This is a genomic window from Streptomyces sp. NPDC037242 (assembly GCF_055604165.1).
In genome coordinates this window covers 138306-193779 of record NZ_JBVJUY010000004.1, presented here as the reverse complement: position 1 = coordinate 193779, position 55474 = coordinate 138306, and the positions used below count along the sequence as shown (strand labels likewise).

At 73.3% G+C, this 55474-nt stretch carries 47 protein-coding genes (1 of these 47 running past the window's edge); 23 read left to right on the top strand and 24 right to left on the bottom strand.

From position 1 onward, the window contains the following. Window positions 1-1164, top strand: the 3' portion of a protein-coding gene (locus ACZ7GJ_RS07700) for a transporter (RefSeq protein ID WP_470750240.1). It extends 441 nt beyond the left edge of the window; the window shows 1164 of its 1605 coding nt (coding positions 442-1605); its start codon lies beyond the left edge, outside the window; it ends in the stop codon at window positions 1162-1164. Between the two features lie 121 nt (window positions 1165-1285). Here the strand turns inward: ACZ7GJ_RS07700 and ACZ7GJ_RS07695 are convergent, their stop codons facing one another. Beyond that, entirely contained in the window at window positions 1286-2332 is a 1047-nt protein-coding gene (locus ACZ7GJ_RS07695; protein WP_470750239.1) for an NADP-dependent oxidoreductase, read from the bottom strand. A gap of 146 nt (window positions 2333-2478) precedes the next feature. Here ACZ7GJ_RS07695 and ACZ7GJ_RS07690 point away from each other — a divergent pair, with 146 nt between their 5' ends. Beyond that, window positions 2479-5697 (top strand): AfsR/SARP family transcriptional regulator, encoded by a 3219-nt coding sequence (locus ACZ7GJ_RS07690; protein ID WP_470750238.1) that lies wholly within the window; start codon window positions 2479-2481, stop codon window positions 5695-5697. On the opposite strand, the gene ACZ7GJ_RS07685 is transcribed toward ACZ7GJ_RS07690, so the two are convergent. Together ACZ7GJ_RS07685 and ACZ7GJ_RS07680 are read right to left on the bottom strand one after the other, a co-directional pair. Next, window positions 5694-6566, bottom strand: coding sequence for an alpha/beta fold hydrolase (locus ACZ7GJ_RS07685; protein WP_470750237.1), 873 nt, complete (start codon window positions 6564-6566; stop codon window positions 5694-5696). The two genes, ACZ7GJ_RS07690 and ACZ7GJ_RS07685, sit on opposite strands and share 4 nt — an antisense overlap. A 361-nt stretch (window positions 6567-6927) precedes the next feature. Continuing rightward, window positions 6928-7620: a metal-dependent transcriptional regulator gene (locus tag ACZ7GJ_RS07680; protein ID WP_470750236.1), complete on the bottom strand. Its 693-nt coding sequence runs from the start codon at window positions 7618-7620 to the stop codon at window positions 6928-6930. Between the two features lie 225 nt (window positions 7621-7845). On the opposite strand from ACZ7GJ_RS07680, the gene ACZ7GJ_RS07675 reads away from it, so the two are divergent. Next, window positions 7846-8601, top strand: coding sequence for an SIS domain-containing protein (locus ACZ7GJ_RS07675; protein WP_470750235.1), 756 nt, complete (start codon window positions 7846-7848; stop codon window positions 8599-8601). Window positions 8602-8625: 24 nt separating this feature from the next. Here ACZ7GJ_RS07675 and ACZ7GJ_RS07670 read toward each other — a convergent pair whose 3' ends face one another. Together ACZ7GJ_RS07670 and pdxH are read right to left on the bottom strand one after the other, a co-directional pair. Then, complete coding sequence (locus tag ACZ7GJ_RS07670) at window positions 8626-9954, bottom strand: PAS domain-containing protein (protein ID WP_470750234.1); 1329 nt, start codon at window positions 9952-9954, stop codon at window positions 8626-8628. Window positions 9955-10364: 410 nt separating this feature from the next. Beyond that, complete coding sequence (pdxH, locus tag ACZ7GJ_RS07665) at window positions 10365-10988, bottom strand: pyridoxamine 5'-phosphate oxidase (protein WP_470750343.1); 624 nt, start codon at window positions 10986-10988, stop codon at window positions 10365-10367. 239 nt (window positions 10989-11227) lie between these two features. Here pdxH and ACZ7GJ_RS07660 point away from each other — a divergent pair, with 239 nt between their 5' ends. Next, window positions 11228-12334 (top strand): citrate synthase 2, encoded by a 1107-nt coding sequence (locus tag ACZ7GJ_RS07660; protein WP_365926103.1) that lies wholly within the window; start codon window positions 11228-11230, stop codon window positions 12332-12334. A gap of 50 nt (window positions 12335-12384) precedes the next feature. On the opposite strand, the gene ACZ7GJ_RS07655 is transcribed toward ACZ7GJ_RS07660, so the two are convergent. The 7 genes from ACZ7GJ_RS07655 to ACZ7GJ_RS07625 all read right to left on the bottom strand — a co-directional run bounded on the left by ACZ7GJ_RS07655 (window position 12385) and on the right by ACZ7GJ_RS07625 (window position 21071). Further along, window positions 12385-13014 (bottom strand): TetR/AcrR family transcriptional regulator, encoded by a 630-nt coding sequence (locus ACZ7GJ_RS07655; protein ID WP_470750233.1) that lies wholly within the window; start codon window positions 13012-13014, stop codon window positions 12385-12387. Then, window positions 13002-13739, bottom strand: a complete 738-nt coding sequence (locus tag ACZ7GJ_RS07650) for an enoyl-CoA hydratase family protein (RefSeq protein ID WP_470750232.1) — start codon at window positions 13737-13739, stop codon at window positions 13002-13004. The genes ACZ7GJ_RS07655 and ACZ7GJ_RS07650 overlap by 13 nt, the downstream gene beginning before the upstream one ends. Before the next feature lie 40 nt (window positions 13740-13779). Continuing rightward, window positions 13780-14940 (bottom strand): acyl-CoA dehydrogenase family protein, encoded by a 1161-nt coding sequence (locus ACZ7GJ_RS07645; RefSeq protein ID WP_470750231.1) that lies wholly within the window; start codon window positions 14938-14940, stop codon window positions 13780-13782. Beyond that, entirely contained in the window at window positions 14937-16877 is a 1941-nt protein-coding gene (locus ACZ7GJ_RS07640; protein ID WP_470750230.1) for an acetyl/propionyl/methylcrotonyl-CoA carboxylase subunit alpha, read from the bottom strand. Before ACZ7GJ_RS07640 ends, ACZ7GJ_RS07645 begins: the two co-directional genes overlap by 4 nt. Before the next feature lie 8 nt (window positions 16878-16885). Then, window positions 16886-18484 (bottom strand): acyl-CoA carboxylase subunit beta, encoded by a 1599-nt coding sequence (locus ACZ7GJ_RS07635; RefSeq protein ID WP_470750229.1) that lies wholly within the window; start codon window positions 18482-18484, stop codon window positions 16886-16888. Further along, window positions 18481-20169, bottom strand: a complete 1689-nt coding sequence (locus ACZ7GJ_RS07630) for an acyclic terpene utilization AtuA family protein (RefSeq protein ID WP_470750342.1) — start codon at window positions 20167-20169, stop codon at window positions 18481-18483. Before ACZ7GJ_RS07630 ends, ACZ7GJ_RS07635 begins: the two co-directional genes overlap by 4 nt. 101 nt (window positions 20170-20270) lie before the next feature. Next, window positions 20271-21071, bottom strand: coding sequence for a TIGR03084 family metal-binding protein (locus ACZ7GJ_RS07625; protein WP_470750228.1), 801 nt, complete (start codon window positions 21069-21071; stop codon window positions 20271-20273). A gap of 324 nt (window positions 21072-21395) precedes the next feature. Here ACZ7GJ_RS07625 and ACZ7GJ_RS07620 point away from each other — a divergent pair, with 324 nt between their 5' ends. Beyond that, entirely contained in the window at window positions 21396-23039 is a 1644-nt protein-coding gene (locus ACZ7GJ_RS07620; protein WP_470750227.1) for a CocE/NonD family hydrolase, read from the top strand. Window positions 23040-23100: 61 nt separating this feature from the next. Here ACZ7GJ_RS07620 and ACZ7GJ_RS07615 read toward each other — a convergent pair whose 3' ends face one another. Further along, complete coding sequence (locus ACZ7GJ_RS07615; RefSeq protein ID WP_470750226.1) at window positions 23101-23562, bottom strand: hypothetical protein; 462 nt, start codon at window positions 23560-23562, stop codon at window positions 23101-23103. Window positions 23563-23631: 69 nt separating this feature from the next. Between ACZ7GJ_RS07615 and ACZ7GJ_RS07610 the strand changes: the two genes are divergently transcribed. Together ACZ7GJ_RS07610 and ACZ7GJ_RS07605 are read left to right on the top strand one after the other, a co-directional pair. Continuing rightward, window positions 23632-24591 (top strand): helix-turn-helix transcriptional regulator, encoded by a 960-nt coding sequence (locus ACZ7GJ_RS07610; protein ID WP_470750225.1) that lies wholly within the window; start codon window positions 23632-23634, stop codon window positions 24589-24591. 40 nt (window positions 24592-24631) lie between these two features. Then, window positions 24632-24808: a hypothetical protein gene (locus tag ACZ7GJ_RS07605; RefSeq protein WP_470750224.1), complete on the top strand. Its 177-nt coding sequence runs from the start codon at window positions 24632-24634 to the stop codon at window positions 24806-24808. Window positions 24809-24855: 47 nt separating this feature from the next. Here the strand turns inward: ACZ7GJ_RS07605 and ACZ7GJ_RS07600 are convergent, their stop codons facing one another. After that, window positions 24856-25845 (bottom strand): EamA family transporter, encoded by a 990-nt coding sequence (locus ACZ7GJ_RS07600; RefSeq protein WP_470750223.1) that lies wholly within the window; start codon window positions 25843-25845, stop codon window positions 24856-24858. Window positions 25846-25999: 154 nt separating this feature from the next. Here ACZ7GJ_RS07600 and serC point away from each other — a divergent pair, with 154 nt between their 5' ends. The 4 genes from serC (at window position 26000) to ACZ7GJ_RS07580 (ending at window position 32129) form a co-directional block, all read left to right on the top strand. After that, a complete protein-coding gene (serC, locus tag ACZ7GJ_RS07595) occupies window positions 26000-27121 on the top strand; it encodes a phosphoserine transaminase (protein ID WP_470750222.1) in 1122 nt (373 codons plus the stop codon). A gap of 379 nt (window positions 27122-27500) precedes the next feature. After that, complete coding sequence (locus tag ACZ7GJ_RS07590) at window positions 27501-28283, top strand: hypothetical protein (protein ID WP_470750221.1); 783 nt, start codon at window positions 27501-27503, stop codon at window positions 28281-28283. Next, window positions 28276-28908 (top strand): class F sortase, encoded by a 633-nt coding sequence (locus ACZ7GJ_RS07585; protein WP_470750220.1) that lies wholly within the window; start codon window positions 28276-28278, stop codon window positions 28906-28908. The genes ACZ7GJ_RS07590 and ACZ7GJ_RS07585 overlap by 8 nt, the downstream gene beginning before the upstream one ends. Before the next feature lie 89 nt (window positions 28909-28997). Next, complete coding sequence (locus ACZ7GJ_RS07580) at window positions 28998-32129, top strand: sacsin N-terminal ATP-binding-like domain-containing protein (protein ID WP_470750341.1); 3132 nt, start codon at window positions 28998-29000, stop codon at window positions 32127-32129. On the opposite strand, the gene ACZ7GJ_RS07575 is transcribed toward ACZ7GJ_RS07580, so the two are convergent. Beyond that, on the bottom strand, window positions 32126-33805 hold the full coding sequence (locus tag ACZ7GJ_RS07575; protein WP_470750219.1) for an FG-GAP repeat domain-containing protein: 1680 nt from the start codon (window positions 33803-33805) through the stop codon (window positions 32126-32128). The genes ACZ7GJ_RS07580 and ACZ7GJ_RS07575 overlap by 4 nt on opposite strands. 90 nt (window positions 33806-33895) lie before the next feature. Continuing rightward, window positions 33896-34873, bottom strand: coding sequence for an ArsR/SmtB family transcription factor (locus ACZ7GJ_RS07570; protein ID WP_470750218.1), 978 nt, complete (start codon window positions 34871-34873; stop codon window positions 33896-33898). Window positions 34874-34970: 97 nt separating this feature from the next. On the opposite strand from ACZ7GJ_RS07570, the gene ACZ7GJ_RS07565 reads away from it, so the two are divergent. Further along, complete coding sequence (locus ACZ7GJ_RS07565; protein WP_470750217.1) at window positions 34971-36188, top strand: MFS transporter; 1218 nt, start codon at window positions 34971-34973, stop codon at window positions 36186-36188. Window positions 36189-36192: 4 nt separating this feature from the next. Here the strand turns inward: ACZ7GJ_RS07565 and ACZ7GJ_RS07560 are convergent, their stop codons facing one another. Together ACZ7GJ_RS07560 and ACZ7GJ_RS07555 are read right to left on the bottom strand one after the other, a co-directional pair. Further along, window positions 36193-38670 carry a cation-translocating P-type ATPase gene (locus ACZ7GJ_RS07560; RefSeq protein WP_470750216.1) on the bottom strand — a complete coding sequence of 826 codons (2478 nt, stop codon included), beginning with the start codon at window positions 38668-38670 and terminating at the stop codon, window positions 36193-36195. Between the two features lie 146 nt (window positions 38671-38816). Next, entirely contained in the window at window positions 38817-39119 is a 303-nt protein-coding gene (locus ACZ7GJ_RS07555; protein ID WP_470750215.1) for a DUF2530 domain-containing protein, read from the bottom strand. A 129-nt stretch (window positions 39120-39248) separates the two neighbouring features. On the opposite strand from ACZ7GJ_RS07555, the gene ACZ7GJ_RS07550 reads away from it, so the two are divergent. After that, the gene (locus ACZ7GJ_RS07550) at window positions 39249-40709 is read left to right on the top strand and encodes an NCS2 family permease (RefSeq protein WP_470750214.1); all 1461 of its coding nucleotides are present in this window, start codon (window positions 39249-39251) and stop codon (window positions 40707-40709) included. Window positions 40710-40721: 12 nt separating this feature from the next. Here the strand turns inward: ACZ7GJ_RS07550 and ACZ7GJ_RS07545 are convergent, their stop codons facing one another. Next, complete coding sequence (locus ACZ7GJ_RS07545; RefSeq protein ID WP_030156886.1) at window positions 40722-40904, bottom strand: hypothetical protein; 183 nt, start codon at window positions 40902-40904, stop codon at window positions 40722-40724. Between the two features lie 120 nt (window positions 40905-41024). Between ACZ7GJ_RS07545 and ACZ7GJ_RS07540 the strand changes: the two genes are divergently transcribed. The 4 genes from ACZ7GJ_RS07540 (at window position 41025) to ACZ7GJ_RS07525 (ending at window position 44617) form a co-directional block, all read left to right on the top strand. Continuing rightward, complete coding sequence (locus ACZ7GJ_RS07540) at window positions 41025-41462, top strand: MarR family winged helix-turn-helix transcriptional regulator (RefSeq protein WP_470750213.1); 438 nt, start codon at window positions 41025-41027, stop codon at window positions 41460-41462. A gap of 25 nt (window positions 41463-41487) precedes the next feature. After that, window positions 41488-42825 (top strand): MFS transporter, encoded by a 1338-nt coding sequence (locus ACZ7GJ_RS07535; RefSeq protein WP_470750212.1) that lies wholly within the window; start codon window positions 41488-41490, stop codon window positions 42823-42825. A 63-nt stretch (window positions 42826-42888) separates the two neighbouring features. After that, window positions 42889-43440 carry an RNA 2',3'-cyclic phosphodiesterase gene (gene thpR, locus ACZ7GJ_RS07530; protein WP_470750211.1) on the top strand — a complete coding sequence of 184 codons (552 nt, stop codon included), beginning with the start codon at window positions 42889-42891 and terminating at the stop codon, window positions 43438-43440. A gap of 187 nt (window positions 43441-43627) precedes the next feature. Then, a complete protein-coding gene (locus tag ACZ7GJ_RS07525) occupies window positions 43628-44617 on the top strand; it encodes an aldo/keto reductase (protein ID WP_470750210.1) in 990 nt (329 codons plus the stop codon). 7 nt (window positions 44618-44624) lie between these two features. On the opposite strand, the gene ACZ7GJ_RS07520 is transcribed toward ACZ7GJ_RS07525, so the two are convergent. Continuing rightward, entirely contained in the window at window positions 44625-45311 is a 687-nt protein-coding gene (locus ACZ7GJ_RS07520; RefSeq protein ID WP_470750209.1) for a GDSL-type esterase/lipase family protein, read from the bottom strand. A gap of 76 nt (window positions 45312-45387) precedes the next feature. Between ACZ7GJ_RS07520 and ACZ7GJ_RS07515 the strand changes: the two genes are divergently transcribed. After that, window positions 45388-46443 (top strand): YncE family protein, encoded by a 1056-nt coding sequence (locus ACZ7GJ_RS07515; RefSeq protein WP_470750208.1) that lies wholly within the window; start codon window positions 45388-45390, stop codon window positions 46441-46443. A 62-nt stretch (window positions 46444-46505) separates the two neighbouring features. Here ACZ7GJ_RS07515 and ACZ7GJ_RS07510 read toward each other — a convergent pair whose 3' ends face one another. The 3 genes from ACZ7GJ_RS07510 to ACZ7GJ_RS07500 form a co-directional block, all read right to left on the bottom strand. Further along, complete coding sequence (locus tag ACZ7GJ_RS07510; RefSeq protein ID WP_470750207.1) at window positions 46506-47816, bottom strand: ABC transporter ATP-binding protein; 1311 nt, start codon at window positions 47814-47816, stop codon at window positions 46506-46508. Between the two features lie 8 nt (window positions 47817-47824). Beyond that, complete coding sequence (locus ACZ7GJ_RS07505) at window positions 47825-49573, bottom strand: ABC transporter permease (protein WP_470750206.1); 1749 nt, start codon at window positions 49571-49573, stop codon at window positions 47825-47827. Between the two features lie 71 nt (window positions 49574-49644). Beyond that, on the bottom strand, window positions 49645-50553 hold the full coding sequence (locus ACZ7GJ_RS07500) for a DUF3027 domain-containing protein (protein ID WP_470750205.1): 909 nt from the start codon (window positions 50551-50553) through the stop codon (window positions 49645-49647). 562 nt (window positions 50554-51115) lie between these two features. Here ACZ7GJ_RS07500 and ACZ7GJ_RS07495 point away from each other — a divergent pair. The 4 genes from ACZ7GJ_RS07495 to ACZ7GJ_RS07480 all read left to right on the top strand — a co-directional run bounded on the left by ACZ7GJ_RS07495 (window position 51116) and on the right by ACZ7GJ_RS07480 (window position 54492). Then, the gene (locus ACZ7GJ_RS07495; RefSeq protein WP_470750340.1) at window positions 51116-52285 is read left to right on the top strand and encodes an MFS transporter; all 1170 of its coding nucleotides are present in this window, start codon (window positions 51116-51118) and stop codon (window positions 52283-52285) included. 111 nt (window positions 52286-52396) lie between these two features. After that, window positions 52397-52882 carry a DUF2771 domain-containing protein gene (locus tag ACZ7GJ_RS07490; RefSeq protein ID WP_470750204.1) on the top strand — a complete coding sequence of 162 codons (486 nt, stop codon included), beginning with the start codon at window positions 52397-52399 and terminating at the stop codon, window positions 52880-52882. Between the two features lie 13 nt (window positions 52883-52895). Beyond that, window positions 52896-53627, top strand: a complete 732-nt coding sequence (locus ACZ7GJ_RS07485) for a futalosine hydrolase (RefSeq protein WP_470750203.1) — start codon at window positions 52896-52898, stop codon at window positions 53625-53627. After that, entirely contained in the window at window positions 53608-54492 is an 885-nt protein-coding gene (locus tag ACZ7GJ_RS07480) for a 1,4-dihydroxy-6-naphthoate synthase (protein WP_470750202.1), read from the top strand. Before ACZ7GJ_RS07485 ends, ACZ7GJ_RS07480 begins: the two co-directional genes overlap by 20 nt. Before the next feature lie 69 nt (window positions 54493-54561). Here ACZ7GJ_RS07480 and ACZ7GJ_RS07475 read toward each other — a convergent pair whose 3' ends face one another. Beyond that, window positions 54562-54945 carry a cold-shock protein gene (locus tag ACZ7GJ_RS07475; protein ID WP_329824936.1) on the bottom strand — a complete coding sequence of 128 codons (384 nt, stop codon included), beginning with the start codon at window positions 54943-54945 and terminating at the stop codon, window positions 54562-54564. A gap of 174 nt (window positions 54946-55119) precedes the next feature. Between ACZ7GJ_RS07475 and ACZ7GJ_RS07470 the strand changes: the two genes are divergently transcribed. Further along, the gene (locus ACZ7GJ_RS07470) at window positions 55120-55380 is read left to right on the top strand and encodes a hypothetical protein (RefSeq protein ID WP_365925293.1); all 261 of its coding nucleotides are present in this window, start codon (window positions 55120-55122) and stop codon (window positions 55378-55380) included. Window positions 55381-55474: the final 94 nt, after the last annotated feature.

The window sequence follows — 55474 nt, the reverse complement described above, 5'->3', positions numbered from 1 at the left end:
GTACCGCTGCTGCTGCTGGGCTGCGTCGCGCTCGCCCGTGCCGTGGCCACGGCCAACGTACGGCTGCTGACCAGCCGTAAGGGGCGCGACCTCGCCCTGCTCAGCGGCCTGCTGATCGCAGTGGGCGGGCAGCTGGTCAACTTCGGGAGCCAGCGGCTGTTCGAGGCCGGCGGCATGGAGGCCCTGGAGCCGGCCGAGGCCGTGGTCCGCTGGCTGCCGCCCGCGACCGCCGTCGGCATGGTGGACTCGGTGAGCGACGGCTCGTACGGGGTGGCGGCGGCCCAACTCGCCCTCACCCTCGCCGCCCTGGCCCTGCTGCTGCGGTTCTGGGAGCGCAGCCTGACCAAGCTGATGGTCACCCCCGACGGTTCGACCATCGCGGCGGCCAAGCCGCGCAAGGAACGCGCCGGAGGCCGCGGACTGTGGTCCCTGCTCCCCGACGACCGCACCGGCGCGGCCATGCAGCGCTCCCTGCGCTACATCGGGCGCGACCCGAAGACCAAGGCCGCCTGGGTCAGCTCCCTCGCGATCGGCGCGATCATCCCGATCTTCAACGCCCTCCAGGGCACCGGCTCGGTGTACCTCGTCTGCTTCGGCTCGGGCATGCTCGGCGTCCAGATGTACAACCAGTTCGGCCAGGACACCTCGGCGTTCTGGATGGTCGCGCAGACCATCTCGAACCGGCACGACGCGTACGTCGAACTGCGCGCCCGCGCCTACGCCCTGGCGCTGGTGACCGTCCCGTACACGGTCCTGATCACGGTGGCCACGGCCGCGCTGGTCGGCAACTGGCCCGGCTTCCCGGCGGCGCTGGGCATGGCCCTGGCCCTGCTCGGCTCGATGCTCTGCACGGGCGCGCTGGCCTCGGCCCACTACCCGTACTCCATCCCGACGGACGGCGCCTTCAAGAACGTCGCCCCGGGGCAGGGCGCGCTCGCCTGGATGGGCATCTTCGCCGGGCTGGCCGTCTCGGCGGTGATCTGCGCACCGATGATCGTCCTGACCGTCTACCTCAACGCGGCGGACCACAAATCCCTCAGCTGGATCCTGCTGCCGCTGGGCGTCGCCTGGGGCACCCTGGCCACCTGGGCGGGCCTGCGCCTGGCCGCGCCGACGGTGGCGCGCAAGCTCCCGGAGATCCTGTCGGCGGTGAGCAAGGGCTGAACCGCCCGCGGCTCCCTGCGGGCGGCGGGTCCCTCCCGTCCGAGATCCCCGCGCCACCCGACCTCGGGTGGCGCGGGGATCTTTCGTCGGGGGCGCGTGATCGTCGCCCGGCGCCGGCGGCTCACGCGGCCGGCAGGCGGACCAGCATCTTGCCCGTGTTCGCACCGCGCATCATGCCGAGGAAGGCCTCGGGGGCGCGCTCGATGCCGTCCACGACCGTCTCCTCGGCGTACAGGCTCCCGTCGGCGAGCCAGCCCGCCGCGCGGCCGATCCACTCCGGGAACAGGTCGAAGTGGCTGGAGACGAGCATCCCGCGCAGCGTGACCTCGCGGGCCGCGGCCCGGAAGAGGTTGTCCGGTCCCGCCGCCGGCCCCGTGGCGTTGTAGCCGCTGATCGCGCCGACCATCGCGATCCGGCCGCCCTGGCGCATCGCGCCGATGGCCGCCTGGAGGTGGTCGCCGCCCACCGCGTCGAGGTAGACGTCGATGCCTTCGGGGGCCGCCTGCGCGAGCTGCTCCGCCAGCGCGCCCTGGCGGTAGTCCACCGCCGCGTCGAAGCCGAAGGAGTCCAGCAGCTTCTTGGTCTTCGCGCTCCCGCCCGCCGACCCGATCACCCGGGACGCCCCGAGCCGCCGGGCCAGTTGTCCGGCGACGCTGCCCACCGCACCCGCCGCGGCGGAGACGAACACCACGTCGCCCTCCTTGACCGGCGCGGTGCGGGTGAGCGCGGCGTACGCGGTCAGGCCCGTCGTGCCCAGCGGGCCGAGGTACGCCGCCGGGGAGGCGAGTTCGGTGTCCACGACCGTGGCGGCGGCCGCGTCCAGGACGGCGTACTCACGCCAGCCGAGGAAGTGCGAGACGGTCGCGCCGACCGGGACGGACGGGGCGCGGGAGGCGATCACCTCGCCGATGGCGCTGCCCTCCAGGGCGGCGGCGAGCTCGAAGGGCGGGATGTAGGAGGGCGCGTCGTCCATCCGGCCCCGCATGTACGGGTCCACCGACATCCAGGTGTTGCGGACGAGGATCTGGCCGTCGGCGGGCTCCGGGACCTCGGTGGTGACGAGCGCGAAGTCCTGCGGGGTCGGGGCGCCGACGGGGCGGGCGGCGAGGTGGATCTCGCGGGAGACGGTCGCGGCGGACGTGGTGGGCGTGGTGGGCGTGGTGGTCATGGCGGGTTCCTTCCGGTGTTCGTACCGCTCGGTCGCGGTCACAGGAACACCATGCGAGGGGGCGCGCACGGTTCGCCGACGGTTCGCTGACGGTCGTGCGGCGGTCGGCGTGCGGCCGTCCGGAGAGTGCGAAGTAACGTTGCGGCATGCGTTTCGAGGTGCTGGGACCGGTGACCGTGCGGACGGACGACGGGACTCCCGTCCCGGTGCCGGAGGCCAAGACCCGGGCGCTGCTGACCGCCCTGCTCGTCCACCACGGGCGGCCGGTGCCGGTGGACCGGCTGATCGACGGCCTGTGGGGCCCGGCCGCGCCCAAGAACCCCGCGAACACCCTCCAGACCAAGGTCTCGCAGCTGCGCCGCACCCTCGCCCGGGCCGAGGACGGTGCCCGCGCCCTGGTCGCGTACGGTCCGGCCGGATACACGCTGCGCGTCCCCGAACAGGCCGTCGACGCGGGCCGGTTCGCGCAGCTGTCGGCGGCCGCCCGCACGGAACCGGACGCCCGGGCCCGGGCGGTGCTGCTGACGCGGGCGCTCGGGCTGTGGCGCGGGGACGCGTACGGCGGCTTCCGGGACGCGGAGTTCGTACGGGCCGAGGCCGCGCGGCTGGAGGAGCAGCGGGTCACGGCCCAGGAGGACCTCGCCGAACTGCGCCTGGAGCTCGGCACGGCCGGGGCACACGGCGTACTGGCCGACGAGTTGGCCGAGCTGGCCGGACGCCACCCGCTGCGGCAGCGGCTCCGGGACAGCCAGATGCGGGCGCTGTACCGGGCCGGGCGGCAGAGCGAGGCGCTCGCGGTCTACGGGGAGCTGCGGCGGCTGTTCGCCGAGGAACTCGGCATCGACCCGGGCCCGGAACTCGCCGCGCTGTACGAGGCGATCCTCCGCCAGGAGCCGCATCTGACTCCCCCGGTGGCTGCGGCGGCTACGGCGGTGGCCGCGGAGCCGCCGGCGACCGGGGTCCGCGGGAACCTGCCCGCGCCGGTCAGCTCCCTCGTCGGGCGCGAGGAGGCCGTGCACCGGGTCTGCGCGGCCGTCGGGGCCGGGCGGCTCGTGACGCTCACCGGGCCCGGCGGCGTCGGCAAGACCCGACTGGCGCTCGCTGCCGCGGCGCGCCTGGGCGACGCGCACCCCGACGGGGTCTGGTTCGTCGAACTCGCCGGAGCCCGGGGGAAGGTGGCCGAGACCGTGGCCGCCGCCCTGGGCGTACGCGAGTCCGCCGAGGGCGGTGGCGATGGCGGCGGCGTCCGGGAGCGGCTGGCCGGGGTGCTCGCGGATCGCGCGCTGGTGCTCGTACTCGACAACTGCGAGCACGTCGTCGGGGCGGCCGCGGACCTGGTCGGGCATCTGCTGCGACGGGCCCCCGGGCTGCGGATCCTCACCACCAGCCAGGAGCCGCTGGCGATCTCCGGCGAGGTCCTCGAAGCCGTCGCACCGCTCGCCGAGTCGGAGGCCATGGAGCTCTTCGCCGCCCGTACCGCCGCGGCCGGAGCCCCCGGTTTCGCGCTCGGCCCCGACAACGCCGAGGCCGTCGCCCTGATCTGCCGCCGCCTCGACGGCATCCCGCTCGCCCTGGAACTCGCCGCCACCCGGGTGCGGGCCCTCGGCGTGCACGACCTGGCGGAGCGGCTGCACGACCGGTTCCGACTGCTCAACCAGGTGCGCCGGGACGCCCCCGCCCGGCAGCGCACCCTGCGCGCGGTGATCGACTGGAGCTGGGAGCTGCTGTCGCCGCCGGAACGGGCGGTGCTGCGCCGGCTCGCCGTGTTCGCGGGCGGGTTCACGCTGGACTCGGCCGAGGCGGTGTGCGCCGGGCAGGACGTACCGGCCGAGGACGTGCTCGACCTCGTGACCCGGCTCGTGGACTGCTCCCTCGTCGCCGCCGCGCACGGCCCCGGGGGCGCGGGTGCGCGGTACCGGCTGCTGGAGTCGGTGGCGGCGTACGGGCTGGAGCGGCTCGACGCGGCGGGCGAGGGCCCCGACACGCGCCTGCGGCACGCCCTGCACTGCGTCGGGCTGGCCGAGTGCGCGGCCGAGCGGCTGCACGGGCCCGGGCAGCGCGACTGGCTGCGCCGGCTCGACGGGGAGACCCTCAACCTGCGTGCCGCGCTCGACCACGCCGTGGCGGCCGGGGCGGGCGCGCTCGCCCTGCGGCTGGTCAACGCGTCGGCCTGGTACTGGTGTCTGCGCGGCCGGATCGGTGAGGCGCGGGACTCGTTCGAGGCGGCCCTGGCATGCGCGTCGGGCGGCGGGGCCGAACCAGGGGCGGATGGCGCCGCGGCCGCCGGGGCCCGGGCGCGGCTCGCCGCCTTCGCCCTGCTCGCGGGGGACGACAGCCGCCTGGGCGGGGACTTCGGCGGCGCCGACGCCCGCGGCAGGTGGCTGCTGGCCTTCGCGCGCTGCGGATTCGCGGTGGGTACGGACGGCGCGGGCGGGGCCGATGGCGCCGACGCCGACGCCGACGCCGACGGGCAGGAGGCTCTGCTCGGGGCGCTGGCCGAGGAGTTCCGCGGCCTCGGCGACCGGTGGGGCGAGGCGGCCGCGTTCTGCACGCTGGCCACCCGTGCGCTGTACCGCGGCGACCTCGTCGAGCTCCGCCGCAACGCCGCGGCCGGCGCGGCCGCCTTCTCGGAACTGGGCGACTGCTGGGGGCAGTTGCAGTCCTCCGAACAGCTCGGGATCCTCGCGGAGATCGGCGGCGACCATGCCGGGGCGGCCCGGCTGCACGAGGACGGCGTACGCAACGCGCGGGAGCTGGAGCTGTGGACCCAGGCCTCCTTCGGGCTGTCCCGCCAGGGCCGTATCGCGCTGCTGACCGGCGACGGGGCCCGTGCGGCCGAACTCCACGAGCAGGCGCGGCAGCTCGCGGTGGAGCAGTCGCACCGCCCGGCGGAGCAGTTCGCCGAGATCGGCCTGGCGCTCGGCGCCCGGCGCGCGGGCGACCTGGACGCCGCCGAGGCGCGGCTGCGGCCCTGGCTGGACTGGAACCGCCGGCTCGGCGTGGCTTCGGGCGCGGCGCTGATCCTCGCGCAGCTCGGGTACGTCGCCGAGCTGCGCGGCGACGCGGGGCTCGCGGAGTCCCTGCACCGGGAGGGGCTCGCGGAGGCCCGCCGGACCGGGGACCCCCGGGCCCTGGCCCTGGCCTTCGAGGGCCTGGCCGGAGCCCGGTCCGCAGCCGCCCGCCACGAGGCGGCCGCGGGCCTGCTCGGCGCGGCTGCGGCACTGCGCGACTCCGTGGGCGCACCCCTGCCCCCGGCGGAGCGCGCCGACGTCGACCGCGCGAGCGCCCGGGCCCGGGCAGCCCTGGGCGAAGCCGCCTTCACGGCCGCCCACGCCCGCGGCCGCGCGACCCCGCCCACCCCCTAGGTTGCTTCGGCCTTGACCCCCTCCAGGAACGGTTCCAGGGCCGCGCGCCAGGCGGCCGGCTGGTCGTAGTGGAGGTAGTGGCCGGCGTCGGGGATCTCCGCGTACTGGCCCGCGGGCAGGACGCGGACCATCTCCTGGGCCTCGGCCCGGCCCAACTCACCGTCCAGGCCCCGGACGACCAGGGTCGGGCAGCGGACCTGCGCCAGCTCCTCCCAGTGCGCGTCGTGGACCCAGGTCTCGCGGGCCGTCAGCATCTGGCGCCGGGAGAAGACGGGCCGCCAGCCGTCATCGGCCTGCTGCATCACCTCGGCGAAGAAGGCTCCGCGGCCGGGATCGGGCCGCTCCACCCGGGGGTCGTCCTCGCCGAACCAGCGGCGGGCCGCGTCCTGGGTGGGGAACGGCAGGGGCCAGCGGCGGAACCATTCCTCCCACTCCAGCTGGGAGGCCGCACCGAGGGCGGAGGCTCGCATGTCGCAGATGACCAGGGCCTGTACGAGGTCGGGGCGGCGGGCGGCGAGCTGCCAGGCGGTCAGCGCTCCCATGGAGTGGCCGATCAGGGTCACGGGGGCCAGGCCGAGCTGCTCGATCGCGGCCTCGGCATCGGCCACGAAGGCCTCGCGGCCCAGGGCGGTCGTGAGGGCCGGGGCGCCGGCGGGGCGCTCGCTCTGGCCGTGGCCGCGCTGGTCGAGGGCCACGACGCGGCGGTGCTCACCGAGCCAGCGGGCGGTACCGGCCCAGTGGAAGGCGCGGCCCATCAGGCCGTGGAGTAACAGCACGCCCGGGGCACCCTCCGGAGCGGCCGGTTCCCGGAACTCCCAGGCTGCCAGGCGCACGCCGTCGGCCCCTGTGACATCGAAGCGCTGTACCACCGCAGATGCACCCCCTTCGCTCCCGGCCACAGTATCGAACCCCCATTCGAAAGCGGGGTTCTCGCCGGCAACACCGCTCTTTCGAGTGACCTTGCTCAAGGATTGGCCGCCCCTGCCGATGGAGATCCTTTCAACAGGGAGGCGGACCGCTCGGGGAAGACGGTCCGAGGGGATGACCTTGAGAGCTCGGGGCTCCAGGTCAAACAGGGGAGGACCGGTCCCGGCGCCGCAAGGCGTCGGGACCATCCACACCACATCACACAGCATCCGGCGGCATCGATACCGACGGGCTCACTCGTACGGGCGATCCCGGCGGGGCGTCCGTACGTCAGTGCGTCAATCCGTCAGCCCGTCAGCCCGGTCAGCGCTTCGCGACGAACACGTGCGAAGCGATGTCCGCGTCCAGCTCGGCCGCCTCGCCACCGCTGCCGACCAGCACGCCGCCGGGCGACTCGGTCACGCTCACCACCGAACCGGGCTGCACGCCCGCCCGCCGCAGCGTGTACATCAGCTGCGCGTCCGTCTGGATCGGCTCCCCGATGCGGCGCACGACCACCGTCTTGCCCTCGGTGCCCGGGTCCAGCTCCGACAGGCTGACCATGCCGTCCTCCAGGAACGGGTCGGCCTCGGTCTTCTCCCCCAGCTCCTCCAGCCCCGGGATCGGGTTTCCGTACGGCGACTCGGTCGGGTGGCGCAGCAGCTCCAGCACCCGCCGCTCCACCGCCTCGCTCATCACGTGTTCCCAGCGGCAGGCCTCGGCGTGCACCTGCTCCCACTCCAGGCCGATGACGTCGACGAGCAGGCACTCGGCGAGCCGGTGCTTGCGCATCACGCGCGTCGCCAGCCGCCGCCCCTCCTCGGTCAGCTCCAGGTGCCGGTCGCTGGCCACGGCCACCAGGCCGTCCCGCTCCATCCGCGCCACCGTCTGGCTCACCGTCGGACCGCTCTGGTCGAGCCGCTCGGCGATACGGGCGCGCATGGGGACCACGCCTTCCTCTTCCAGCTCGAGGATGGTGCGGAGATACATCTCCGTGGTATCGATCAGTCCGGACATTCGTGCCCCTCGGATTGCGTGCGCTGGCCCTGTCCCCAATTCTGACGCATCGGGCCGACAACCGTCCCGTGCCGAGGGGTCAAGGCCGTTCCAGGACGTCCTGCGGGGCCTTTCGCCCCGGGATTGACGCCCGTATTGACATGCCCTTGGTCCAGACCGCACGGTGAGCGGCGGACACGGACGAGACGCATCCATCTGCACCCCACCCCGGAAGGCCTTCGGCGTATGAGCGAGAGCAAGCTGGCCGGTCAGTTCTTCGACGCCGCCATCGGCCTGCTGGAACGGGTGCGGGACGAGGAGTCCGCGCACATCACCGCCGCGGGTCTCGCCATCGCGGACGCCGTGGCCGCCGGCAACAAGCTCTTCGCCTTCGGCGCCGGTCATTCCTCCCTCCCCGCTCAGGACGTGGTCTACCGGGCCGGCGGGCTCGCCCTGATGAACTTCCTCGCCGTTCCCGGCACCGCGGGCATCGACATCATGCCCGCCACCCTCGGAAGCGCGCTGGAGCGCGTGGACGGACTCGCCGGAGCCGTGCTCGACAGCAGCCCGGCCTCCGACGGCGACGTCCTCGTGATCATCTCCCTCTCCGGGCGCAACGCCCTGCCGGTCGAGATGGCCATGAACGCCCGCGCCATCGGCCTCAAGGTCATCGGTGTGACCTCGGTGGCGTACGCGACCGGGACCAAGTCGCGGCACGTGTCCGGCACCTTCCTCAAGGACCACTGCGACATCGTCCTCGACAGCAAGATCGCGGTCGGCGACGCCGAGCTGAGCCTCGACGGCATCGCGGCCCCCTTCGCGCCCGCATCCACCGTCGTGACCAGCGCGATCATGCAGGCCGTCATGGCCGCCGCGGCCGGCGAGCTCGCCGCCCGCGGGATGGAGCCGCCGCTGCTGCGCTCGGGCAACGTCGACGGCGGCCACGAGTGGAACGGCCGCGTGATGCAGGAGTACGGCGACCGGATCTTCTTCCGCCACTGACCCCTCGGGTCCGCCACCGACCCCTCAGGCCGTGCCGGTGTCCCGGGTCGCCAGGTCCAGGTCCGCCGCGACCCGGGCCGCGACCTCCTCCGCGTACGCCGCGTCCGCCCGCTCGAAGGCGGCCCGCGAGTGCCCGCGCAGGAAGGTCAGCGTGCCCAGGGTCCGGCCCCGGCTCCGCAGGACCGCGCACAGCCCGTGCGCCGCGCCCTGCGGCCACTGCCGGGAGCGCGCCCACTCCTCGGCCGCCTCGCCGCGCGGCGAGCTCGTGCGCACCGAGCCGGAGCGCTCCAGCGCCTGCAGCACCGGGTGGCCGGCCTCGTACCGTACGGGGATCGACCCCGGCGCGGGGAACTCCGGAGGGGACGCGGCGAACCGTACGAGCCGCGGCCGGGGCGCGCCGTCCACGGGCTGCTCCGAACCGTCGACGATGTCGAGCAGCGCGTGCTCGGCGAAGCCGGCGAGCGCGAAGTCCAGCCGTACGGCGGCCGCCTCGGCCGGGTCCTCGCACTCCGCGGCGGCCCGCCCCGCGCGGTGCAGCTGGTGCGAGCGGAACCGCAGCTGCGCGGTGTCCAGCTCCGCCCGGCGCGCCTCGGTGACGTCCTGGAACAGCAGGGCCACCCCGAGCGGTACGGGTTCCTCCGCGAGCGGCGAGGCCAGCCGCAGGAAGCCGCACCGCCAGCACCGCCTGCGCACCCCGTCGGGGGTGCGCACGGACACCCACAGCTCCACGGGCCTCGGCGGCGCACCCTCGGACAGCACGTGCTGGAGGGCGCCCTCCAGCTCCTCGACCCCCTGGGTCAGCAGGTCGCCCAGGGGCCGCCCGAGCAGTGCGGTCCGCCCGGAGCCGAAGGCGCGGGCGGCGTGCGCGTTGACCACGGCCGGGCGCAGGTCCACGTCCACGAGGACGACGCCCCACGAGGCGTCCTCCATCAGCGCCTCGCTGAGGGCGATGGAGCGTTCGAGGTCGATCTGCGTGTGCACCGCGCTGAAGGCGCAGTAGACCCCGGCGGGTTTTCCGTCGGCGCCGGGCACGCCCGCGGACTGGGTCCGCACCAGGACGCGCCCGCCGCTCTTGGTCAGCAGGGCGAACTCGTGCACCTGCCGGCCGGGCACGTCCTGCGCGGCCATGAGTCTGTCCTGCACGTCCTGGGCGTCGGCGGCTCGGACCGCCCACCCCTCGAACCCCTTGCGCCCCACGGCCTCGGCCGCGGACCAGCCCAGGATCCGCTCGGCCTCGCGGTTCCAGTGGGTGATCACGCCGTCGGCGTCGAACGCGCACAAGGCGGCGTCCATCCCGTCCAGCAGCGCTGCGAGCAGATCATCGGCGGTCTCACTACGTCCGGAAGCAGTCACCTGGGCCCCCTGCAGGTGTTCGCGTGTGCGGCACGTCGGATCATTCAACTGGAACGTGACGCAGCCCACACCCGCTTCCCGCAATCCTCCCGGTTTGTCCGCACCCCCGGGCGTGGCGGGCCCCGTGCGGCCCCCCGGCCCGGTCGCACGAATAAACAGTTGTGCGCCCGGGGAGGCGTGCCTAGGCTCTGCCGTACACGAGAAGGGAGGTGGTTCCCGAAATGTACGGAAACCGGACGCGTGAGGTGGCTGCGGGCTAAAGCGCCCGTCGTCGCACGCACCCAGTGCGGTGCCCGGCGGGAACGCCAGGCGCCAATCCCAAGCAGTCACCCGACCCGCGGGCTCGCCGGTACGTCCGGCCGGCTCCTCTCACTGCAGGAGAGGAACCAGAGCCCGCGGGTCGCCTGCGTTCAGGGGCAGAGCCGCTCCAGGCGCCACTTGCCGCCCTCGGAGACGTAGCGCAGGCGGTCGTGCAGGCGGTTCTCGTGCCCCTGCCAGAACTCCACCGCGTCGGGTACGACGCGCAGCCCGCCCCACTCCGGCGGGACCGGGACCTGCTCGCCCTCCGGGTAGCGCGCCTCCAGTTCCGCGTAGCGCCGGTCGAGCTCGGCGCGGGAGCCGATCACCCGGGACTGCTCGCTGGCCCAGGCGCCCAGCTGGGAGCCGTGCGGGCGGGAGCGGAAGTACGCCGCGGTCTCGTCCCGGCCGATCCGGGCGGCCGTGCCGGTCACGATGACCTGGCGGGCGATGGGGTGCCAGGGGAAGAGCAGCGAGACGTACGGGTTCTCGTCGATCTCGCGCCCCTTGCGGGAGGCGTAGTTGGTGAAGAAGACGAAGCCCCGCTCGTCGAACTGCTTGAGCAGCACCGTTCGGGAGCTGGGCCGGCCGTCGGGGGTCGCGGTCGAGACGACCATCGCGTTGGGTTCGAAGACGTGCGCGTCGCTGGCCTGGCGGAACCACTCGGCGAACTGCCTGAGGGGGTCCTCGGCGAGGCTGTCCTCGAAGACGATCTCCGAGCGGTACTGCTTGCGCATGACGGCGGGGTCAAGGTCCTGGTCGGTCACCGGGCCATCCTGCCGCAGTATGACTGCCGGAGGTGTGCCGTATGTCACGCTTCCCCGCGACAAGCGGAACGGACAAAATCTTGAGGCCGGTCCGAGGGTTCCCGCGTGGGTGACCTTCGGCCGTGCCGGGCATCAACGGGGATGACCGCGCCGGACCGCGAATCACGCCGGGAGCCGCGCGTGTTCGCATCTATCTGAGGAGCCGCCTGATGTCCGATTTCGTACCCGGGCTCGAAGGGGTCGTCGCGTTCGAGACCGAGATCGCCGAACCGGATAAGGAAGGCGGTTCGCTCCGCTACCGCGGGGTCGACATCGAGGACCTCGTCGGCCACGTCTCCTTCGGGAACGTCTGGGGCCTGCTGGTCGACGGTGCTTTCAACCCCGGCCTGCCGGCCGCCGAGCCCTTCCCGATCCCCGTGCACTCCGGTGACATCCGCGTCGACGTCCAGTCGGCGCTCGCCATGCTCGCGCCCGTGTGGGGCCTGAAACCGCTGCTGGACATCGACGAGCGGACCGCCCGCGACGACCTGGCGCGCGCCGCCGTCATGGCGCTCTCGTACGTCGCCCAGTCCGCCCGCGGCCAGGGCCGGCCCATGGTGCCGCAGCGGGAGATCGACAAGGCCGAGTCCGTGGTCGAGCGGTTCATGATCCGCTGGCGCGGCGAGCCGGACCCGCGGCACGTCAAGGCCGTCGACGCCTACTGGACCTCCGCCGCCGAGCACGGGATGAACGCCTCGACCTTCACCGCGCGCGTCATCGCCTCCACCGGCGCCGACGTGGCAGCCGCGCTGTCCGGGGCGGTCGGTGCCATGTCCGGGCCGCTGCACGGCGGTGCGCCGTCCCGCGTGCTCGGCATGATCGAGGAGATCGAGCGCACCGGCGACGCCGTGGCGTACGTGAAGAAGGCCCTGGACAAGGGCGAGCGGCTGATGGGCTTCGGGCACCGCGTGTACCGCGCCGAGGACCCCCGCGCCCGTGTGCTGCGGCGTACCGCCAAGGAGCTGGACGCGCCGCGCTACGAGGTCGCCGCCGCGCTGGAGAAGGCCGCCCTGGAGGAGCTGCACGCGCGCCGCCCCGACCGGGTGCTCGCGACCAACGTGGAGTTCTGGGCCGCGATCATGCTGGACTTCGCAGAGGTCCCGGCGCACATGTTCACCTCCATGTTCACGTGCGCCCGCACCGCCGGCTGGTCGGCGCACATCCTGGAGCAGAAGCGCACCGGCCGCCTGGTGCGCCCGTCGGCCCGCTACACCGGGCCGGGCGTCCGCAACCCGCGCGAGATCGAGGGCTACGCCGACATCGCGGAAACCGCCTGAGCGGCGCCCGGGGCTGAAGCGCGCGCCGCAGGGCCGCCGCGCCGCGTGCTTCAGCCGAGGGCCGCGTCCAGGATCCGGGCCCACTGGGCGACCACCCGGGCGCGGCGGGCCGTGTCATCGGTCAGTACGTTGGCGAGACCGAGGCCGCGGCCCATGTCGAGCAGGCCCTGCACGGTCTCCCGTACGCCGGGTACGGACTCGTCCGCGCCCAGCAGCTCGACGGCGATGCGGTGGGTCTCGCGGCCCACCCGGGCCTCCAGCTCGGAGACCCGGGGGCGCAGCTGTTCCTCGTTGGAGGCGGCGACCCACAGTTGGAGCGCGGCCCGGAAGAGCGCGCCCGTGTACATGTCGACCAGCGCTTCGACCACGGCGGGCCGGGCCGCCGGGCCGGCCTGGAACAGCTCGCGCAGAGCCGTGGAGCGCTCCTCCGCCACGTACTCGACGGCCGCGGTGAACAGGTCCTCGCGGGTCGGGAAGTGGTGCTGGGCCGCGCCCCGGGAGACTCCGGCGCGCTCGGCGACCACCGCGACGGTGGAGCCGGCCCAGCCGTGTTCCGCCAGGCAGGAGACTGCCGCGTCCAGGAGGTGGCGCCGGGTGACCCTGCTGCGGGCCTGCTTGGGTCCCGGAGCGGGGGCGGGGTTCGGGCCGGGGCCGGTTGCGGGGCCGGTCACAGTGCCCATGCGGGGTCCCGTCGTTCGAAGCGGGCGGTGATGCCCTCGCGGGCTTCGGCGGAGGCGAAGAGCCCGGCGGACAGTTCCGTCAGGCGGGCGCCGTCCCGGTCCAGGGCCTCCCGTACGGCGGCGGTGGTCAGCGCCTTGGTCTGCGCGAGGCCCTGCGGGGAGGCCTTGCGCAGGCCGGCGAGGACCGGTTCCAGGGCTTCGTCGACCTGTTCGGCGTGCAGGGTGAGCAGCCCGATCCGGGTGGCCTCGGCGGCGTCGAAGAGCTCGGCGGTCAGGAAGTAGCGGCCGGCGGCGCGCGGGTCGAGCCGCGTGAGCAGCGGGACGGAGATGACCGCGGGAGCCAGGCCCAGGTGGGTCTCGGTGAAGGCGTACGAGGACTGCGGTCCGGCGGCGGCGATGTCGCAGGCGCCGAGCAGCCCGAGGCCGCCCGCCCGGACGTGTCCGGTGACGCGGGCGACGACGGGCTTGGGCAGTTCGGCGATCTCCCGGAGCAGGGCGAGGAAGTCGGCCGGGTCGCAGGGGGACTTGAGGTCGGCCCCGGCGCAGAAGGTGTTGCCGGTGTGGGTGAGCAGGACGGCCCGGACCGCCGGGTCCGCGCCCGCCGCGGCGAGGGCTGCGCGCAGGTCGCCGACGAGGTCCGCGGAGAGTGCGTTGCGGTTGGCCGGGGAGTCGAGCGTGAGCGTGGTGATCCCGCGGTGGTGCGAGGTTGCGACGGTCGGGGTCATGTCGTCCCTTCTGCTGCTTGCGCCTTTGGTGCGGGCGGGCCTAGTAGGACTTGGGCAGGCCCAGGGTCTGGTGCGAGACGAAGTTGAGGATCATCTCGCGGCTGACGGGGGCGATACGGGCCACCCGGGAGGCGGTGATGAGACCGGCCAGGCCGTATTCGCGGGTGAGGCCGTTGCCGCCGAGGGTGTGGACGGACTGGTCCACCGCCCGTACGCAGGCCTCTCCGGCAGCGTACTTGGCCATGTTGGCGGCTTCGCCCGCGCCCATGTCGTCGCCCGCGTCGTAGAGGTGGGCGGCCTTCTGCATCATCAGGCGGGCGAGTTCCAGCTCGATGTGGGCGGCGGCGAGCGGGTGGGCGATGGCCTGGTGGGTGCCGATGGGCTCCTTCCACACCTGGCGGGTCCTGGCGTAGTCGATGGCCTTGGCCAGGGCGTAGCGGCCCATTCCGATGGCGAAGGCGGCGGTCATGATGCGCTCGGGGTTGAGGCCGGCGAAGAGCTGGAGCAGACCGGCGTCCTCGTCGCCCACGAGGGCGCCGGCGGGGAGCCTGACCTCGTCCAGGACGAGTTCGAACTGCTTCTCCGCGGCCTGGAGCTCCATGTCGATGACCGAGCGGGTGAAGCCGGGGGTGTCCCGCGGGACGATGAACAGGCAGGGCTTGAGGCGGCCGGACCGGGCGTCCTCGGTGCGGCCGACGACGAGGGTGGCGTCGGCGATGTCCACGCCGGAGATGAAGACCTTGCGGCCGGTGAGGATCCAGTCGTCGCCGTCGCGGCGGGCGGTGGTGGTGATGCGGTGGGAGTTGGAGCCCGCGTCGGGTTCTGTGATGCCGAAGGCCATGGTGCGGGTGCCGTCGGCGAGGCCGGGGAGCCAGGCCTGCTTCTGGGCCTCGGTACCGAAGCGGGCGATGACCGTGCCGCAGATGGCGGGCGAGACGACCATCATGAGGAGGGGGCAGCCGGCGGCGCCCAGCTCCTCCAGAACGATGGACAGTTCGGCGATGCCGCCGCCCCCGCCGCCGTACTCCTCGGGGAGGTTGACGCCGAGGTAGCCGAGCTTGGCGGCGTCGGCCCACAGTTCGTCGGGGTGGCCGCCTTCGCGGGCGACGCGGGCGAGGTATTCGCGGCCGTACTTCTGGCCGAGTGCGGCCACCGCCGCGCGCAGGGCTTGGTGTTCGGCGGATTCGATGACGGAGCTCATGTTTGCGGTTCCTCCTGTGCTTCCTGGACTACGGCGAGCAGGGCGCCGAACTCGACCTGTTGGCCGGTCGCGGCGTGGAGCGCGGTGAGCGTGCCGGAGGCGGGAGCGAGGATGCGGTGCTCCATCTTCATGGCCTCCAGCCAGAGCAGTGGCTGCCCGGCGGTGACGGGGCTGCCGGGGGCGAGGCCCTCGGCGACGCGGACGACGGTGCCGGGCATGGGGGCGAGCAGGGAGCCGGGTTCTGTGCGGTCCTGGGGATCGGTGAACCGGGGCACGGGGACGAGGGTGTGGGAGCCGAGTACGGAGTCGACGTAGACCTCGCCGGCCCCCGTGGTGTTCGAATTTCGTTTCACGTGGAACAGCCGCCGGACGCCCTCGACTTCGAGGGTGACGAGGTCGGGGGCGGCGTTCAGGACCCGGACGCCGGGGTGCTCCAGCGGCCGGTAGCGGACCTCGTACTCCTCACCGGCCACGGTGTAGCGGCGGGTCTGCGGCTGGGAGCGGACGTTGCGCCAGCCGCCGAGGCGGGCGGCGAGCGGGGCGCCGGGGGCGGGGGCGGTGTCGGCGAGGGCGGCGGCGAGGGCCGCCAGGGTGGCGTCGGGTGCTCCGTCGGTCAGCTCCGCGAGGTGGCGCTCGTAGAACCCGGTGTCGGGGAGCCCGGCGGTGAACTCCGGGTGGCGCAGGGAGCGTACGAGGAGCTCGCGGTTGGTGGTGAGCCCGTGGATCCGGGCCCCCGCGAGGGCGTGGGCGAGGGCGCGGACGGCCTCGGTGCGGGTCGGGGCGTGGGCGACGACCTTGGCGAGCATCGGGTCGTAGTGGATGCCGACCTGGTCGCCGTCGGCGAAGCCGGTGTCGACGCGGACCTCGCCGGGGACGGCGAGGGTGTGCAGGGTCCCGGTCTGCGGACGCCAGTTCCGGGCGGGGTCCTCGGCGTAGAGGCGGGCCTCGACGGCGTGGCCGGCCGGCTGCGGGGGTGTGAGCGGCAGGGCGGCGCCCTCGGCGATCCGCAGTTGCAGGGCGACGAGGTCGAGGTCGAAGACGGCCTCGGTGACGGGGTGTTCCACCTGGAGGCGGGTGTTCATCTCCAGGAAGTACGGGCGCCCGTCGGCGGCGACGAGGAACTCGACGGTGCCCGCGCCCTGGTAGGAGACCGCGCGGGCGGCCGCCACGGCGGCGTCGTGCAGGGCGGTGCGCAGCTGCTCGGGCAGGCCGGGCGCCGGGGCCTCCTCGATGACCTTCTGATGGCGCCGCTGGAGGGAGCAGTCGCGGGTGCCCAGCGCCCAGACGGTGCCGTGGGCGTCGGCGAGGATCTGCACCTCGACGTGGCGGCCCCGCTCGACGTAGGGCTCGGCGAAGACCTCCCCGTCGCCGAAGGCGGAGCGCGCCTCGGCGGACGCAGCCTCCAGCTCCTCCTTCAGTGCGTCGAGGTCCCGGACGACGCGCATGCCGCGACCGCCGCCGCCCGCGGCGGCCTTGAGCAGCAGGGGCAGGTCCGCTGCGGTGGCCGTGGCCGGGTCGACGGGCTCCAGCAGGGGGACTCCGGCGGCGCGCATCAGCTCCTTGGCGCGGGTCTTGGAGGCCATGGCCTCGATGGCCCCGGGGGGCGGGCCGATCCAGGTGAGCCCGGCAGCCAGGACCTCGCGGGCGAAGCCGGCGTTCTCGGAGAGGAAGCCGTAGCCGGGGTGGACGGCGTCGGCGCCCGCGGCGAGGGCGGCCTTGATGATCAGGTCGCCGCGCAGGTAGGTGTCGGCGGGGGCCGCGCCGGGCAGCCGTACGGCCGCGTCGGCGCCGCGTACGTGCAGGGCGTTCTCGTCGGGGTCGGAGTGGACGGCGACGGTGGCCAGGCCCAGGGCGCGGGCGGTGCGGAAGATCCGGACGGCGATCTCGCCGCGGTTGGCGACGAGGAGGGAGGCCAGGGAGAGGGGTAGCTGTGTCATCTGCGCGCTCACATCCGGAAGATGCCGAAGCCGCCACGGGCGCCCTCGACGGGGGCGTTGTGGACGGCCGAGAGGCACAGGCCGAGGACGGTTCTGGTGTCGCGGGGGTCGATGATCCCGTCGTCGTAGAGCCGCCCGGACAGGAAGGTCGGCAGGGACTCGGACTCGATCTGCGCCTCCACGAAGGCGCGCATCCCGGCGTCGGCCTCTTCGTCGTACGGCAGGCCCTTCGCGGCCGCGGACTGCCGGGAGACGATGGAGAGCACTCCGGCGAGCTGCTGGGGGCCCATGACGGCGGATTTCGCGCTGGGCCAGGCGAAGAGGAACCGGGGCTCGAAGGCGCGGCCGCACATGCCGTAGTGGCCGGCGCCGTAGCTCGCGCCGATGAGGACGGACAGGTGCGGGACGCGGGAGTTGGAGACCGCATTGATCATCATCGAGCCGTGTTTGATGATGCCGCCCTGCTCGTACTCCTTGCCGACCATGTAGCCGGTGGTGTTGTGGAGGAAGAGCAGTGGGATGTCGCGCTGGTTGGCGAGCTGGATGAACTGGGCGGCCTTCTGCGACTCGGCGCTGAAGAGCACTCCCTGGGCGTTGGCGAGGATGCCCACCGGGTAGCCGTGGAGCTCGGCCCAGCCGGTGACCAGGCTAGTGCCGTAGAGAGGCTTGAACTCGTCGAAGTCGGAGCCGTCGACGATGCGGGCGATGACCTCGCGGGGGTCGAAGGGGGTCTTGAGGTCGGCGGGGACGATGCCGAGGAGTTCCTCGGGGTCGTACGCCGGCTCCTCGGCCTTCGGCGGGTCCTGGCGGGCCTTGCGGTGGTTCAGGCGGGCCACCACGCGGCGGGCCTGGCGGATGGCGTCGTGCTCGTCGAGGGCGTAGTGGTCGGCGAGGCCGGAGGTCCGGGCGTGCATGTCGGCGCCGCCGAGGGACTCGTCGTCGCTCTCCTCGCCGGTGGCCATCTTCACCAGCGGCGGACCGCCGAGGAACACCTTCGAGCGGTCCTTGATCATGATGGTGTGGTCGGACATCCCGGGGACGTACGCGCCTCCGGCGGTGGAGTTGCCGAAGACGACGGCGATCGTCGGGATGCCCTCGGCCGAGAGCCGGGTGAGGTCGCGGAAGATCGCGCCACCCGGGATGAAGATCTCCTTCTGGGAGGGGAGGTCGGCGCCGCCGGACTCGACGAGGCTGATGCAGGGCAGCCGGTTCTGGCGGGCGATCTCGTTGGCCCGCAGCGCCTTCTTCAGGGTCCAGGGGTTGCTGGCTCCGCCGCGGACCGTGGGGTCGTTGGCGGTGATCAGGCACTCGACGCCCTCGACGGTGCCGATGCCGGTGACCATCGAGGCGCCGACCGGATAGTCGCTGCCCCAGGCCGCGAGCGGGGACAGCTCCAGGAAGGGGGTGTCCGGGTCGAGGAGCAGCTCGATGCGCTCGCGGGCCAGGAGCTTGCCGCGCTGCTTGTGGCGGGCCGTGTACTTCTCGCCGCCGCCCTGCAGGGCCTTGGCGTGCTCGGTGTCGAGGTCGGCGAGGCGGTCCAGGGCGGCGGCCCGGTTGGCGAGGTGGTCGGGGTCGCGGGTGTCGACGCTGCTGCCGAGCCGGGTCATGGGCCGACCTCCGGGTCGGGGAGAAGGTGGACGGGGATGTCGAGGTGGCGGGCGCGGAGCCATTCGCCGAGGGCCTTGGCCTGGGGGTCGAAGCGGTGCCCGGAGGCGACGCCGTCGCCGAGGATTCCGGTGACGGTGAAGTTGAGGGCGCGCAGGTTCGGGAGGTCGTGGCGGGTCACGGGGAGGCCGGAGGCCTCGGGGAGCAGGGCCTTGAAGGTCTGCACCGTGAGGGTGGCTCGCAGCCAGTGCCAGGCGGCGTCGGTCTCGGCCCAGACGCCGACGTTCGCGTCGCCGCCCTTGTCTCCGCTACGGGCCCCGGCCACGGCCCCCAGCGGCGCGCGGCGGGTCGGCCCTGCGGGGCTCTCCCCCACCCCGCCCCTTCCCGCAACCGGGGCTTCGCCCCCGGACCCCCGTGCCTCGACCGCCGGCGGGGCCGGATCCGGGCCGGGGGCCGCCGAGGGCCGCAGCGCCGGGCAGACCGGTGCGCGCGTGCCGTCCGGCAGGACGGCGACGTGGGCCACCGAGGTCGCCGGGACGGAGCCCGCGCTGAACACCCCGTACGGCTGGGCCTGGCCCGGGGGCGCCGTGACGTGGAAGCCCGGGTAGCTGCCGAGGGCGAGTTCCACGGCCGCCGAGGTCAGGGCGCGGCCGACGCGGTCCGGGGAGGGGTCGCGGACGACCAGGCGGAGCAGGGCGCTCGCGGTCTCCTCCGTCGCCGCGTCGGCGTGGTCCGTGCGGGACAGGGTCCAGTCGGCCGAGGCCACGCCCTCCAGGAGTTCCGACAGCTGGGCCCGCACCAGCGCGGCCTTGGCTTCGATGTCCAGGCCGGTCAGGACGAAGACCACCTCGTTGCGCCAGCCGCCGATGCGGGTGACGCCCACCTTGAGGGAGGACGGCGGTGCTTCGCCCCGGACCCCCGTGACGGCGACCCGGTCCTCGCCCGCGCGGGTCAGTCGGACGGTGTCCAGGCGGGCCGTCACGTCGGGGCCGAGGTAGCGGACGCCCTGGGTCTCGTACAGGAGTTGGGCGGTGACCGTGCCCGTCGTGACCGCACCGCCCGTGCCCGGGTGCTTGGTGATCACCGAGGAGCCGTCCTCGGAGATCTCGGCCAGCGGGAAGCCCGGCCGGGACACGTCGTGCCGGGTGAAGAAGGCGTAGTTGCCGCCCGTGGCCTGGGTGCCGCATTCCAGGACGTGGCCCGCCACCACCGCGCCCGCCAGCCGGTCGTGGTGGTCGGGGTGGTCGGGGGCCCAGTCGAACCACCAGGCCGCCGGGCCGCTGACCAGCGCGGCGTCCGTGACCCGGCCGGTCACCACCACGTCCGCGCCCGCGCGCAGGCAGGCCGTGATCCCGGCGCCGCCGAGGTAGGCGTTGGCGGTGAGCGCCCCCTCCGCGTAGGGCATCAGGTCGTCGCCCTCGACGTGGGCCACCGAGACGGGGACGCCCAGTTTCGCGGCGAGTTCGCGTACGGCCGTGGCGAGCCCGGCGGCGTTGAGGCCGCCCGCGTTCGCGACGATCCGTACGCCCCGCTCGTGGGCGAGGCCCAGGGTCTCCTCCAACTGCCGCAGGAAGGTCTTCGCGTAGCCGAGGTCCGGGTTCTTCAGCCGGTCGCGGCCCAGGATCAGCATGGTCAGTTCGGCCAGGTAGTCCCCGGTCACGACGTCGAGCGGGCCGCCGGCCAGCATCTCGCGCAGTGCGCCGAAGCGGTCGCCGTAGAAGCCCGACGCGTTGCCGATGCGCAGCGGGCGGCGCGGGTCCGGCGCCTGCGGGCGCAGAGGGTCCGGCGTCACCGCGAGGCCCTCGGCGCGCGGCCCGGGCCGGCCGGGCCCGCGAAGGCCTGGGCGATGTCGAGCCAGCTGTCGGCATCGGCGCCGGTGGCCGTCAGGTCCAGGTCGGCACGGTGGGCCCGCTGGGTCACCAGCAGGCAGAAGTCCAGCGCCGGGCCCGTGACGCGCTGTCCGGCGTCCTCGGGGCCGTACGCCCACAGCCCCGCGCCGTCGGGCGCGGTCAGCTCCACCCGGAACTCCCCCGCGGGCGCGGCCAGTCCGCGTACCGCGTAGGCGTAGTCGCGGGCCCGTACGCCGATCCGGGCCACGTGCCGCAGCCGCTGCGTCGGGGTACGGCGTACGCCCAGCGCGTCGGCGACGTCCTGGCCGTGCGCCCAGGTCTCCATCAGGCGGGCGGAGGCCATCGAGGCGGCCTTCATCGGCGGCCCGTACCAGGGGAAGCGGGTGTCGGGCGAGGCTGCGGCGAGGGCCTCGTCGAGGGCGGTGCGGCCGGCCTGCCAGCGGGCCAGCAGTTCGGCCGGCGCCAGCGCGGCGCCCTCCTCGGCGCCCTCGTCGACGAAGGTGTCGGGGGCGGCGAGGGCCTCCTGGACCATGCCCGCGAAGCCGGGGGCGTCGGTGAGGGAGAGCAGCGCGGCCCGGTCGGTCCAGTGCAGGTGGGCGATCTGGTGGGCGACGGTCCAGCCGCTCGCGGGAGTGGGTCTCGCCCAACCGGGGCCGGGCAACTCCCGTACCAGGCAATCGAGTTCCTGTCCCTCCTCGCGCAGGTCGGCGAAGACGGCGACAGCGGACGGATCGAGCACGGTGCGCTCCCCTCTCGGCGTGAGGGGAAGACTGGCAGCCTCCGAGAAAACAATCAAGCGTGCTTGCATTATTTTCGGACCTTCGGGCAATTCCCCGCCACCGGCGCCAACTCGCGCCACCACGGCCTGATTTGGCAGCGGCGCTGGTGTCCGCGGGGACGGCCGCACGCGGGCGGACGGCCCGAGGGGGCGATTTCGGCCGTACGCCGGAAACCCGCGAAACGTCACCGGATGTCCCGTCGATACTGAGCACTCCGCGTGCAGCGGCGCACGACGCTCCGTGTTCATGTCGCTCGACCCACTCGACGATGAGGATGAACTGACGTGACTCCAGCCGCCTTCTCCGCCTCCTCCGCCGGCCCGGCCCCCTTCTCCCTCTATCCCGAACTCGACGCGATCGCCCTCGGCGCCTTCGCCGCCGCCCTGGAGACCGGCGACGTCACCGGCCTCGCCCCCGCCCGCGCCGCCGAGGTCGCGGACGCCCGGTCGGCCGCCGTGTTCAGCCGCGCCAAGGTGCCCGGCGCCGACGGGGACCTGCTCGACGCCGCGCTGTGGCGGCACACCGGGAGCGGGCCGCGCCCGGCGATCGTGATGCCCTCCCCGTGGACGAGCCTGGGCTGGCTCGTGTACGTCGTCCAGGCCAGCATCTTCGCGGCGCGCGGCTACAACGTCCTCGCCTACACCACCCGCGGGTTCCCCGGCTCCGAGGGCCAGGTGGAGGTGGCGGGCCCGCTCGACATCGCCGACGGCAGCCGGGCACTGGAGTACCTCGTCGAGCGCACCGCCGGCCCGGTGACGAAGATCGGCTTCCTCGGGGACTCGTACGGCTCCGGCATCAGCCAGCTCGTCGCCGTGCACGACACCCGCGTCGACGCCGTGGCGGCCCTGAGCAGCTGGGGCGACCTCGGGGAGGCGTTCTACGAGAACTCCACACGGCACGTGGCCGCCGTCGAGGCGCTGCTCGCCGCGGCCGCGAAGGCGCGGCTGAGCCCGCAGACGCAGGCCGTGTTCGAGAACGTCCTCGCCAACCGCGACATCGAGGGCACGCTGCGCTGGGCGGAGGTGCGCTCGCCCTTCACGCACATCAAGGAGCTCAACCGCCGCCAGGTGCCGGTGTTCTTCGCGCACGCCTGGCACGAGACGCTCTTCCCCGGCAACCAGACCCTGCGGATGTTCAACGAGCTGATCGGACCCAAGCGGATCGACCTGTCCATAGGCGACCACTCCGGACCCGAGGCGAGCGGCATGCTCGGGCTGCCCAACCGGATCTGGACGGACGCCCACCGCTGGTTCGACCACCACCTCAGGGACATCGACAACGGCATCGCCGAGGAGGGGCAGGTGGTGAGCGAGGTCATGTGGAACAAGGCCCTGGAGCCCCGCCCCACCTGGAGCGCGGTGACCCGGGACGTCCGCCGGCTGTTCCTGGGCGGCAGCGGAGAGCTGGCCCAGGACCCGGAGGCCGGCTGGAGCGCGGACGTGCTGTGCGGGGTGGACACCCCGGCAACGGTCGCCGACACGGTGGTGACGTCCGGCTTCGCGGAGATCGCCGGGCGCCCCAAGGCCTACCCGGCCGACGACATCGACCGCACCGTGGCCGCCGTGTGGGCCTCGGAGCCGCAGGAGGAGGTCGCCCGGCTGCGCGGCACGCCCCGGCTGCGGGTGACGTACCGGGCGGCGAACCCCGGGTCGACCTTCGTCGCGTACCTCTTCGACGTGGGCCCGGACGGCACGGCCCACATCATCACGCACGCCCCGTACACCGACCTGGACTCGCCGCCGGACAGCCTGATCAGCGCGGACCTCGAACTCCAGGCCACGGGGTACGACGTACCGCGCGGGCACCGGGTGGCGCTGGTGGTGGACGCGCGCGACCCCTTCTACGGGGACGCCAACCTGCCGCGCGCGACGCTGGCCTTCACCTCCCCCGAGGCCACGCCGTCGTATCTGGACCTGCCGCTCGGGTGACCGCGCGCAGGTGCTCCCCGCCGCCCCGCCGCTCCCCCGTGGGCGGCGGGGCGGCGGGCGTTCAGGCGGCGCGGCGCGTGAAGTCCATCGTCCAGTTGTGGACCCAGCTCGCGCCGTCGTCGGCGGAGAAGAACTGCTCCCAGCGCGGGGAGTCGGTCCTGGTGCGCGTCCACTCGAAGCGCACCAGGACCGCCTTGCCGTCGTGCGTGTCCCGGCCCGTGAAGACGCCGTCGCCGCTCGCGCCGTCGAAGCGGCCGGTGACGGGCGGGAAGAGGACCCCGGTCCGGCGGCTCGCCCAGTGCAGGTTCCACTGCTCGCGCTCACGGTCGTAGAGGCGCAGGGTGAGGCCGGCGAACCCCTTCGTCGGGAACTCGATCTCGTCGAAGCTGGCGCCGCCGTCGAAGTGGCGGCTGATGCGGGACACGGCCGGGAACTGCTCCCACTCGCTGTCCGCGTCGAGGAAGTCGGTGCGCCAGCGGTTGGCGACGTCCCAGGTGCCGACGAGGAAGTCGAAGTCGTCCATGTGCGTTCCCCTTGCTGGTTCTTGGTGACGGAGGGAACGCTAGGACCACTTCACTGACACCCTGTGTCAGTGAAGTCCAGCCGACTGCTCTCGATCCTGCTGCTGCTCCAGACCCGGGGGCGGATGACCGCCGCCGAGCTCGCCCAGGAGCTGGAGGTGTCCGTACGTACGGTCTACCGCGACGCGGAGGCCCTCGCGGCCGCGGGCGTGCCGCTGTACGGGGACGCCGGCCACAGCGGCGGCTACCAGCTCCTCGACGGCTACCGGACCCGGCTGACCGGGCTCAACCCGGGCGAGGCGGAGGCACTGTTCCTGACCGGGATGCCGGGCCCCGCGGCCGAACTGGGGCTCGGGCAGGCCCTGTCGGCGGCGCAGCTGAAACTGCGGGCGGCGCTGCCCGCGGAGCTGCGCGAGCAGGCGGACCGGATGCGGCTGCGCTTCCACCTGGACGCGCCGGGCTGGTACGCGGAGCACGAGGAGACCCCGCACCTGGGACGGGTCGCCGACGCGGTGTGGCGGGGCCGGGTGGTGGAGGTCCGCTACCGGCGGTGGAAGGAGCCGCGCGAGGTGGACCGGCGCCTGGCCCCGTACGGACTGGTCCTGAAGGCGGGGCGGTGGTACCTGGTCGCGGGTCCGGAGGGGCCGCGGACGTACCGCGTGGACCAGATCCTCTCGCTCCGGGAGACGGCGGAAGAGGCGCAGCTCCCGGAGGGCTTCGACCTGGCGGCGCACTGGCGGCGCACGCAGGCGGAGTTCCTGGAGCGGCTGTATCCGCAGGAGGCGCTGGTACGCCTCTCCGCGCGGGGCGCGGCGCAGCTGACGGGGGTCCAGGCACGGGCCCTGGCGGCGGTCGGCACCCCGGATCCGGAGCTCGCGGGCTGGACCCGGGCGGTCCTGCCGATCGAGTCGGAGGAGCAGGCGCAGACCCAGTTCCTGTCCCTGGGCCCGGAGGCGGAGGTCCTCGCCCCGGCGGCGCTGCGGGAGCGCATCAGGGCCGCGCTGGCGGAGTTGACGGCCCGATATGCCTGAGGCCTTTCCTCCGGTGAGGGGACGCTGGCATGCTCCGCTCATGACGAGAACCCGTGCGTACTTCGCTGTCGGTGTACTGAGCGCCCTCGCCCTCGCCATGTCGAGCGGATGGGGCCAGGGCTGGCCGGACTCGGACTGGCCGGCAGGCTTCTCCATCACGGCGGAGAACGTCCAGCACGCGGACACCACCCCCCAGGACGACGGCGTCCGGCTCTGACCTCGGCCCCGTAGCCCGCAGCCCCGCGCGGGCTGCGGGCTACGGCGTCAGGACGCCGTAGGGAGGGGCTCGGCGCGGCGGGTCTGGGCGCGGACCGCGCCCATGCTCGCGGCGATGACCAGGGCGATGGCCACCGCGTCCAGCGCGGACAGGCCCTGGTGCAGGACCAGGAACCCGGCCGTCGCGGCGATGGCCGGTTCCAGGCTCATCAGGATCGCGAAGGTCGGGGCCGGCAGCCGCCGCAGGGCCAGCATCTCCAGCGTGTACGGCAGGACCGAGGACAGGACGGCCACGCCCGCGCCCAGTGCGATGGTGCTCGGCGCGAGGAGGGCCGAGCCCGCCTCGACCACGCCGAGCGGCAGGGACAGCACCGCCGCGACCGCCATCGCCAGGGCCAGCCCGTCGGCCTGCGGGAAGCGCCGGCCGGTGCGGGCACTGAAGACGATGTACGCCGCCCACATCGCGCCCGCGCCGAGCGCGAAGGCGGCGCCCAGCGGGTCGAGGCCGCCGAAGCCGCCGCCGTGCCCGGCCAGCAGGACCACGCCGGCCAGGGCCAGGGCCGCCCACAGCAGGTTCACCAGGCGGCGGGACACGAGGACCGACAGGGCCAGCGGGCCGAGCACCTCCAGGGTGACGGCCGGGCCGAGCGGGATGCGGTCGACGGCCTGGTAGAAGAGGCCGTTCATGCCCGCCATCGTCACGCCGAACCACACCACGGTGGTCCAGTCGGCGCGGGTGTAGCCGCGCACCTTGGGCCGACACAGGAGCAGCAGCACCAGCGCCGCCATCGCCAGCCGCAGGGTGACCACGCCGGCCGCACCCGCCCTCGGCATGATCAGCACCGCGAGGGCGGCGCCGAACTGCACCGAGATCCCCGCCGAGACCACCAGCGCGACCGGCCCTAGGCTGCCCCGCCCGGAGAGGCGCGAGCCCCGGCCGGGGGCGGCGGGGGCTGCGAAGGGCGCGGCAGGGACCGCGGCAGGGACCGCGGCAGGGGCCACTGCGGGGGTCGCGGGGGACGAGGTGGGTGCGGGCATCTCTCCAGGCTAAGGGCCCGTAAGGACCGTGGAGTCGTGTTTTGCCTTACATTGCGCACACCCCCTTAACCTCCGCTACAGCTCTTTCCAGCCACTCGTCTCATCCGGTGGACTCGCTTCGAAGCCGCGGACCGGGACCCGATACGCTCCGCTCGTGGCCGAGATCCAGATTCCCGCTGACATCAAGCCCGCCGACGGACGCTTCGGCGCGGGCCCCTCCAAGGTGCGGACCGAGGCGCTGGACGCCCTCGCCGCCACCGGTACCTCCCTGCTCGGAACCTCCCACCGCCAGGCTCCGGTCAAGAACCTGGTCGGCTCCGTGCGCCAGGGCCTCCGGGACCTCTTCTCCCTCCCCGAGGGCTACGAGGTGATCCTGGGCAACGGCGGCTCCACCGCCTTCTGGGACATCGCGACCGCCGGGCTCATCGAGCGGAAGTCGCAGCACCTCACCTTCGGCGAGTTCTCCTCGAAGTTCGCAACGGCCGCGAAGCTCGCGCCGTGGCTGGACGCGCCGTCCGTGATCTCCTCCGAGCCGGGCACGCACCCCGAGCCGGTGGCCGAGGCGGGCGTGGACGTGTACGCGTACACCCACAACGAGACCTCGACGGGTGTGGCGGCGCCGATCAAGCGCGTCGCGGGCGCCGACGCCGGCTCCCTCGTCCTGGTGGACGCGACCTCGGGCGCCGGCGGCCTGCCGGTGGACATCACCGAGAGCGACGTCTACTACTTCGCCCCGCAGAAGTCCTTCGCCTCGGACGGCGGCCTGTGGCTGGCCGCGTTCTCCCCGGCGGCCCTGGAGCGCGCGGCCCGCGTGCACGCCTCCGGCAGCCGGCACATCCCGGAGTTCTTCTCGCTGCCGACCGCGATCGACAACTCGCTGAAGAACCAGACGTACAACACGCCGGCGCTCTCCACCCTCTTCCTGCTGGACCAGCAGCTGCGGTGGATGAACAGCCAGGGCGGCCTGGAGTTCACGACCGGCCGTACGGCGGCCAGCGCGCGCAACCTGTACGGCTGGGCGGAGGCGTCGAAGTACGCCAACCCCTTCGTCCAGGACGCCGCCAAGCGCTCCGCCGTCATCGGCACGATCGACTTCTCCGACGACATCGACGCGGCCGCGATCGCCAAGGTGCTGCGCGCCAACGGCATCGTGGACACCGAGCCGTACCGCAAGCTCGGCCGCAACCAGCTCCGTATCGCGATGTTCCCGGCGATCGACCCGGCGGACGTGCAGGCGCTGACCGCGTGCATCGACTACGTCATCGAGCAGCTCTGACCGACGCCGGCACCCGCTGATACGTCCCGCTGCAATCCGGAGCCCCCGGCGACCGCGCGTCGCCGGGGGCTCCGGCGTTCCTGAAGGCGGCCTGAAGCGGACTGAAGCCGGACCGAGGCGGACTGACCGCGACCTGAACGCGGCCTGAACGCCGAACTCGGCGCCCCGCGGCCCGGATCCCGGGACCTTGGTCCCAAAAATCGGGGCAAAGAGCCCGCAAACGGATCCTCCCCGGTGCCGTCACGGCCTGCGCCTTTATGCCGGAGGACCTTTGGCCACCCCCTCACCCGGCCCCCGGGAGGCCCGCAACCAAGCGCCCAGGATGTCCCTCATGTCTGGTGTGCCGGGAAAAACCCCGGCCCGTTCAGGAGGAGACCCCATGCGCAAGGCACTCACCCTCTCGGCGATCGCCCTCGCCTCGTCGATGGCCCTCGGCGGCGCGACCACCGCCTTCGCCGCCGACGCCCCGACGCCGTCGAGCAGCTCCAGCCCGAGCCCCCACGCGGCCGCCGCGAGCCTGAAACTGTCGACCTCCACCGCCAAGCCGGGTGACTCGATCACCTTCTCGATGGACGTCCCCGACGGCTCGACGAACCTCTCCGTCTCCTCCAAGGCCCTGGGCGACGTGAAGATGACCGACGGCCGCGGCGGCACCGCCAAGGTCGACAAGGTCGACGACGGCACCTACGGCGTCTCCCTCACCGGCACCGGCCCCGACGGCAAGAAGATCCAGGCCACCGCGCAGCTGACCGTCAAGGCCGACAAGCCCTCCCCCAAGCCCACCCCGCAGGCCTCCAGCGTGACCCTGTCCACCGACCACGGGCGCCCCGGCGACAAGGTCGTCATCACCATCAAGACCTCCGAGAAGAACGCCTTCGTCAAGTCCGACGCCTTCGGCGGCCAGGTCAACCTGAAGAGCGACGGCAAGGGCGCCTTCACCGGCACCGCCATCGTGTCCAAGGACGTCAAGACCGGCTACTACGGCGTCCAGGCCTTCGCCGGCGGCAAGCAGTTCGACACCGTCAAGTTCTCCACCGAGGCCACCGGCACCAAGCCGGACGTGAAGCCGCTGAAGCCGAGCGAGCACAAGAAGCCCAAGGGCTCCGTCAACACCGGCCAGGCCCCGGTCGGATACGTCGACTCCGAGACCAGCAATGGCTGAGCACACCACCACCCTCCGCCGGGGCGGCCGCGCACGCCGCGCCGCCGCCCTGGCGGGGGCCTCGGCCCTCGCCGCGGCCCTGGCCACCGGCTGCTCCTCGGGCGGCGCCGCCAAGGACACCGGCGCTGGCCCGGCCGCGAACGCCTCGGCCGTCTCCGCCCTCTCCCCCTCCGTCCCGGACCGCGTCGAGATCCCCGACATCAAGGTGGACGCCCCGCTCGACACCGTCGGCCTGGACGCCAAGGGCGAGATGCAGGAACCGGACTTCGCCAAGCCCAAGGACGCGGCCTGGTACAAGGACGGCCCCACCCCCGGTGAGCCGGGCGCGGCCGCCATCGTCGGCCACATGGACACCCCGCAGGCCCCCGAGGCCGTCTTCTACAACCTCAAGAAACTGAAGAAGGACCAGAAGATCGAGGTCCACCGGGCCGACGGCAGCACCGCCGTCTTCACCGTCGACGACGTGCAGACCTTCAAGAAGGACGCCTTCCCCACCGACAAGGTCTACGGCGACACCCACGGCAAGGCGGAGCTGCGTCTGATCACCTGCGGCGGCAACCTCACCGCGGACCGCCACTGGGATGCCAACGTCGTGGTGTTCGCGCACCTCACGGCCAAGGCATAGGGGCGCACGCGATACCTTCAGGAGGTTCGGGGCAGGTTCATGGGCCCGACGATCCTGAAGACGGCACAGCTGGAGGCAGCGGCGTGAGCGTGCGAGTGACGGCGGCCCAGAGCGGCGTTGACCCCTTCGGCACGGCCCGGCTGCGACGCGGGGTGCTCGACGCCTGGGGCGCGGGCCCGGCCCGCTTCCGCGAGGACGCCAACGCCGAGGAGGACCTGGCACTCGGCGGCTACCGGGACCGGCTCGTCATCGAGCTGGCGCAGAACGCCGCCGACGCCGCGGCCCGCGCCAAGGTCCCCGGCCGGCTGCGGCTCACCCTGCACCCCGGCGGACCCGACGAAGGCGGCCACGCCGTGCTGGCCGTCGCCAACACCGGGGCCCCGCTGGACGCGACCGGCGTGGAGTCCCTCAGCACCCTGCGGGCCTCCGCCAAGCGGGAGTCCGCCGGATCCGGGGACACCGTGGGCCGCTTCGGCGTCGGCTTCGCCGCCGTCCTCGCCGTCTCCGACGAGCCCGCGGTGCTCGGCCGCCACGGCGGAGTGCGCTGGTCGCTTCCCGAGGCCCGCGAACTGGCCCGGGGCGCCGCCGTCGGCAGCCCCGGACTCGGCGACGAGCTGCGCCGGCGCGACGGGCACGTCCCGCTGCTGCGCCTGCCGTTGCCCGCCGAGGGCACCGCGCCCGACGGGTACGACACCGTCGTGGTCCTCCCGCTGCGCGACGCCGCCGCCGAGGAACTCGCCGAACGCCTCCTCGCCGGCATCGACGACGCCCTGCTCCTGACCCTGCCCGGCCTGCACGAGGTCGTCGTGGAGACCCCCGCCGGGGGCGTACGGACACTGCTGCGCCGCGCCGAGGGCCCGTACACGGTCATCGAGGACTCCGCCGGGCGGACCCGGCGCTGGCGCACCGTCCGACACGGCGGCCCGATCGAGCGGGAACTGCTCGCCGACCGGCCCGTCGAGGAACGGCTGCGGCCCGTCTGGACGGTCTCCTGGGCCGTGCCCGTCGACGCCGACGGCGCGCCCGTGCCCCCCGCCACCGCACCCGTGGTGCACGCGCCGACCCCCACCGACGAACCGCTCGGCATCCCCGCGCTGCTCATCGCGACCCTGCCGCTCGACACCTCGCGCCGCCACCCCGCGCCGGGACCGCTGACCGACTTCCTGGTGGAGCGCGCCGCCGACGCCTACGCCGAACTCCTCGGCTCCTGGGACCCGGTGAGCACCGCGCTCGTGGACCTCGTACCGGGCCCCCTCGGCAAGGGCGAGCTCGACGGGGCCCTGCGCGCGGCCGTGCTCCAGCGGCTCCCCCGGACCGCGTTCCTCGCGCCCGCCGCCCCGGCCGAGGAGCCCGAGGAGCGTTCCGCGCTGCGCCCCTTCGAGGCCGAGGTGGTGGAGGGCGCGGGCGCCGACACCGTACGGGTCCTCGCGGAGGTCCTGCCGACCCTGCTCCCGGCGGGCCTGGAACGCCGCTCCGAACTGCGCACGCTGGGCGTCGGCCGGCTCCCGCTCGGCGACGCCATCGAGCGGATCGCGGGCATCGAGCGCACCCCCGACTGGTGGCACCGGCTGTACGACACCCTGGCCGGCGTGGACCCGGACCGGCTCTCGGGGCTGCCCGTGCCGCTGGCCGACGGGCGCACCACCATCGGCCCGCGCCACGTCCTGCTGCCCTACGCGGACACCCCGGCCGACCTGGCCCGGCTCGGCCTGAAGGTGGCCCACCCGGACGCGGTGCACCCGCTGCTGGAGAAGCTCGGCGCCCTCCCGGCCACCCCCCGCGCGGTCCTGACGACCCCGCAGGTGCGGGCGGCCGTGGCGGCCTCCCTCGACGCCGGGGAGATCTGGGACGAGGACGCGGACACCCTCGACGCCGACGAACTGGCCGACGTCGTCCTGGGCCTGGTCCAAGCGGCCGAACTCGCGCCCGGCGACGAGCCCTGGCTGGGCGCGCTGGCCCTGCCCGACGAGGACGGCGAACCGACCCCCGCGGGAGAACTGCTCCTGCCCGGCTCGGCGTTGGCCTCCGTGATCCGGGCGGACGAGATCCCGTACTGCGACGAGGAGCTGCTCGCGCGCTGGGGCGAGGGCCCGCTGACCGCCGTCGGGGTGCTGGCCGCCTTCCAGCTCGTGCGCGCCACCGACGTGGTCCTCGACCCCGACGAACTGGAGCCCCGCGACGGGGACTTCGCCGAACCCGACGACGCGGGTCTGCTCGACGCGGTGGACGTGTGGTGCGAGGACGTGCTCGACCAGCTGCCCGACACCCCGGTCCCGCCGGTGGCGACCGAGCTGGTCGCGGTACGGGACCTCGACCTGGTCGACGACGACTGCTGGCCCCAGGCGCTGGCGATGCTCGCACAGCCCCCGCTGCGCGACGCGCTGACCCAGCCGGTACGGGTCCTGCTGCCCGACGGCACCACGCAGTCGGTGCGCCCGTACACCGCGTGGTGGCTGCGCGACCACCCGGTGCTCGACGGCCGCCGCCCCGCGGGTCTGCGCGCGGCGGGCGGCGACCCGCTGCTGGCGGGCCTCTACACCCCGGCGGACGCCACGGGCTTCGAGGACGAGCAGGTCCTGCGGGCACTCGGCGTACGCACGACCGTGGCCGCCCTGCTCGACGAGCCCGGCGGCGCCGCCGAACTCCTGGGCCGCCTCGCCGACCCGGACCGCGAGGTCGGCGGACGCCAACTGCACGCCCTGTACGGGGCCCTGGCCGACCTGGACCCCGAGCAGGTCACGCTGCCGGACGAGCTGCGCGCGGTGATCGACGGGGAGGTGGCCGTGGTGGACGCGGCCGACGCGGTGATCGCCGACGCCCCGGACCTGCTCCCGCTGACGGAGGGCCTGGCCCTGCTGCCGGTCGCCCCGTCCCGCGCGGCCGACCTGGCGGACCTGCTCCAGGTGCGGCGGCTGTCGGAAACGGTCCCGGCGGAGGTGACGACCCCGGGCGAGGAGCACGAGGTACCGGAGTCGGTACGGGTCCTGCTCGGCCCGGCGACGCCCGCCACCTACCTGGAGCACGAGGAGCTGATCGCGGGCGGCACCGAACTCGACTGGCGCCGCACCCCTGACGGCACCCTGCACGCCGCCACGCTGGAGGGCGTCGCGGCGGGCCTGGCCTGGTCGGCGGGCCAGTGGCCGCGCCGCTTCGAGGTCGCGGCCCTGCTGGAGGACCCGTCCCGGACCGGCGAACTGGCCCGGGACAGGTGGTTCGACTAGACCGCCGGGATCGCCGGGCCGAAGCCCGTCACCGTCGGGTACGGCGTCGCCGTGCCCGCACCCGGGAAGACGGTGACCTTGCCGGAGGCGTCCGCGGACCAGAGGTCCGGCAGGCCGTCACCCGTGAGGTCGCCGTCGGAGCCGACGCGCGGGTGCTCGGCCGGGGCCAGGGTGGCCAGCACCGGCCCGGCGGCCGGGTCGGCGAAGGCGGAGAAGTCCGGGGCGTCCGGGGTGCCGGTGATGGAGAACGCCCGGATGGTGCCGTCGGCCTGCGAACGGGCCCAGAGGGTGGGGAAGTCCGTGCCCTGGGCGCGGCCGGGGGTGAGCAGGTCGTAGCCGGCCCAGGCGGTGCTGTCGCCCGAGAGGAGGACGGCCTCGTCGTTCAGCCGGTTGGAGAATCCGCGCTCCACCAGCCACAGGCGGCCGTTCTCGACGAACAGCACCGAGGTGCCGGGCAGGGTGGTCCCGACCGGGCTGTCGCCGCGGGGGGACCCGTACGCCGCGAGCTGCGTGACCTTCGACCAGTTGGAGCCGAGGCCGTACTCCGCGCAATCGATGATGCGGCGCTCGGCGTTCCGGCAGGTGTCGGGCTTGGCGGTGGTGCTCGGTCCCTGCTCCGTGAAGAGGCCGGCGCCGTCGTTGCGGAAGACGTACAGGGCGGGGCCCCCGGGGACGTGTGCCAGCAGGTCGTCGACCTGCTGGCTGCCCAGGGTGCCGCGGTGGGTGTACTGGACGCCCGCCCAGCTCCCGCTGCCGCCCGGGGCGCCGGCGGCGCGGCCTGCGGCGGTGGCGAGCGGGTTCGAACCCCACTTGCGGAGGTTGCCGTCCGCGTCCGGGACGAGGACGTCCGGCTTGCCGTCGGCGTCGATGTCGCCGAAGGCGGCGGGGGCGGTGCTGGGCTGGGCGTAGTAGTAGGCGGTGGCGTCCTGCGAGACGTTGCCCGCGTTGTCCATCGTCTCCAGGTAGACCGCCTGGCTGCCCCAGGTCGCGGGCTTGACCTTGATGTCGAGCGCGCCGTCCGTCAGACGCACGACGTGCGCGTCGGTCGCCTCGTCCGAGCAGCGCCAGCCGACGCTCGGCGTCGGGGTGGTGCGCCAGCGGGCGCAGGCGATCTCCGAGCCGGTGTCGGTGCCCTTCAGGGTGAAGGTGGCTTCCTCGCCGACCTTCTTGGGAGAGGCGTCCGTGGTCACCTCGGCCGTCGGCGGGGTCCGGTCCACCCGGAAGTAGCACCAGGCGGTGTACGGGCTGGTCAGCTTCCCGTCGGTGGCGCGGGCGCGCCAGGCGTACTGGCCGCCGTCCGCGAACCGGTCGCCGGGGAAGTACATCTCGGCCTCGGGCCAGGTGGTCGAGTCGTTCGGGTGGTCGGTGCGCTCGCCCCCGTACGAGGTGTCCCAGAGCTGGAACGTCGTCCGGACCGGCGCCCCCGACGGGGAGGCGGCCGTGACGCGCGTGGTGACCTGGGACGTCAGGCCCACCCAGCCCGCGCCGGAACCGGAGTACGGGTTGGTGTAGCAGTCGGAGCTGGTGCCCTCGCCGGCGAAGCCGGGAGTGGGGCTGGTCCGCGGCGCGGTGACCGTGGGCGCCGCCGGGTCCGCGGCCGCTGCGGCCGGCGCTGCGGCCGCCAGGCCGAGCGTCAGGGCCAGAGCAGCCGTCGGAAGGGCGCGTACGAGTGTCATTCGGTGGTTCCCCCCTGGAAACACGAAGTTTTTGCCGGTCGTAATCTCCCAGAAGGATTACCGGACCGCACCGACATTTGAACGGGCGGGCTACGCCGGGCTCAGGAGCGCGTCCGCGACCGCCGTGCGGGCGTACAGCACCGAGCGGCCGTTGCGGTGGGCGGTGACCAGGCCCGCGTTCCGGAGCGTCGTGAGGTGCTGGGACACCCCGGCGGCGGACAGGCCGCTGTGGCGGGCGAGCTGCGTGGTCGAGGCGGGGGTGTCGAGCTCGACGAGCAGCAGGGCGCGGGAGCGGCCGAGCAGCGCGGCGACGGCCTCGGTGGCGGCGCCGGTGGCGCGGGGTTGCCACAGGGCGCCGATCCCGCGGGCCGGGTAGGCGAGTTGGGGCGGGTCGGGCGCCACGGAGCGGGTCAGGACGCGGGGCCAGGCGAAGGCGGACGGCACCAGCAGGAGCCCCGATCCGGCCTGGTCGCGGGTGAGGGCGCAGTGGCGCCGGACCAGGTGGAGGCTGCCCTCGTCCCAGCGCACGGAGTCGTGGAGCTCGTTCAGGACGTGCGCGGAGCCGTACTCGGCCACCTGCCGCGCCCGGTGGAACACGTCGGCTTCGAGGACCTGTCGGATACGGGCCCAGTAGGGCGCGAGGGCGAGCTCCCAGTACTTCTCGATCTCCGCGGTGACCTTCTCCAGCGCGGCCTCGGGCTCCTCGTGCAGCAGGCGCAGCCTCGGTGAGGTGCCGGCCGCCAGTTTCGCGACGTCCGTTCGGACCTGCTCGGGGAGGCTGCGGCGGATCGCGGCCAGTTCGGCGGGGAGTTCGCAGAAGGGCCCGTCCGGGGTCGGGTTGAGGAAGTCGGCGAGGTAGCCGTCGGCCGGAACGAGGTCGGCCAGCCAGCCCCGGTCCAGTCCCTCGCGCAGCAGCCGGGGCCGGACCTGGGCGGCCCAGCGGCTGTGCGGCGGCGGTTCGGTGGCCCGGCGCAGCATGCGGTAGCTGGTGACGACCTCCCACATGGGAGAGACCGCGAACCTGGTCTGCGCCAGGTCCGCCGCCGAGAAGCTCAGTCCGGATTCCATCTGCCCGCCCCCTGGGTTCCGTTGACCGGTCGAGTCGTTGGATTCGGTCTCAGCTTAATCAATTCGGCATCGTGCCCGCGGGGCGCAGGCTCCTGCCATGCCCTCCACCTTCCGCGGACTGCCGCCCACCGTCTGGACCCTCTTCGCCGGCACGATCGTCAACCGGCTCGGCCACCTGGTCACCCCGTTCCTGGTCTTCCTGCTGGCCGACCGGGGCATCACCGGGACCGAGACCTCCTACGTCCTCGGCGCGCTGGGTGCGGGCAACCTGCTCGGGCCCGCGCTCGGCGGAGTACTCGCCGACCGGATCGGCCGTCGCCCGACCATGCTGATCGGGCTCCTCGGCGCCGCGGCCGCGCAGGGCGCGCTGTTCGTGGCACCGGGTGCGCCGACCATGGCCGCGGCGGCGCTGCTGCTGAGCGCGGCCGGGGCGACGGTCGGCCCGGCCGCGTACGCGCTGATGGCCGACGCGGTGGACGGTGAGCGCAGGCAGCGGGCGTACGCGCTGTTCGGCTGGGGGGTCAACATCGGCACCGCCGTCGCCGGGGTGCTCGGCGGCTTCCTCGCCGCGCACGGGTACTGGCTGCTCTTCGCGGTCGACGCCGGGACCATGCTCGTGTACGCCGCCGTGGTGGCGACCCGGCTGCGCGAGCCGGAGCGGGCGCCCGCGGCGGACGCCGCCGGGGCGGACGGCTCGGGCTACGGCGTCGTCTTCCGGGACCGGCTGCTGCTCGCCCTGCTCCCGCTCCTCGGCATCCAGCTCTTCGTGTACTCGCTGACCGAGGTCGCCCTGCCGCTGGCCGTGCGCGACAGCGGGCTCTCGCCGGCCGTGTACGGGGCCCTGGCCGCAGTCAACGCGGTCCTCGTGGTGGTGCTCCAGCCCTTCGCGTCCGGCCTGCTCGCCAAGCTGCCGCAGTTGTCCGTACAGGCGGCGGGCAGCGCGCTGATCGCGGTCGGGGTGGCGCTGACCGGTCTCGCGGACGGTATCGCCGGGTACGCCGTGTCGGTGGTCGTCTGGTCGCTCGGCGAGGTGGCGGTGGCCGGGATCGCGGCCTCGGTGGTGGCGGGCCTCGCCCCGGCCCACGCCCGCGGCCGCTACCAGGGTGCCTTCGGCTGGACCTGGGGTCTGGCCCGCTTCGCCGCCCTGACCCTGGGCGTCACCCTGTACTCCGGGCTCGGGCCGGCGGCCCTGTGGTGGGCGGCCCTGGTGGCCGGCCTGCTCGCCGCGGGGGCGACGCTGGGCCTGCGGGCCCGTATCGCCGCCCGCGCCGCACAGGATCAGGAGCAGGAGCAGGAGCACGGCCTGGCCGCGTGAGGGTTCAGGCCGGGAACTTCCGGTCGACCCAGCGGAAGCCGAACTCGATCAGGGTGGCGGCGACGGCCGCGACGGCGACCGCCGTCCACGGCATCTGGGCGCCCACCAGCTTGAGCTCGAAGAACTCCTGGAGCCACGGGACGACGAGGACGATCAGGAAGGCGAGGCCCATCGCGCCGACCAGGCCCACCCGCCACCAGGTGTACGGGCGGGCGATGATCGCCAGGACCCACATCGAGGTCAGGAACAGCGTCAGCGTCGCCGCGCTGGTCTCGGCCTGGAGGGCGTCCTGGCCGGAGTAGTGGTGACGGGCCAGCAGGTACGTCACGAAGGTGGCGACCGCCGCGATCACGCCGCCGGGGATCGCGTAGCGCATCACCCGTTTCACGAAGTGCGGCCTGGCGCGCTCCTTGTTCGGGGCCAGGGCCAGGAAGAAGGCGGGGACACCGATGGTGAGCGTGGACAGCAGCGTCAGGTGGCGGGGCAGGAACGGGTACTCGACCTGGGAGCAGACCACCAGGATGGCCAGCAGCACCGAGTAGACCGTCTTGACGAGGAAGAGGGTGGCGACCCGGGTGATGTTGCCGATGACGCGGCGGCCCTCGGCGACCACCGACGGGAGCGTGGAGAAGCTGTTGTTGAGGAGGACGATCTGCGCGACCGCGCGGGTGGCCTCCGAGCCGGAGCCCATGGAGACGCCGATGTCGGCGTCCTTGAGGGCGAGCACGTCGTTGACGCCGTCGCCGGTCATGGCGACGGTGTGGCCCTTGGACTGCAGCGCCGCGACCATGTCGCGCTTCTGCTGCGGGGTGACCCGGCCGAAGACGGAGTTCTCGTCGAGGACCTCGGCCATCTCGGCCCGTCCGGCCGGCATCTTGCGGGCGTCGACGGTGTTCTCCGCGCCCGGCAGGCCGAGCTTGCCGGCGACCGCGCCGACGGAGACCGCGTTGTCGCCGGAGATGACCTTGGCCTTGACGTCCTGGTCGTCGAAGTAGCGCAGGGTGTCGGCCGCGTCGGGCCGCAGCCGCTGCTCCAGGACGATCAGGGCGGTGGGCTTCACCCCGGTCGCGACGTCGGGCTCGTCGAGCTCGCGGGAGGCCCGGCCGAGCAGCAGGACGCGCAGGCCCTGCTCGTTGAGGTCGTTGATCTCGTCGAGGGCCGGGTCCCCGGCCGGCAGGAGCACGTCGGGGGCGCCGAGCAGCCAGGTGTTGTTCTCGCCGTCGCCCTCGCTGAAGCTGGCGCCGCTGTACTTGCGGGCGGAGGAGAAGGGCAGTGACTCGGTGCAGCGCCACTCCGCGCTGTCCGGGTAGGCGTCGATGATCGCCTGGAGGCTGGCGTTGGGGCGCGGGTCGGACTCGCCGAGGGCGCCGAGCACCTTCTTGACGTACGCGGGGTCCGCGCCGCCGAGCGGGCGGCACTCGGTGACGTCCATGCCGCCCTCGGTGAGGGTGCCGGTCTTGTCGAGGCAGACCACGTCGACGCGGGCGAGGCCTTCGATGGCGGGCAGTTCCTGGACCAGGCACTGCTTGCGGCCGAGCCGGATGACACCGATGGCGAAGGCGACCGAGGTGAGGAGGACGAGCCCCTCGGGGATCATCGGGACGATCCCGCCGACGGTGCGGGCGATGGCGTCCTTGAGGTTGTTGTCCTTGACGATCAGCTGGCTGATGACCAGGCCGATCGAGGTCGGGATCATCATCCAGGTGACGTACTTGAGGATGGTGGAGATGCCGGAGCGCAGTTCGGAGTGGACGAGCGTGAAGCGCGAGGCCTCTTCGGCGAGCTGGGCGGCGTAGGCCTCGCGGCCGACCTTGGTGGCGGTGAAGGCCCCGCCGCCGGCGACGACGAAGGAGCCGGACATCACCGAGTCGCCGGGCTTCTTCAGGACGGGGTCGGCCTCGCCCGTGAGCAGGGACTCGTCGATCTCCAGGCCGTCGGCCTCGCCGACGATCCCGTCGACGACGACCTTGTCCCCCGGCCCGAGTTCGATGACGTCGTCGAGGACGATCTCGGAGGTGGAGATCTCGGCCGTGCTGCCGTCGCGGCGCACGCTCGGCTTGGCCTCGCCGATGACGGCCAGTCCGTCCAGGGTCTTCTTGGCGCGCAGCTCCTGGATGATGCCGATGCCGGTGTTCGCGATGATCACGAATCCGAAGAGGCTGTCCTGGATGGGCGCGACGAACAGCATGATCACCCAGAGGACGCCGATGATGGCGTTGAACCGGGTGAAGACGTTGGCCCGGACGATCTCGGTGGTGGAGCGGGAGGAGCGCACGGGCACGTCGTTGACGGCTCCGCGCGCGACGCGTTCGGCGACCTCGGCGGTGCTCAGGCCGCCGGGCTTGTATCTGGGCGCGGGTGGCTGCATCGGGTGTACGGGGTCCAGCTCGGCTCCCGCGTCGATGGCGACCCCGGCCGCGGCGGCGCCGCTGCCACCGCCCGGCTCGGGTCCGTCGGATTCGATCTTCGCCCGCTGCGTCATGCTTTCGACGGTAAAGGGCGTTCGAACGCTTCACCCGCCGAGCAGTCCTAAGATCCGACTTCGGGATGAGGGAAATCGTCCGTTGGTAGACCGCGGGTGGACCGACCCGCGACTGCGTCTCGACCGGCCCTCGGCTCGACCGGCCCTCAGGAGGCGGCGGGGCCCGCCTGCGCCCGCCCGGCCGCGGACTCGGCTTCGGCCCGCTCCGCCGCGTGCCGCTTGAGGGCGGCGTCGCGGCCCCGGACGTACCAGAGGCCGATGAGGCCGAGCACGCCGCCGGCCGCGCAGCACCAGACCCACCACAGCAGGTCCCGGTCGGCGAACCACCCGTAGAAGGGGAGCTGGACGACGAAGAGGGCGAACCAGAGGATCGTGCCGCCGGTGACCGTCGCGACGACCGGGCCCTCAAGGGGCTCGGGCGCCTCGTGCTTCGCAGTCCATTTCGCCATGAGTCCAAGTCTAGGGGGCCCCGAACGGGGTCTACGCGCGGAGATGGACGCCCCTTCGTTCATGTGTTCATACTGAAACGGTTTGGGCCAGGCCCCATTTCATCGTATGAACCACCCAATGAGGACCGCATGAGCACGTCGGCCCCCGCCCCCGCGTCCACCGCCCCGGAGCCTTCCCCGCAGGGATCCTCCTCCGGACTGGACCGCTACTTCAAGATCTCCGAGCGCGGCTCGACCATCGGCCGCGAAGTGCGCGGCGGCTTCGCCACCTTCTTCGCGATGGCCTACATCATCGTGCTGAACCCGATCATCCTGGGCAGCGCGAAGGACATGTACGGGCACCAGCTCGACGGCGGCCAGCTCGTCACCGCCACCGTGCTGACGGCGGCCTTCACCACCCTCCTCATGGGCGTGATCGGCAACGTCCCGATCGCGCTCGCGGCCGGCCTCGGCGTCAACACCGTGGTCGCGCTCCAGCTCGCCCCGCGCATGAGCTGGCCCGACGCCATGGGCATGGTGGTCCTGGCCGGCTTCGTCGTGATGCTGCTGGTCGCCACCGGACTGCGCGAGCGGGTCATGAACGCCGTCCCGGTCGGCCTGCGCAAGGGCATCGCCATCGGCATCGGCCTGTTCATCATGCTGATCGGCCTGGTCGACTCCGGCTTCGTCTCGCGCATCCCGGACGCCGCGCACACCACGGTGCCGCTCCAGCTCGGCGCCAACGGCCACCTGCACGGCTGGCCCGTACTGATCTTCGTCGTCGGCGTGCTGCTGACCCTGGCGCTGCTGATCCGCAAGACGCCCGGCGCGATCCTGATCTCGATCGTCGCCATGACCGTCGTCGCGGTGGTCGTCCAGCTGGTCGTCGAGCTGCCCGACTCGGGCTGGGGACTGACCGTCCCCGAGTGGCCGGGCAACCCGGTGGCGGCGCCCGACTTCGGGCTCGTCGGCCAGGTCAGCCTCTTCGGCGGCTTCGGCAAGGTCGGACTGCTGACGGGCGTCCTCTTCGTCTTCACCGTGCTGCTGTCCTGCTTCTTCGACGCCATGGGCACGATCCTCGGCGTCGGCGACGAGGCGAAGCTGATCGACAAGGAGACCGGCGAGTTCCCCGGGATCAACCGGGTCCTGCTCGTGGACGGCCTGGCCGTCGCCTCGGGCGGCGCGACCTCCTCCTCGGCCACCACCTGCTTCGTGGAGTCCACGGCCGGTGTCGGCGAGGGTGCCCGTACGGGCCTGGCGAACGTCGTGACCGGCGGCCTCTTCGCCGTGGCGCTGTTCCTCACCCCGCTCGCGACCATGGTCCCGTCCCAGGCGGCCACCCCCGCCCTGGTGGCGGTCGGCTTCCTGATCCTGGCGGGCTCGGTCAAGGACATCGACTGGAGCGACTTCACCATCGCCGTCCCGGCCTTCCTGGCCATGGTGATGATGCCCTTCACGTACTCGATCACCAACGGCATCGGCATCGGCTTCGTGAGCTTCTGCGTCCTGCGGCTGGCGACCGGCCGGGGCCGCGAGGTCCCGGTGGCCATGTACGTCGTGTCGGCGGTGTTCGTCTTCTACTACGCGATGCCGGCCCTCGGCCTCACGTAAGGCACGTCAGGCTCACGTCAGCCCGTAGAACTTCTCCGTCTCGTCGACGGCCGCCTTGAAGCGCTCGTCGAAGTCGTCGCGAATGAGCGTCCGGACCACATAGTCCTGGACGCTCATTCCGCGTTTGGCGGCATGAGTCCGGAGCCTGTCGAGGAGCTCCCCGTCTATGCGCATGCTCAGCACATGTGTCCCCATGCCGAAAGGGTCGGGGCACAGGGCATGGACGCGTGTCACTTTCCGGAGCCGACTCACCCGTACGAGTGACGTGAAATAAGTGGTGTTCCTTAGGTAGAGTAATGAGTTACTCTAAAGAACATGCACGACCTTTCCCATGGCATCGACGCCGCCGCCGTGAACGACCTCCGCTCCGCCGTCATGCGGCTGGGCCGGCGACTCAAGCACCAGCGCGTGGACGAGTCGCTGAGCCCGACCGAGATGTCGGTGCTCGGCACGCTCGCCCGCTGCGGCCAGGCCACCCCCGGTGAGCTGGCGCGACGCGAGCACGTACAGCCGCCGTCGATGACACGCATCGTCGCGCTGCTGGAGGCCAAGGGACTGGTACGGCTGGAGCCGCACCCCGACGACCGCCGCCAGAAGGTGGTCAGCCAGACCGAGGAGGCCGAAGCGATGCTCGAAGAGAGCCGTCGCAAGCGCAACGCCTTCCTGGCCGGGCTCGCGGCCGAGCTGACCGAGGACGAATGGGCCAAGCTGCGCGAAGCCGCACCCGTCCTGGAGAAGCTCGCCCACCTCTGACCACGACGCCAGGAGGCGAACGCTTTTGAGTACGGGAACCGGAGCAGACTCCGCACCCGGCCATACATCCACCACCTACAGCACCGCGGGCAAGAAGAACTCGATGTTCAGCTCGCTGAAGATCCGTAACTACCGGCTCTTCGCCACGGGACAGGTCGTCTCGAACACCGGCACCTGGATGCAGCGCATCGCCCAGGACTGGCTCGTCCTCTCCCTCACCGGCTCCGCCTCGGCCGTCGGCATCACCATCGCCCTGCAGTTCCTGCCGATGCTGATGTTCGGACTCTACGGCGGCGTACTCGCCGACCGGCTGCCCAAGCGGCCACTGCTGATCGTCACCCAGAGCGCCATGGGCCTCACCGGTGTCGCACTCGCGGTACTCACCCTCGCCGGACACGTCCAGGTCTGGCACGTCTACCTGGCCGCCTTCGTGCTCGGCCTGGTCACGGTCGTCGACAACCCGGCCCGCCAGACCTTCGTCTCCGAGATGGTCGGCAAGGACCAGGTCGCCAACGCCGTCAGCCTGAACTCGGCCAACTTCCAGTCCGCGCGGCTGGTCGGCCCGGCGATCGCCGGTGTGCTGATCACCGCCGTCGGCTCCGGCTGGGCCTTCCTGCTGAACGGACTGTCCTTCGCCGCACCCATCGCCGGCCTGCTGATGATGCGCACGGCCGAGCTGCACCCGGTCGAGGTCCAGCCCCGGGCCAAGGGACAGCTGCGGGAGGGCCTGCGCTACGTCGCCGGGCGCCCCGAGCTGATCTGGCCGATCGTGCTGGTCGGCTTCATCGGCACCTTCGGATTCAACTTCCCGATCTGGCTGTCGGCCTTCGTCAGCGACGTCTTCCACGGCGACGCGGGCACGTACGGGCTGTTCAACACCCTGATCGCGGCCGGCTCCCTCGCGGGCGCCCTGCTCGCGGCCCGGCGCGGCCTCTCGCGGCTGCGGCTGCTGGTCGCCGCGGCGGTGCTGTTCTCCGTCCTGCTGCTGGTGACGGCGTTCGCGCCCGGGTTCTGGCTGTTCGCCGCGCTGCTGGTGCCGATCGGGGTCTTCGGCCTGACGGTCAACGTCACCGCCAACTCCAGCGTCCAGATGGCCACCGACCCCGAGATGCGGGGCCGGGTCATGGCGCTGTTCATGATGGTGTTCACCGGCGGCACTCCGCTGGGTGCTCCGCTGGTCGGCTGGATCACGGACACCTACGGCGCGCGGATCGGCATGGTCGCGGGCGGGCTCGTCTCCCTGGCCGCCTCGGTCGCGATCGGCGTGGCCCTGGCCCGCGTGGGCAACCTGCGGCTGCGGGTCGGCCGCCACGGCGTGGCCTTCGTCCCCGCCGCCCGCGGGGCCCTGGTGCAGGCGGCCTGACGCGCCGGGTCCGGGCGCAGGCACCGCAGCGGGGCCGCGCCCGGACCCCGTACGCTCAGCCGCATGAGGCTGTTCGCCGCGGTGCTGCCGCCGCAAGGAGCAATCGCCGAGCTGGCGCAAGCCGTACGGCCCCTGCGCGACGACCACCTCCGGTGGACCGGGGAAGCGGGCTGGCACTTCACGCTCGCCTTCATGGGCGAGGTCGAGGAGCGGCTGCTCCCCGACCTCCACGCCCGCCTCGCCCGCGCGGCGGCCCGTACCGAGCCCTTCGCTCTGCGCCTGCACGGCGCCGGCCACTTCGGCCGCCGCGCGCTGTGGGCCGGCGCCGCCGGGGACCTCGACGCGATGCGGATGCTGGCCGAGCGCGCCGACGCCGCCGCGCGCCGGGCCGGCGTGGCGATGGACCAGCACCGCCGGTACACCCCGCACCTCACGCTCGCCCGGTCCCGCGAGGACACCGACCTCGCTCCGTACCTCGCCGGGCTCGGCTCCTTCGAGGGCACCGCCTGGCAGGTCACCGAGCTCGGCCTGGTCCGCAGCAACCTCCCGACCTCCGGCGTCCCCGGGGAGCAGCCCCGCTACGAGGTCGTCGAAGCCTGGCCACTGGGCCGCTGACGGCCCCTGTGTACGGGTGCCGGGCCCGGCCGCGTTAGGCTCGACGGGTGGATCCCAAGACCAGAAACCGTGTGATGGCCGGTGTGCTCGTGCTGATGTTCGTAGTCGTCGCCGTGGCGGCCGCCGTCGGGCAGTAACCGCGAGGGCTCTTGCTTGGAGTGGGCTCGAAGCAGTTGGCTTGGGGCCCATGAAGTACACGCAGCTCGGACGCACCGGACTCAAGGTCAGCCGACTCGTCCTCGGCACGATGAACTTCGGTCCGCAGACAGACGAACCGACCAGTCATTCGATCATGGACGCCGCGCTCGGCGCGGGGCTGAACTTCTTCGACACTGCCAACGTGTACGGGTGGGGTGAGAACAAGGGCCGCACCGAGGAGATCATCGGCACCTGGTTCGCCCAGGGCGGTGGCAGGCGGGAGAAGACGGTCCTCGCCACGAAGGTCTACGGCTCCATGTCACGCGAGGGTGACACCTGGCCCAACGAGGACCGGCTCTCGGCGCTGAACATCCGCCGGGCCGTCGAGGCCAGCCTGAAGCGGCTCCAGACCGACCACATCGACCTGTACCAGTTCCACCACATCGACCGCCGGACCCCCTTCGAGGAGATCTGGCAGGCGATCGACGTACTGATCCAGCAGGGCAAGATCCTCTACGCGGGCTCCTCCAACTTCCCCGGCTACAAGATCGCCCAGGCGAACGAGACCGCCGCCCGGCGCGGGACGGTCGGCCTGGTCAGCGAGCAGTGCCTGTACAACCTCGCCGAGCGCCGCGCCGAGATGGAGGTCATCCCGGCCGCCCAGGAGTACGGCCTCGGGGTCATCCCCTGGTCCCCGCTGCACGGCGGGCTGCTCGGCGGCGTGATCAAGAAGGAGGTCGAGGGCGGGCGCCGCGCCTCCGGCCGCTCCGCGGACGCGCTGGCCAACACCGCGGTACGGGCGCAGGTGCAGGCGTACGAGGACCTGCTCGACAAGCACGGCCTGGAGCCCGGCGAGACGGCCCTGGCGTGGCTGCTGACCCGGCCCGGGGTCACCGGCCCCATCGTCGGCCCGCGCACGGGCGAGCAGCTCGACGGCGCCCTGCGCGCCCTCGAACTGGACCTCGGCGAGGAGCTGTTGACCGCGCTGGACGAGATCTTCCCCGGTCCGGGAGCATCCCCCGAGGCCTTCGCCTGGTAGGCGCGGCCTACCGCGCGGGGCGGTAGGGGCCGCCGATCCCCCACGCCTGGTGCAGCACCGCCGCGAACTCGCCGGCGAGGCGGTGCTCGCCGGAGGCGTTGGGGTGCGTGCCGTCGTAGGTGTCGTGGTGGATCTCGTACGAGGCCGGGCGCGCGGCCAGCAGGACGGGCGAGGCGGGCGTCGACAGGTCGGCGACCGCCTTCGCCAGCAGCTCGTTGAAGAGTGCGACCTGCGCCGCGAAGGGCGCGTCGGACTCGGCGCGCACGTTCGGGATCACCGGGAGCAGCACCATCCGGATGTCGGGGCGGGCCTCGCGCGCGGCGGCGATGAACCGGCGGGCGTTGGCGGCCGTTTCGTCGGCGGCGGTGTAGAAGCCGAGGTCGATCAGGCCGAGGGAGACGAGCAGTACGTCGGCCTCGGCGGCTGCGACGGCGGGGCCGATCAGGGGCGCCATGTGCTGCCAGCCCTCGCCCCAGCCGGCGAGGTGGCGGCGGGCCGGCTCCGGGAAGGCCGGGTCGGCGTACTCGTGGCTGCTCGGCGTGTCCGCGGCGGTGTCGTAGAGCTCGCAGCGCGGGCCGACGATCTTGAACGGGCCGTCGAAGGCCGTGGTGAGGTGCTGCCACATCCGGTAGCGCCAGGTGTAGTCGCCGGCGCGTCCGATGGTCATGGAGTCGCCGACGAACATGAAACGCATCCGGACATCATCGCGGATCACGCGACAGGAACCCCTGTGATGCCGGACACGCGGGGCGGGCTGGCAGGCTTGGGGCATGCGCCTGCTGCCGTCGAGTGCCCTCCGTACCGCCGCCCTCCGTACCGCCGTCGTCCTGACCGCCGCCCTGCCCGTCGCCCTTGCCGTGGTGTCGAGTTCGGGGGTGGCGGCCGCCGCCGGGTCCCCCGGCGCCTCGGGGTTCACCATCACCGATCCGCGGATCAAGGAGTCGAGCGGGCTCGCGGCGAGCCGGATCCACCCCGGCGTGTACTGGACGCACAACGACAGCGACGACGGCCCGTACCTGTACGCGGTGGACTCGGCGACCGGAAAGACGGTGGCGCGGGTGACGATGACCGGGACCGGCAAGCCCCGGGACGTCGAGGCGATCTCGCTGGGACCGGACGGGCATCTCTACGTCGGGGACATCGGCGACAACCTGGGCGGGACCTGGGACCACGTGTGGATCTACCGCCTCCCGGAGCCGAAGGAGTTGCGGGATGTCACCGTCAAGGCCGAGCAGTTCACGGTGAAGTACGCGGACGGGGCCCGCAACGCGGAGGCCCTGATGGTGCATCCGGTGACGGGCCGGGTCTACATCGCGAGCAAGAGCGAGGACAAGGGCGGGCTGTACGAGGGCCCGCAGCAGCTGTCCACGTCCGGTACGAACACCTTCCGGCGGATCGCCGACGTCCCGTGGGTCACCGACGGCGCCTTCTCCCCGGACGGCGGGCGCCTCGCCCTGCGGGGGTACCTCTTCGCGAAGACCTACCCGTGGAAGGACGGCCGGCCGGACGGGCCGGGCGAGGCGGTGGGTGCGCCGTGGCAGGGGCAGGCGGAGTCGGTGACGTACACGGCGGACGGGTCGACGCTGATGTTCGGCGCGGAGGGCGCGGAGAGCCGGGTCGTGGCGGTCCCGGTGAGGGCGGCGGCGAAGTCCTCCGCGACCCCGGGGACCCCGCCCCCGGGCGGCGGCCCGGCCGCGCCCGGCTCCACGAGCGGCGCGGGTTCCGCGGACGAGGGCAGCTTCACGAAGGGCGCACTGGTGCTGGCGGGCGCGACGGTGCTGGTCGTGGGCGCCAAGCGGCTCTTCCGCCGCACCCCGAAGCCGTAACCCGCCCGGCGACGCAACGGGTCCCGGGCCCCGCCGGCCAGACGGGACTTTGACGACACGACCTAGGCGCGGTACTCGTCCTCGTCGAGGCGGTACTCCTCGCCGTCCGCGTGGTAGCCGTACAGCTCCCCGTACCGCCCCCAGTCGGTCGCCGTCTCCAGCTGCCGCTCCAGCTGCTCGCTCGTGTAGTGGTGCGAGAGCAGGTCCCGGAAGAACCCGGCGCGCTGCGTGCCGCCCCGCGAGCGCTCCAGGGTGGTGCGGATGAGGTGGACCAGCGGGACCTCCCGCGCCCCTTCCGCGAACAGCTCCTTCGACTCCTGTACGTCGGCCCCCGCGAAGGCGGCGCCGCGCGGGGTCAGCACCAGGTGCAGGTCCCGCACCTCGGCCAGCCCCAGCAGCTCCAGCCCGTCCACCAGCGGCAGTACGTCGTCCACCTCCAGGCCCAGCTCCTCGGCCAGGTCCACGAGGTCCTCGCTGTCCTCGCCCCGCTGGAGGACGATCTCGGCGAGGCCCGCCATGCCGTCGACGCTGGCCGCCGGGAGGGGCGTGTTCGCCGGGGTGCGCTTCACCGGCGGGGCGGCCGCCGGGGCCTTGGCGCTGCGGCCGGTCATCACCGCGTACACGGCGTCGACGATGGTCCCGAACTCGGCGCCCGTGCGGTCCCGGGGGCGGGCGAGGCCGACCTCGAAGGTCTCCTTGATGGTTCCGTAGGGGCGCGAGCCCAGGACCACGACCCGGTCGGCCATCAGCACCGCCTCCTCGATGTTGTGGGTGACCAGCACCACGGCCTTGGCGGGGAATCGGTCCGAGGCCCACAGCTCCATCAGTTCGCCGCGCAGGTTCTCCGCCGTCAGCACGTCCAGCGCCGAGAACGGCTCGTCCATCATCAGCACGTCGGGCTCCACGACCAGCGCGCGGGCGAAGCCGACACGCTGGCGCATGCCGCCGCTGAGCTCCTTGGGGTACGCCGACTCGAAGCCGTCGAGGCCGATCAGGTCGATGGCGGCCACCGCCTGCCGGGCCCGTGCCTCGCGGTCCACGCCCTTGGCCTCCAGGCCCAGTTCCACGTTCTGCTGCACCGTCAGCCAGGGCAGCAGCGCGAAGGTCTGGAAGACCATGGCCGTGCCCGGATTGGCGCCGCGCAGCTCCTCGCCGCGGTAGGTGACCGAGCCCGAGCTGGTGGGGATCAGGCCCGCCAGGCAGCGCAGCAGGGTGGACTTCCCGCTGCCGGACTTGCCGAGCAGGGCCACGATCTCGCCCTCGTGGATCTCCAGGTCGATGCCGCCGAGGACGGGCAGCTCGCCGTCGGCGCCGGCGTAGGACTTGGTGAGGGCGGCGGCCTTGAGGATCGTCGTCACGGGCTGGTTCCCCATATCGGTTCTCACATCGAGTAGCGGCGGTCCGCGAGCCGGTAGAGCGGGCGCCAGAAGAGCCGGTTGAGGCCGACGACGTACAGGCTCATCACGGCGATCCCGGCGATGAGCCGGGGGAAGTTCCCGTCCTCGGTGGCGTGGAAGATGTAGGCGCCGAGGCCGGTCGCGGTCAGGGTGGATCCGGCGAAGGTGACCACCTCGCCGACGATGGAGGCGTTCCAGGCGCCGCCCGAGGCGGTGATGCCGCCGGTGACGTACGAGGGGAAGACGGCGGGGACGATCAGGCGCTTCCAGCGCTGGAGGCCGCGGACGCCGAGGTCGTCCATGGCCTCCTTGAGGTCGGAGGGGATGGACATGGCGCCGGCGATGGCGTTGAAGAGGATGTACCACTGCGCGCCGAGGGCCATCAGCAGGACACAGCCGATGTTGATGTCGAGGCCGGTCCTGAGGAAGAACCAGACGGCCACCGGGAAGAGCAGGTTGGCGGGGAAGCTGGCCAGCACCTGTACGAGCGGCTGGGCGATCTTCGTGAGGCGCGGCGAGGAGCCGATCCACACCCCGACGGGCACCCAGACGACGGTCGCGACGGCCACCAGCACGATCACCCGGACGAAGGTGATCAGCCCGAGCAGCAGCGGCTCCCCGAAGACCCCGAGCCCGGTCTCGCGCTGGAGGTAGCGCAGCAGGTCGTACAGCCCGAGGAGGATCACGGCGCCGGCGACGACCGCGAAGGCGATGTCGCCGGTGCGGCGGCGTACGGGGTCCACGGACAGCGGCCGGTCGTCGCGGCCCAGGACGCGGGCGGCGCGGCCGGTGGCCTCGCGGGCGGGGCCGGTGGCGCGGCCCAGGAGCGCGGGCCAGTGGGAGCGCCGCAGGAAGTCCAGTACGTAGCTGCGCTGGACGTCGGTGGACTCGGACTGCTCGTTCTTGAACTTCTCGGCCCAGGCGGTGAGGGGGCGCCAGAAGAGGAAGTTGACGGTGACGATGGTGAGGGTCATCGCGAGGATGACCCAGCCGACCTTGGCGAGGTCGCCCTCGCCGATGGCGGTGCCGGCGTAGGAGCCGAGGCCGGGTACGGCGTAGTCGTGGCCGGAGACGCTGACGGCCTCGGAGGCGACGAGCATGAACCAGCCGCCGGCGAAGCTCATCATGCCGTTCCAGACGAGGTCGATGACCCCGGCGGGGACCTCGATGCGCCAGAAGCGCATCCAGCGGGTGAAGCCGAACGAGCGGGAGACCTCGTCGAGTTCGCGGGGCAGCGAGGTGAGGGTGGCGTAGAACCCGAAGGTCATGTTCCACGCCTGGGAGGTGAAGATGGCGAAGATCACGGCGCATTCCAGGCCGAGCAGGGAGCCGGGGAACAGCGCGACGAAGAAGGTCACGAGAACGGAGAGGAAACCCAGGACGGGCACGGACTGCAGGATGTCCAGGGCCGGGATGAGGATGCGCTCCAGCCTTCGGCTGCGGGCGGCGGCGTAGGCGTACGCGAAGGTGAACACCACGGACGCGGCGAGCGCGATGAACATCCGCAGGACGCTGCGGGCGGCGTAGTACGGGAGCTTCGCCGGGTCGGTGTCGACGTCGGGGACGTCGGCCGGGTCGAAGTTGACGGTGGTGCCCTTGCCGACCTGGAGGAACAGGTAGAAGAGCACCAGCACGGCGGCGGCCACGGCGAAGTCCACCCAGGACAGCCGGCCGCTCGCCGGCGCGGCCTGGCCTGTGTGGGGGGTGGTGTCCGGGCCCGGTGCGGTCTTCATCCGCTCCAGCGGATCACGCGGCCGCGCCGCCCGCTCCCGGGGTCACCCAACCGGGGTCGGGCCGCGCCGCGTCAGCTGTGGCCGAGGTCCGCCTCGGAGAGGTCTTCCGCGGGGACCGAGCCCGTGTCGGGGGTGGGCCGCAGGGGGAACTCGTCCGAGGCCATCGAGTCCAGCACCGGCGGCGCCGGCCTCGGCGGCTTCGGCATGACCGCGGCCTCCGAGTGCCCGCCGCACCCGTACGACAGCGAGACCAGGTGCCCGTCGGCGGGGCCGAACTCGTTCGCGCAGACGCCGAAGGCCTGACCCAGCGAGCCGCCGATCGCGACGAGGAAGCCGCAGGATACGCAGGAAGCCGGCGCCGCCTGCGCCATCGGGGTCTTCGCGCCGAAGGACTCGTCCCAGCGGTCGGCCGCGCTGTGCAGCCCGTAGCGGGACAGGACCCGCGCCCGGCGCATGCCGAGCTCCTCCGCGACCGCGGTGATGGAACCGCGCACCGGGACCACCGCGCGGTCGGTCACGTCCGCGTCCTCGGCCTCGACCAGTTCGGCCATCTCGGGGGACACGACCGAGTTCGGCGGCGGCGCGTCCTCGCCCGACCAGCCCGGCTCCAGCCGCAGGTCCTCGGCGTCGGTGGGCAGCAGGTCGCCCGGGCCCATGTCGCCCGGCCGCAGCCGCTCGCTCCACGGCACCCACTCGGGGGCCAGCAGCGCGTCCTCGCCCGGGAGCAGCACCGTTTCGTCGAGGGTGACGTTCTTCGCCCGGGAGGCGCGCGTCACGGTCACGGCCCAGCGCCAGCCGCGGTAGCCGGGGTCCTTGCACTCGAAGAAGTGCGTGACGACCCGGTCGCCCTCGGAGACGGCCGAGACGTGCTCGCCCACCACTCCGGGAGCGGCGGCTTCCTCGGCCGCCGCGCGGGCGAGGTCTACCGCCTCGGCGCACAGGCGGTCGGGGGTACGGCTTCGCGTCGTCGCAGCACTCACAGGTCTCGTTCTCTCCTACGCCGTCTCACGAGTGCGCCGTCCGTACTGTCGTCCACAACGACCCGTCGGTCCTGTCCGTACGAGGCGCGGGCGGAGCGGACCAGAGGGCCGCGTCGACGTCCGCACCCGATCGGCCTCGGGCGCACCTACCTGCGATCCATTCTGCGGGATCGCGAAGAGGCGCGCGGCCAAGAGCAACCGTCGGTGGCGCGCTAGGCACGCTACCTCCTCCGGCGCCTTCGGCCCACATGCAAGGTCCGATTCGCGGACATGCAGATCGGCCGGAGCCCGGCCGCGGGCCGATCGGTCACGCACCGGTGACGCGCCGGAGAGGCTCCACGGGGGCCGAGTGGGGCACTATGGCCAGGTGGCACCCGTACGGTCGTCCGATGACGGCTCGGGACCGGCCAGGCGGGCCGGCCGGGCCGTCGGGCGTGCCCTGCACCTGCCGATCACCGGTACGGCGCGCGGGATCCGGCGAGCCACGCATGCGCACGGGGCCGGCGAATCGGGCCTCGGCAAGCTGATCGAGCTGCACGCCATCAACGGCGCGGGCGACGTGATGATCACGGTCGCGCTCGCCTCGACGGTGTTCTTCTCGGTGCCCACGGACGAGGCACGCGGCCGGGTGGCCCTGTACCTGGCGATCACGATGGCCCCCTTCACCCTGTTGGCCCCGGTGATCGGACCGCTCCTGGACCGGCTCCCGCACGGCCGGCGCGCCGCGATGGCCGGTGCGATGCTGACGCGCGCACTGCTGGCCGTGATGATGTCGGGCGCGGTCGCGACGGGCGGCCTGGAGCTCTATCCGGCGGCGCTGGGCGTCCTGGTCGCCTCGAAGGCCTACGGCGTCGTACGCAGCGCCGTGGTCCCGAGGCTGCTGCCGCCGAAGTTCTCACTCGTCAAGGCGAACTCCCGGGTCACCTTGGCGGGCCTGCTCGCCACGGGCGCCGCCGCGCCGCTGGGGGCCGCGCTGCACGCGATCGGACCGCAGTGGCCGCTGTACGGGGCGTGCGCGATCTTCATCTGCGGCACCTTCGCGGCCTTCACGCTCCCGCACAAGGTGGACGAGGCCAAGGGCGAGCGCCGGGCCCGCCTGTCGACCCACGAGGCGCACTCCAAGAGGCCAGGGCTGCGCACGGTCAGCCCGTCGGTGCTGTGCGGGCTGCTGGCCAACGCGTCGATGCGCGGACTGTCCGGGTTCCTGATCTTCTTCCTGGCCTTCCTGCTGCGCGAGCACCCGCTCGCCGGGCAGAGCGCGGCCGTCTCCCTGGGCATCGTGGGCGTCTCCGCGGGCATCGGGAACGCCTGCGGCACGGCGGTGGGCGCCTGGCTCCGGGCCCGCGCGCCCGAGGCGATCATCGCCGCCGTGCTGTGCCTGACCCTGGGCGTGGCGATCGTGGCGGCCGTGTTCTTCAGCGGGGTGTTCATGGCCTTCCTCGGCGCGACGGCCGGCTTCTGCCAGGCGCTCGCGAAGCTGTCGCTGGACGCGATGATCCAGCGCGACGTGCCCGAGGCCGTGCGCACCTCGGCCTTCGCCCGCTCGGAGACCCTGCTCCAGGTGGCGTGGGTACTGGGCGGCGCGATCGGCATCGCGCTTCCGCTGAACGGGTCCCTGGGCATGGGCGTCGCGGCCGCGGTGGTCGCCCTGGGCGCCACCATGGCGGTGCGCGGCCTCCTCGCCTCCCCCCGCCACCACCAGCACCCCTCCTCCCGCCCGCGGGTGGCGTGAGCGCACGCCCCGCGGGGCCCAGCCGCGTGGATCCGGCCCTGCCGGCCGTCGAGGCACGCCAGCCGGACCCCGTGCAGCGGCGCGGCCCAGCGGCCAGATAGCCTTCGGCTCATGACCGCACCGCTTTTCTCGGGTAGGGCCCGCCGCAGCGTCGCGGCCCTCGGAGCCGTTTCCGCCGGCCTCCTCCTCCTCTCCGCCTGCGACAAGCCGACACCGCTGGCGACCGTGACGGTCGGCACGTCGTCGGTGTCCGCCGAGGCCGCCTGCCACGACGCCGTGGAACTCTCCTCGGACAAGGTCCAGGAGTGCCTCACGAACAGCAAGGACGCCAAGACCGTCGAGTACGGCCGCGGCGACACCCTGCGCCTCGGTGTCGAGCCCGACGTCGTCGAGGACGGCAAGAAGTGGCAGGCGGTCCTGGACGGCCAGCCGATCACCGAGCCCTCCGCGAACACCTACCGCAGCTTCCCGGGCGCCGACATCTTCGCGACCGGCGGCCAGGGCGAGGCCCCGGCCTCCAAGAAGCTGCACATCGTCGAACTCGCCGCCGACGGCAAGCCGCTCGCCGTCTGGGCCTTCAACATCAAGCTCAAGTAGTCACGTACCCACGGTGCGCGCGCTCATTGTGACCGCGGTGACGGCGGAGGCCGACTCCGTCGTGGCCGGTCTGACCCCTCATCCGGACACCCCCGGCCCTGAGCCGCGCGCCCTGCCCGGTGGCTACCTCGTCCGCCGCCGGGACCTGCCCGGGATCGCCCTCGACGTCCTCGTCGGGGGCGTCGGGCCGGCAGCCGCGGCCGCCGCTGCCGCCACCGCCCTGGCGCTCGCCGACTACGGCCTCGTCGTCTCCGCCGGCATCGGCGGCGGGTTCGCGCCCGCCGCCCCCACCGGTTCGCTCGTGGTCGCCGACGCGATCGTCGCCGCCGACCTGGGCGCCGACACGCAGGACGGGTTCCTCTCCGTGGACGCGCTCGGCTTCGGCCGCAGCGTGCACCTGCCGCCCGCCGAGCTCGCCGCCCGCGCCGCCGAGGCGACCGGGGCGCTGCTCGCGCCCGTGCTCACCGTCTCCACCGTCACCGGCACCGCCGCGCGCGCCGCCGGGCTCGCCGCCCTGCACCCGCTCGCGGGGGCCGAGGCGATGGAGGGCTTCGGGGTCGCGGAGGCCGCGGCCGCGCACGGGCTGCCCGTACTGGAGATCCGCGCCGTGTCCAACGCCGTCGGCCCGCGCGACCGTGACGCCTGGCGCATCGGGGACGCCCTGGCCGCGCTGGCCGAGGGGTTCCGCGTACTGGGCCCCGTACTCGCCCACTGGGGAGGACAGCATGAGCAGCACCGCAAGTGAACCGCTCCACCCGCACAGCCCGCTCGGCCCGCTCCGCATCGCCTATTCGCCGTGTCCCAACGACACCTTCGTCTTCGACGCCTGGGCGCACGGCCGGATCCCCGGCGCGCCCGCCCTCGACGTCACCTTCGCCGACATCGACATCACCAACGGCATGGCCGAGCGCGGCGAGTGGGACGTGCTGAAGGTGTCGTACGCCGTCCTGCCCTGGGTGCTGGAGGAGTACGCGCTGCTGCCCTGCGGCGGGGCCCTGGGGCGCGGCTGCGGGCCGCTGGTGCTGACGCGCGAGCCGGGCGTCGACCTGGCCGGCAGGACCGTCGCCGTGCCGAGCGAACGCTCCACCGCCTACCTGCTGTTCCGGCTGTGGGCCGCGGACGTGCTGCCCGCCGGTGTCGGCAAGGTGGTCGTGCTGCCGTTCAACGAGATCATGCCCGCCGTGCGCGACGGCCGGGTGGACGCCGGACTCGTCATCCACGAGGCCCGGTTCACCTACCAGGACTACGGGCTGCACTGCCTGGCCGACATGGGCGAGCACTGGGAGGGCACCACCGGACTGCCGATCCCGCTCGGCGCGATCATCGCCAAGCGCTCGCTGGGCTCCGACACGCTGCGCGCGCTGGCCGAGTCCGCCCGTACGTCGGTCCGGATGGCCTGGGACGACCCGGAGGCCTCGCGCCCGTACGTCCGGGCCCACGCGCAGGAGCTGGACCCGGCCGTCGCCGACCAGCACATCGGGCTCTACGTCAACGAGTTCACCGCCGACCTCGGCGACGCGGGCTACGCGGCCGTCCGCGGGCTGCTGACGCGGGCCGCCGCAGAGGGGCTTGTTCCGGCCATCGGACCGGACGCGCTGGCCTTCCCGTAGCCCCCGCGGCCGCAACGACCGTGCCCCGCCGACTCGTTCGAGCGGCGGGGCACGGTGCGCACGGAAGGGTCAGACGTCGAGCTGGTCGGCCACCGCGCGCAGCAGCCCGGCGATCTTCGCGCCGTGCACCTTGTCGGGGTAGCGGCCGCGCTCCAGCATCGGGGTGATGTTCTCCAGCAGGGTCGTGAGGTCCTGCACGATCGAGGCGAGTTCGTCCGGCTTGCGCCGCTGTGCGGCCGCGACCGAGGGCGTCGGGTCCAGCACCGTCACCGAAAGCGCCTGGTCACCGCGCTGCCCGGCCACTACGCCGAACTCGACGCGCTGGCCCGGCTTGAGGGCGTCCACCCCGTCGGGGAGCACCGAAGAGTGGACGAAGACGTCGCCGCCGTCGTCACGGGAGAGGAAGCCGAAGCCCTTCTCGCTGTTGAACCACTTGACCTTGCCGGTAGGCACGTCCGTCCTCTGTCCTTGTGCTCGTCGGGTCCGGGGCCGTCACAAACGGCTCCGGATAGCAGTACAGCGGGTCACTGACCCGCCACCTCCAGGCTAGTGCTCCGTGAACGAGTGACAAGACGTTCCCCGGTCCTTCCCGGTGGACCGCTTCGGCCAGGGAACTACCCTGGTGGCGTGACTGTTACTCCTCAGCCCGAGCACGCCGACGACGCGCGCCCCGGTGACGCGCTGGTCAAGGCGGGCGGCATCGTCTTCATCGTCGGCGCCGCGGCCACGCTCGCCACGATGGCCCCGCTGTTCCTGGACACCGACCCGTTCCCGTCGTACGCGTGGGCCGTGTGCATGCTCATGGGCGTCGGCTTCGCCATCTCCGCCGCGGGCGTGCTGCGCTCGGCCGCGGCCCAGCGCCGGGCCGCCCGCGCCTCCCAGGCGTAGGGGGGGGGGGGGGGGGGGGGGGGGGGGGGGGGGGGGGGGGGGGGGGGGGGGGGGGGGGGGGGGGCGTGGGGGGGGGAGAGGCAGAACAAAAAGG

What these genes read in the sequence shown, in the direction of transcription:
- ACZ7GJ_RS07695 (WP_470750239.1), bottom strand. Translation starts at nt 2,332, where the DNA reads ATGACCACCACGCCCACCACGCCCACCACGTCCGCCGCGACCGTCTCC.
- ACZ7GJ_RS07690 (WP_470750238.1), top strand. Translation starts at nt 2,479, where the DNA reads ATGCGTTTCGAGGTGCTGGGACCGGTGACCGTGCGGACGGACGACGGG.
- ACZ7GJ_RS07680 (WP_470750236.1), bottom strand. Translation starts at nt 7,620, where the DNA reads ATGTCCGGACTGATCGATACCACGGAGATGTATCTCCGCACCATCCTC.
- ACZ7GJ_RS07675 (WP_470750235.1), top strand. Translation starts at nt 7,846, where the DNA reads ATGAGCGAGAGCAAGCTGGCCGGTCAGTTCTTCGACGCCGCCATCGGC.
- pdxH (WP_470750343.1), bottom strand. Translation starts at nt 10,988, where the DNA reads ATGCGCAAGCAGTACCGCTCGGAGATCGTCTTCGAGGACAGCCTCGCC.
- ACZ7GJ_RS07660 (WP_365926103.1), top strand. Translation starts at nt 11,228, where the DNA reads ATGTCCGATTTCGTACCCGGGCTCGAAGGGGTCGTCGCGTTCGAGACC.
- ACZ7GJ_RS07655 (WP_470750233.1), bottom strand. Translation starts at nt 13,014, where the DNA reads ATGGGCACTGTGACCGGCCCCGCAACCGGCCCCGGCCCGAACCCCGCC.
- ACZ7GJ_RS07650 (WP_470750232.1), bottom strand. Translation starts at nt 13,739, where the DNA reads ATGACCCCGACCGTCGCAACCTCGCACCACCGCGGGATCACCACGCTC.
- ACZ7GJ_RS07645 (WP_470750231.1), bottom strand. Translation starts at nt 14,940, where the DNA reads ATGAGCTCCGTCATCGAATCCGCCGAACACCAAGCCCTGCGCGCGGCG.
- ACZ7GJ_RS07640 (WP_470750230.1), bottom strand. Translation starts at nt 16,877, where the DNA reads ATGACACAGCTACCCCTCTCCCTGGCCTCCCTCCTCGTCGCCAACCGC.
- ACZ7GJ_RS07635 (WP_470750229.1), bottom strand. Translation starts at nt 18,484, where the DNA reads ATGACCCGGCTCGGCAGCAGCGTCGACACCCGCGACCCCGACCACCTC.
- ACZ7GJ_RS07630 (WP_470750342.1), bottom strand. Translation starts at nt 20,169, where the DNA reads ATGCTGGCCGGCGGCCCGCTCGACGTCGTGACCGGGGACTACCTGGCC.
- ACZ7GJ_RS07615 (WP_470750226.1), bottom strand. Translation starts at nt 23,562, where the DNA reads ATGGACGACTTCGACTTCCTCGTCGGCACCTGGGACGTCGCCAACCGC.
- ACZ7GJ_RS07605 (WP_470750224.1), top strand. Translation starts at nt 24,632, where the DNA reads ATGACGAGAACCCGTGCGTACTTCGCTGTCGGTGTACTGAGCGCCCTC.
- ACZ7GJ_RS07600 (WP_470750223.1), bottom strand. Translation starts at nt 25,845, where the DNA reads ATGCCCGCACCCACCTCGTCCCCCGCGACCCCCGCAGTGGCCCCTGCC.
- ACZ7GJ_RS07590 (WP_470750221.1), top strand. Translation starts at nt 27,501, where the DNA reads ATGCGCAAGGCACTCACCCTCTCGGCGATCGCCCTCGCCTCGTCGATG.
- ACZ7GJ_RS07585 (WP_470750220.1), top strand. Translation starts at nt 28,276, where the DNA reads ATGGCTGAGCACACCACCACCCTCCGCCGGGGCGGCCGCGCACGCCGC.
- ACZ7GJ_RS07575 (WP_470750219.1), bottom strand. Translation starts at nt 33,805, where the DNA reads ATGACACTCGTACGCGCCCTTCCGACGGCTGCTCTGGCCCTGACGCTC.
- ACZ7GJ_RS07570 (WP_470750218.1), bottom strand. Translation starts at nt 34,873, where the DNA reads ATGGAATCCGGACTGAGCTTCTCGGCGGCGGACCTGGCGCAGACCAGG.
- ACZ7GJ_RS07565 (WP_470750217.1), top strand. Translation starts at nt 34,971, where the DNA reads ATGCCCTCCACCTTCCGCGGACTGCCGCCCACCGTCTGGACCCTCTTC.
- ACZ7GJ_RS07560 (WP_470750216.1), bottom strand. Translation starts at nt 38,670, where the DNA reads ATGACGCAGCGGGCGAAGATCGAATCCGACGGACCCGAGCCGGGCGGT.
- ACZ7GJ_RS07555 (WP_470750215.1), bottom strand. Translation starts at nt 39,119, where the DNA reads ATGGCGAAATGGACTGCGAAGCACGAGGCGCCCGAGCCCCTTGAGGGC.
- ACZ7GJ_RS07550 (WP_470750214.1), top strand. Translation starts at nt 39,249, where the DNA reads ATGAGCACGTCGGCCCCCGCCCCCGCGTCCACCGCCCCGGAGCCTTCC.
- ACZ7GJ_RS07545 (WP_030156886.1), bottom strand. Translation starts at nt 40,904, where the DNA reads ATGGGGACACATGTGCTGAGCATGCGCATAGACGGGGAGCTCCTCGAC.
- ACZ7GJ_RS07540 (WP_470750213.1), top strand. Translation starts at nt 41,025, where the DNA reads ATGCACGACCTTTCCCATGGCATCGACGCCGCCGCCGTGAACGACCTC.
- thpR (WP_470750211.1), top strand. Translation starts at nt 42,889, where the DNA reads ATGAGGCTGTTCGCCGCGGTGCTGCCGCCGCAAGGAGCAATCGCCGAG.
- ACZ7GJ_RS07525 (WP_470750210.1), top strand. Translation starts at nt 43,628, where the DNA reads ATGAAGTACACGCAGCTCGGACGCACCGGACTCAAGGTCAGCCGACTC.
- ACZ7GJ_RS07520 (WP_470750209.1), bottom strand. Translation starts at nt 45,311, where the DNA reads ATGCGTTTCATGTTCGTCGGCGACTCCATGACCATCGGACGCGCCGGC.
- ACZ7GJ_RS07515 (WP_470750208.1), top strand. Translation starts at nt 45,388, where the DNA reads ATGCGCCTGCTGCCGTCGAGTGCCCTCCGTACCGCCGCCCTCCGTACC.
- ACZ7GJ_RS07510 (WP_470750207.1), bottom strand. Translation starts at nt 47,816, where the DNA reads ATGGGGAACCAGCCCGTGACGACGATCCTCAAGGCCGCCGCCCTCACC.
- ACZ7GJ_RS07505 (WP_470750206.1), bottom strand. Translation starts at nt 49,573, where the DNA reads ATGAAGACCGCACCGGGCCCGGACACCACCCCCCACACAGGCCAGGCC.
- ACZ7GJ_RS07495 (WP_470750340.1), top strand. Translation starts at nt 51,116, where the DNA reads ATGATCACGGTCGCGCTCGCCTCGACGGTGTTCTTCTCGGTGCCCACG.
- ACZ7GJ_RS07490 (WP_470750204.1), top strand. Translation starts at nt 52,397, where the DNA reads ATGACCGCACCGCTTTTCTCGGGTAGGGCCCGCCGCAGCGTCGCGGCC.
- ACZ7GJ_RS07480 (WP_470750202.1), top strand. Translation starts at nt 53,608, where the DNA reads ATGAGCAGCACCGCAAGTGAACCGCTCCACCCGCACAGCCCGCTCGGC.